This is a genomic window from Anaerosporobacter mobilis DSM 15930 (assembly GCF_900142955.1).
GTDB lineage: Bacteria > Bacillota > Clostridia > Lachnospirales > Lachnospiraceae > Anaerosporobacter > Anaerosporobacter mobilis.
The window spans coordinates 1-57671 of sequence record NZ_FRCP01000011.1; the positions used below are offsets into that span (position 1 = coordinate 1).

A 57671-nucleotide genomic window follows, 5' to 3' on the forward strand; every position below is an offset into this window, starting at 1 on the left:
GAGCTAGGGATTACACGAAGTGTAAGACCGTACTCCGGAGGAGTCATAAGTTAACGAGGGAAATTACGGAGTAATTTCTCGAGTCTAAAAGTTGACAGTATATTTGAGGGAGGTTACATATGGCTGAGCAAATTGGCGATATAGGAATTAAATACTGCCCTAATTGTCGTAATTTAATGGAATATCATGGAGACGGAAGATATGGATGTCTGTTGTGCTGTACACATGTAGTGGTACTTAATAAAGATCCAAATCTATGTTATGAAGTGCCATTTACGAACGAAGAAAAAGAGGCTTATTATCTAGCTAGAATTGAAGGAATTCGAAATCAGGTATTCTTTGAAAAAGAGAGAGAAAGAGAAGTTAAGAAAAAGGAAAAATCAAATCCATCGTTAACTACGAAAACGGATACGAAAACTAATTTTCAAAATATGGAAGATAAGACGGAAGAGTCGTCAAAACATATAAAACAAGAACTTTCTCCAACAAAAAGATGTATTCTTTGTGGAAGAAGCATTTCCTCGGGAACATACTGTAAAGGGTGCACGTTTCTACAGATTAAGAGAATGCAAAGAAAAGACCTAGAGGCTTGTAGAGATAATATAATCACTGAAAATTATGGGAGTATGCGCTATAAGGGTTATCAAGATGAGTAGTATATGCAAAGATTAGTGATTCCAGATTATACCATGATTTACACTAGATACCTGTGATATACTATTATTGTTTGTAAGCGTAATAATAATAGTAATATGGAAGCGAATGGAGAATAATATGAAACAATTAAAAATATATTTTACTTCAGATGTACACGGATACGTATATCCAACAGATTATCTAGATGAAAGTATGAAAAATATCGGACTTTTGAATTGTATAAATCAGTATGAAAAGGATGGAAACACCTTAATAATTGATGGTGGTGATACAATACAAGGCTCCCCTTTTACCAATTACTTAAGCAGTAAGATGTTGGTGAAACATCCGATGGCAGATATTATGAATGCAGCAGGATACGATTATGTTACTTTTGGTAATCACGAATTTAATTATGGTTATGAATATCTAAAATCATATCTGAACCATCTTAATGGTAAATGCCTCTGTACGAATATTAAGGATACAACAGAAGGCATTCATGTCTTACCTTATGACATCAAGGTTATGGAGAACGGACTAACAGTAGGTATAATAGGTTTTACCACGGATTTTATTACACGTTGGGAGCGACCATCTAATATAGAGAATTTTCTGATTGAAGATGTGTATATATCAATTGAGAAAGTCTTTGATACAGTTAAGCAGCAAGTAGATATTGTGATAGGAATCTATCATGGTGGATTTGAATATGACTTAGCTACAAATCAGAAGTTAAGCGATTCAAAGGAGAATATTGCTTATAAGATTTGTAAGGATTTTGATTTTGACATCTTACTAACAGGGCACCAACATATGCCTGTAGAAGGTCAAAGCCTTTATGGGACATATGTCGCACAGACACCTCATAATGGGACAAGGTTTATAGAACTTATGATGGAATACAATGAAGCAACAAGAGAGAAATCATTTGCATCTTCATTAAAAGAAGCAAATTTACCACCAAAGCAAGAAATCTATGATGAGTATCTGCCACTGGAAGAAGATGTGCAAAGATGGCTTGATACACCAGTAGGTCATCTTAGTAAGGCATTAATTCCGGATTCTCATCTTACTATGGCATTGCAAGGCTCGTCTTTAGCAAATTTTATTAATCAAATTCAATTAGAAGCAAGTGGTGCAGATATCGCTTGTACGTCATTTGCAAATGTTATCAAGGGATTTAATGAGAATGTTACAGTAAGAGATATCTTAGCCACCTATCCATATCCGAATACACTGGTAGTATTAAGGGTGACGAAGGGAATCTTAAAGAAAGCGTTAGAGAGATGCGCAAGTTATTTTGATTACAAAGATGGAGATATCACAATAAGTACAAGTTTTCTAAAACCCAAAGTAGAACATTATAATTATGATTATTTCTCAAATCTTGAATATACTTTCGACTTAAAGAAAGATATAGGAAATCGAGTTACAAGTATAAGATATCAAGGAAAAGAGATTACTAACGAAGATACGCTATCACTTGTAATGAATAATTACCGAGCAAGTGGGGCAGGTGGATATGAGTTTTACAGTGAATGCGAGGTTGCTAAGGAGATCTTAACAGAGATGCCTGAAGTAATTATAGATTATTTTAAAAAGCATTCTTATGTCAATGTAGATGAGAATAGATATATACAGGTCATGCATTCATAAAAATGATTGTTACGGTATTGCAACAGATTATTTTCATGCATATCAACCTTTATATAAACGAGGAGAGAAGCAAGTACATTAATACTTGTTTCTCTCCTATTTTATATATTAATACACAACTTTACATGTACCTATAAAGTTGTATAGGGGGGATTAACCACGAGCCAATTTGTTTCTTATCTTTGTTGAAAGTACTTCTACAATAAGAACTAATACAATTAAACCGAATAAAATAGCACCAACTTCACTCCAGTTGAATGCGTTCATAGCAAAGATCAGTGGAGCACCGATACCACCAGCTCCTACTAAACCAAGAGTGGAAGCATCTTTTAAACAAATTTCGAAACGATAGATTGCAGTTGATGCAAAGTTAGTGAATAATTGTGGAATGATGCCGTAACGGATCTTCTGGAAAGTATTACAGCCAGCTGCATCTAATGATTCTAAGATTCGAGTATCCAAATCTTCGATGGATTCAATGAATAATTTACTTACCATACCGATGGAAGTTACAGATAGGGTAAGTACACCAGCGAAGGCACCAGGACCAGTGACACGAATGAACATAAGCCCATATACGAAGGCAGGGAAAGTACGAATCGCAGCAATAATGAAGGAAGTAATCATACTAACCCATTTAGGAACAATATTACTAGAAGCAAGGAATGAAAAAGGGATTGCTAAGATTGTTCCAAACAGAGAACCAAGTAAGGCAATACAAATCGTTTCTAATAATAGAGCAGGAACCCCTTCTGTAAAGTCGAACAACATATCCATATCTGGGTGTAGGATACCAGAGATAACGTTTTTAGCAATGGTTACACCGTTTTCCTTCACACCATTGTACCGGATAGTTTGAAGCGACCAAATAATAATTGCCAAGATAAATGCAACGGTTAGGGCTTTTTTAATCCAAAGATTTGGTTCTTTTTCTAATTGTTTCTTTACTGTATATTCCATCTTACCCTAACCTAACCTTTCTCTTACATATTTACTAACTTGTTCGATGATTACAACTGTGATGAATAGCATTACTAAGACCATACCAACTTGATCATATTGTCTCCAGCCAATCTTTTCGTTTAAGATGACTCCAATTCCACCAGCACCAACATAACCTAGAATTGCTGCATATCTAACGTTTAATTCTAAACTATAGAGGCATATTGCAACATAAGAAGAAGCAATTTGGGGCATAATTGATCCGATAAATGCTTTTAGTCTTGTAGAACCAACAGCTTCCATGGCTTCAAAAGGACCCATATCAACCGTTTCAATCTTCTCATAAAGCATCTTAACAACTAGACCAAATGTAAATATTGTGATAGCAACTGTACCAGCGAATGTCCCAAGACCAAAGAAATACGTTGCTAATAATGCAATGATAAGTGTTGGTAAGGTTCTTGTAATGCTTAAAACAAAACGTACAAGAGCTATAACAACTCTTGACCTAGTTATATTTACTGATGATAAGATTGCGAAAGGTATCGCTAAAAAACTACCGATGATAGACCCTAATATGGACATTTTAATGGTTTCAATCAGTGGTGATACTACTTTAGAAGCATAACCAAAATCGGGTGGAAACATATCCCTTATGATGTCAAAAAAATAGCTTCCACGATCCACTAATGTTTTGAAACTGAATCCCGTTATGTTAATTGAGATATAAACAGCAACTAATAAACCGATAATAATATATGGGGTTACTGGCATTGGTGGTTTTATTTCTTTACCGTCACTAAGAACGATTTTTTCAGGTACGAATATATTTTTAATCGCTCGAAACATACTATTCCCCCATCACTTCATTATCTGCTAATTCGCGTCCATAGATTTCTTTTAAGATTTCATGGTCTACATCTTTAGAAGGACCATCATATACGATTTCACCGGCTCTAATTCCGATCACTCTGTCACAATATTTTAACGCCAAATCTACATGGTGAATGTTTATAAGAACGGAAATGTTCATCTCTTTGTTGATTTTCTTAAAGTCATCCATAACTTGACCAGCAGTAACAGGGTCAAGGGCCGCAACTGGTTCATCGGCTAAGATAATCTCTGGTTTTTGTGCTAATGTTCTTGCTAAAGCAACACGTTGTTGCTGTCCACCAGATAGTTGGTCTGCACGAATATAAGCCTTATCCAAGATTCCTACTTTATCAAGGGCTTCCAGTGCTATGATTTTGTCTGCTTTTGAATATAATCCAATAATAGCTTTCCATAATGGCATGTCAGGTACTCTTGAAGTTAAGACGTTCTTAATAACGGTCGTTCTTGTTACTAAATTAAAGGATTGAAAAACCATACCTATTTTACGTCGGAATCTTCTTAACTCTTTTCCTCTAAGGTTGTTAACTTCTCTATCATGGACAGTCAATTTACCATCTGTAATATCATGCATTCTGTTAATTGTTCTAAGTAATGTAGACTTACCGGCACCAGATAGACCAATAATGGCCACAAATTCACCCTGCTCAATTTCTAATGTAACGTTGTTAAGCGCTTTATATCCATTCGGATAAACTTTGCTTACCTTCTCAAATTTTATCATGCTAACCAACATGCTCCTTTCAAAATCTCGCTATAAAAATGAGTTCATGTTTCCATGAACTCATTTCCTAAGAAACAATTATTGCATAGACTGAATTAATTTTTGCGCTTCTCTTTCAGCATCATAATTCGCATCTTGACCAATTTCATATCCATTATGGCTGTAGATAGCAATAATTTCTTTTCCTTCTTCTGTATTACCAATGTTGATGAATGCTTGTTGGATTGCCGCCTTTAATTCTGCATTCATAACTTTTTCATCTTTGGTAACAGAGATTGTATCATTGAAGATACCATCTGTTACACCAATTACATTTGTTTCGTCCCAGATAGATGCTTTTCTACCAAAGGTAGATTCCCAATCCTTGGCATAATCACGACGAGCATCGGCATAAGTTACCATAACGTCGATTTGTCCACTTGCTAACTGAGAAAGACTTGTTGCATAGTTATCAAGTAATACTTTGTTTGACAAATCGGTAATAGACATTCCAAAGTTCTCTTGTAACCATAAGCTTGGGTAGATGTAACCAGCTGGAGAAGTTGTATTACTTGAAACACCCCAAGTTACGCTTTCGATATCTTCTTTAGTAAGCTTTTCGCCGCTATTGACTTTGTCTGCTAATGCTTGTCCTTTTTCAGATGGCCCAGCGATTATTAAGGAACGGTAGTAAGTTACTTGTTTGTCTGTTCCTTCTGTTGGAGAAGTATTCCAATCTGCTGGATTTTCAGAATCATGATTTAAGCCATCACGAGTTGCTGTTAAAGCAACATCAATACCATCAGAATATAGGACATAAGTACCACCTGGGATAAAACCAACTTGAGCAGTACCAGAAGCTAATGCTTCACCAGCTGCTTCGAAACTTGTACCAACTTCAATTGTTACTTTATCGAATTCGAATCCTTGTTTCGTTAATTCCTCTTTTAATAAATTTGATAATGGTTTTGTAGCTGCTTTGATTTCTGATGGATCTCTTGAAGGAACAAAGTAAACTACTAATTCATCAGTTGGAATACTGTCTGATGAAGTTTTTGAACCACACGCTACAAGTGTAGACATGGCTAACATTAATACTGTGCACAATGCAATTATCTTTTTCATATTGCCTCCTGGTAATAATCGATTAACAAATGGTTTCATTGTTAACTATTTTTTCTTCCTTAGCATTATATCATTCCAAGTTGCAGTTTGTCATTTGAAAAAAACCTAAAAATGCATGTAATTTATGGTAATTTTAATATAGTAAGAAAGTAGTGATTTCTTTAATAATAAAGAAGCAATTTTTTAGTTTTTTACGAATATCTCTTGACAAGTGAAAAACTTGTGATAAAATGGAAAGGAATTAAGTGGAAAGTATAGTTCTGTACTGTAATATTTCACAACTATAATTTTTGATTTACGAAAGGAGACAGTAATTATGTTGAAAGAGAATAAGAAGGTAAACAACAAATAATTGCATACGTGCTCGATACGTAAGTATCGAATCAGAACCTTTTCGTGTAAATGAATGAGATCGTAGGCACAATGGCAGGAAAGCCATGTGTCTTACTATATAATAAAACACGCTTCAAGGCGTGTTTTTTTTGCGCACTTTTTTAGAGGATTGGATATCAAACTAGGTGTATTTATAGTAGATAAGAATCACGCGTATTGAGAAGTCTATGCAATTAAGTCGACGGTGACAACAACAAAGAAAGTATGTGACAAAGGAGGAATTGCAATGACAGAAAAGATGTTGGTTAGTAAGGAATTCGATAGAAAAAAAATCGATAATAAGAAGTTAGAGATAGGAATGTTAACAGGAATGAATTTAAAATTGAAAATCGAGAGGTGCAGAAAGTGAATAATATAATGAATTTTAGATATGGTTTTACACAAGCAGACCAAATGGAAGCAGATAGATATATAAAACAAGAAAGAATACAAGAGAAACTAATTCCGGCTAGAATAACACAAGTGCATCGAGAACGATATCAGATTGCTAGTGAGCACGGTGAAAGTGGGGCAAAGTTAAAAGGTTCCGTATTCTATAATGATGAAGGAGTAGTGACATATCCGGCAGTTGGGGATTTTGTATTAATTCGATATAACCCCCAAGGAGATTCAATAATCTACACCGTATTACCGAGAAAATCATATTTTTCAAGATTAGATCCAGCAACTAGACAGACAGAGCAAATTGTTGCTACCAACTTTGATTATGTATTTATCATGGTATCTCTTAATCATAACTTTAGTACGGGAAGAATTGAGAGATATGTAACTGCTGCATGGCAAAGTGGTGCAACACCAGTTATCGTTCTAACCAAAGCAGACCTTGTTGATGATGCTTGGAAATACATTGGTCAAGCGTGTTTAGTTGCACCCGGTGTAGATGTTGTTGCGATTAGTACACTAAAAGAGGAAGGACTAGAAGATTTGAATCGTTATGTTACCAATGGAAAGACAATTGTATTCCTAGGTTCTTCAGGAATTGGAAAATCGACGTTAGTAAATGCACTAGCAGGTAAAGAAATCATGAATACCAATGGAATACGTGAAGAAGATAGCAAAGGATATCATACGACCACTCATAGACAAATGATAGAATTAGATAATGGTGCATTAATTATAGATACCCCTGGAATGCGTGAGCTTGGGCTGTGGGACGTATCAGAGGGATTGAAGGAATCCTTTGGTGACGTGGAGGAATTAGTGGAGCAATGCAGATTTAATAATTGTACACATGGTAACGAGCCTGGTTGCGCTATTAGAGAGGCAATTGAGAACGGAACATTACCGGATCACAGGTACAAGAGTTATGTAAAACTGCAAAGAGAGTCAAAGATGCGCGAACAAAAAGAGGCATTAAAGCAATCACGACTAGATCGAAGTAGAAGAAAGTAATACTAGTTGTTGATAATGGGAGTCCAAGTTTTAGATATGGCAGTAAATAGATATAATAAAAAGATATAATAAATAGATGAAAACCCTAAACCAAGAGAAACTTGGCTTAGGGTTTTTTATATAGTAAGGTTCACTAACATAGACCTCTTGAGTAAAAAAGCCCGATCATTAGACGTACTTTGAACTAATAAAAGGCTTATTTATAACAAAATAAAAATAATAACAATTATTATTATTAAAAGTATTGCAAAAGTTTATAATAGGTGCTATAATAAAGAAAAGTTAGACACAACTAACCGATAAGTGAATTATATTAAAACTAAAAATAAATAAATTAGAATCGTTAGGAGGATTTAATTATGAGTAAAAATTATCCATTTCAATTAGAAGCATTACCATATGCTTATGACGCGTTAGAACCTTATGTAGATGCACTTACTGTTCAAATCCATCATGATCGACATGTACAGACTTATGTTGACAATCTCAATAAAGCACTAGAGGGAAGTAAAGACCATCAATCTTGGTCCTTAGAAGATCTTCTTGCTAATGTGAACGAGTTACCAGATGCCATTAAGAATGCTGTACGTAACAATGGTGGTGGTGTATATAACCATAATTTATACTTTGCTGGTATGAAGAATGGTGCAGGTGAATTAGCAGGTGAACTTAAAGATGCTATTGTTAAGAAGTTTGGCTCTTTAGATGAATTCAAGGCTGGTTTTAAGGCAGCAGGACTTGGACGTTTTGGTTCCGGCTGGGCTTGGTTAGCAGTAGATGCGAATAAAGAGCTTGTAGTTGTATCTACACCAAATCAAGATACTGTTCTAGCTGATGGTTTCAAACCTGTATTAGCAATGGACGTATGGGAGCATGCCTACTACTTAAAGTATCAAAATAAGAGAGCAGATTATATTGACAATTGGTTCCAAGTTGTTGACTGGAACAAGGCAAATGAGCTTTATAAGAAAGCGATTAGCTAAATATAAACTTTCAACGTATTCTTGACAAATGAAATATAGGATGGTATACTGTGTCAAATTGAAGTGATAAAGTATAGCCAAAGGCAGTGAAGAGAAGGAGTACATCTAATATATATTAACAGAGAGAAGATGGTTGGTGTGAATCTTCATTATATTTAGATCGAAGCAGTCTCAGAGCCATGAACCGAACTGTTAGGTATTCTAACAAAGTAGATTTCATCGGAATTCCACCGTTATAAGGAAAAAGTATAGTTCTAATTCATATTAGAGAAGTACTGGTGAGAGCAGATGTATATCTGAATTTAGGTGGTAACACGGACAAAATGTTCGCCCTAAACCAAGGAAAACTTGGTTTAGGGCGTTTTTTATATAAAAGAACCCCTTTTATATAAAATTCCCATCTAGAAACCCTATATCAAAATTTGAGCAAACAAAGAAAGGAATGGGTAAGTATGAGATCTTTTGAAAAATCAAGTAAGTTAGAGAATGTATGTTATGATATAAGAGGTCCAGTAATGGACGAAGCTAACCGTATGATAGAGGAAGGGGTTGACATTCTAAGATTGAATATTGGTAATCCGGCACCATTTCAATTCGATGCACCTGATGAGATTATTCATGATATGGTATACAATTTACGCAATGCGCAAGGGTATTCTGACTCCAGAGGGATTTTTTCTGCAAGAAAAGCAATTATGCAATATTGTCAGTTAAAAGGGATTCCGAATGTAGGGATTAATGATATATACACTGGTAATGGCGTAAGTGAACTGATTGTTCTGGCTATGCAGGGATTATTAAATGACGGGGATGAGATGTTGGTTCCTATGCCAGATTATCCATTATGGACAGCAGCGGTTAATCTTGCTGGTGGGAAAGCGGTACATTATGTTTGCGATGAACAGTCGGAATGGAACCCAGATATTGAGGATATTAAGAAGAAGATTACTAGTAAAACGAAAGGCATTGTAGTTATTAATCCAAACAACCCTACAGGTGCACTTTATCCGAAAGAAATACTGGAACAAATCGTTCAAGTAGCGAGAGAGCATGGTTTGATTCTGTTTGCTGATGAAATCTATGATCGTTTAGTTATGGATGATCTTGAGCATACAGCACTTGCTTCCTTAGCACCAGATTTATTCACGATATCGTTCAATGGTTTATCAAAATCACATCGTGTTGCAGGCTTTAGAAGTGGCTGGATGTGCTTATGTGGTGATAAATCAAGAGTAAAAGGGTATATTGAAGGAATTAATCTATTAGCCTCTATGCGATTATGTTCCAATGTACCGTCACAGTATATTATTCAGACAGCCTTAGGTGGTTATCAAAGTGCAGATGAATTATTACTTCCAGGTGGAAGGGTGTACGAACAGAGAGAATTTGTATATAATGCATTAAAGGAAATTCCAGGGGTTTCGGTAGTTAAGCCAAAGGCAGCATTCTATATCTTCCCTAAATTAGATAGTAAGAAGTTTAATATAAAGAATGATGAGCAATTTGCCCTAGACTTCTTGCGTGAAAAGAAAGTATTAATTGTGCAGGGGACAGGATTTAACTGGAAAGATCCAGATCATTTTAGAATCGTATATTTACCAAATGTTATTGAATTAAAGAGTGCGACAGATAAATTAGCAGACTTCTTAAGCACATACCGTCAGAAATAATAATAACTACCTTAAGAAAAAGTTAAGATTGTCCTACTTGGAAAAAATGGGATGATATGATAAAATTGGGATGATTTAAACGAGAATGCGTTAATAAAGGTAGAGGTTAATAAGGGAAGGGTTATGAAGTATAGTCAAGAGATGAATGTAACCAATGAGATGAAAGAGAAGCGTATTCTGATTGATAAAATTCGCCGCTTTTGGGAAATACTAAATCAGAAAGAGACGATTTCCTATATTATCGTTGGAACACTTACTACAGGTGTGAATCTTACTGCGTATTACTGGTTATGTAATATCTGTGGAGTTGCTAATCTTATCGCAAATGCGTTTGCGTGGGTAGTGGCTATGTTGTTTGCATATTTTGCAAATGCCAAATATGTATTCAAACCAACAAAAAAAGAGCTGATTGGTGAAATATTACAAATAGGAAGATTTTTTACTGCAAGGTTTATCTCTTTCTTAGTAGAAGAAGCGGCTATGTTTGTATGTGTTGATCTTCTATTCGTAAACAATATGCTGATGAAAGCTATCATGAATGTTGTAGTTGTAATCATTAATTACTTTTTCAGTAAATATGTAGTTTTTAACGAACAACTTACAAAGTAAGTTGTTCGTTATGAGTAAGATGAGAGGATTACGAATATCTACGCCTAATTGAAAAGAGGTATACCATGGAAATAGAGAAGAAATATAGAGTAAAACAGTTACCAGAAAATCTAGATTCGTACGAGAAGAAGATTATCGAGCAAGGCTATCTGTGTACGAATCCTATTGTACGAATTCGTCGTAGTAATGAGGATTATATATTAACATACAAATCAAAATTTGGAATAGAGGATAAACAGAGCCAGAATGCATGTATATCCAATGAAGTAGAAGTACCATTGAATGAATCTGGTTATGAACATCTTAAATCAAAAGTTGATGACCATATGATTGCTAAGACACGTTACATCATTCCACTAACCGATGGATTGAAAGCGGAATTAGATATCTTCAGGGAACAACTGAAAGGCTTGTTTTTTGTAGAAGTTGAATTCCCAAGTGAAGAAGCGGCAAGCGAATTTGTCCCTCCGGAATGGTTTGGAGAAGATGTGAGTAGAGATAAACGTTTTAAGAATAATTATCTTGCAACATTAGATGGATATCAAGAAGAAATGTTTCAATAATAGGAAAGATCCAGGGCGTAAAGTCCTGGGTTTTTTGTATTGCTGATAATTCTTGTTTTTTGTCTTAGAAAAATCATTGGTATCGACTTTCTTTACCAATGAACACGAATGAGATATTTATGTTATAATCGTTCAAAGATTTAAACTAGTGAACAGGAAAAGGAGTATGTATAGTATGGATATCATGAAATTAATGAAAGAAAGACATTCCGTTAGAAGTTATACTGACAAGAGAATTGAAGGAAGTAATCGAAAAGAATTATTAGAATGTATAAGTGAATGCAATCAAGAAAGTGGACTACACATACAGGCATGTTTTGATGAACCCAAAGCATTTGATTCATTAATGGCGCATTACGGGAAATTTGAAAATGTGCGTAACTATATTGCTATAGTTGGTAAGAAATCTAAGAACATAGAAGAAATGTCAGGTTATTATGGTGAAAAGGTCGTTCTTAAAGCACAAGAACTTGGACTTAATACTTGTTGGGTGGCTATGACTTATAGTAAAGGAAAAAGTGAATGTAGAATTGATAAGGGTGAAAAACTATACTTAGTAATCGCCCTAGGTTATGGTAAAACACAGGGAGTTCCTCATAAAACAAAAGAAATTACGCAGTTATGTAAGGTGGAAGGATCTATGCCTGAATGGTTTCAGCGTGGTATGGAAGCAGCATCACTAGCACCAACGGCGATGAACCAACAGAAATTCCTGATATCACTAGAAGATGGCAAAGTGAATGCAAAAGCATTGATGGGCTTTTACTCCAAAATTGATCTAGGAATAGTAAAGTATCATTTTGAATGTGGAGCAGGAAAGGAAAATTTTGAATGGAAATAGTAATACATGCGCTCCAATGTGGTAGCGTGGGAACAGATGAGACGATACCAGATAGAGATATAAATAGGGATAGTAATAGAGATAGAAATTGGTATTAGAATAGTTCGGCATATATAGATGCACAAGGAGTAGAAGTATGGAAAAATGTAAGTGGAGAATGAAAAAGATTGCTGATGAGCTTAAAGAATGTAGAAAACCATTTCTTGCGTTAGGTGATGAAACAAGACAACAGATTATTATTGCTCTGCTTGAGAGCGATTGTAATGGAATTCGTGTAGGTGAGATCACCAAAAAGACCAATCTTTCAAGACCTGCGGTATCACATCACTTGCGTATTCTTAAAGATGCAGGAATGATAAATATGAGAAGAGAAGGCACTAAGAATTATTATTTTGTGGATGCGTCAGAGTCACAATGGAAAAGAATCTTAGACTTAGTAGGCGTTATATATGAGAGTGCCAAAGATTTAACCAAAGAAGATCCGAGAAAAGTAGAGAAGTGGTAAAAAAAGAACAGAAATCGCTTGTAAAAGTAAGCGGTTTCTGTTCTTTATACTGTTTACTTAATAGATTCTAGGGAAGGTAACAATTGCTTTGAATAAGTCACCATCTAATACAATGCTGAAAGTACCACTTTGTAAGCTTGCCAAACTTTGAGCAATGGATAAACCAAGGCCAGTACCTTCTGTATTACGGGAGATATCTCCACGTACGAAACGTTCCATTAACTCATCCGCACTAATGTTTAACCTTGTTGCAGATATATTTTTTACAGATACACTAACTTGTTCTTCATTTGCTTCTAAGTCAATATATACTCTTGTACCTTTCATCGCATATTTGTTAACATTAGAAAAGACATTCTCGAGAATACGGAAGGTACTTCTTCCATCTGCATAGATGTATAGGGGCTCTTCTATATCTGCAAGATCGATTTCTAAATCATTCCCCGCAAGACGATCTTCGAATTCTCCAATTGTTTGTTTGATTAATTCAACTAAATTAAGTTTTTGCATTTGAAGTGTAATGGCACCACTGGATGCTTTTGAAGCTTCTACCAAATCTTCAATTAATGTCTTAAGTCGCTGTGATTTGGAATCTAGGACCTCGATATATTGGAGTGCGGTTTCGTTATCCAGATCTTCTTTCTTTAATAAATCAACATAATTAATTATGGAGGTTAATGGTGTCTTGATATCATGGGATACGTTGGTTATCAATTCCGTTTTGAAACGTTCACTTTTTAATTTCTCATCCACAGCATTGGATAAACCATCGCTAATATTGTTAATATATTTACTCAAAACACGCATACTTGGTGTGACTTCAGTCTCATTTATTTTGTGTGTTAAGTCACCATCACTAATTTTCTTTGTTTCCTTAATGAGATAACTAATAGAAGTTACTGCAAATAGAAGATATCTTCCGAATAGTAAAAAAAGTATGCAAAGAACAATGAACCCGAGGAATGTAAATCCAGGAATTTTGAATAATAAGGCAGTAATTAATGTGAGAACAAAGAAGCTTGCCCATATTGCGGTTGCATGGTAAGTCAATTCTTTGTGTGCAAAGTACTTCTGTGACCAAGTATTTAATCGGTTTCCAATACGAACAACTAACATGTTTGAACTAAGCGTATTACATTTAACTCTTCGAACCAAACTAAAGAAGTTATAGATAAATATTGGATACATAGAGATATAGATGCCAAATAAACGTAAAAAGTATTCATTCTCATTAGAAAATTTAGAATTAATCAGTTGGAATAGACAATTCAGTAACAAGAAGAACGTAACCAATATCATTAGGGCCATTGTTTCTGTATTTAGCTTATCATAAGTGGTTAAACATAAGGACCGTGATTTGCTATTATAGCCAGCAAACTGTACACCTAGAATTAGGAATGCCAAGAATATAATAAAGATGATTGGCAAGTAAAGGATTGCTGTTTTATAGGATTGATGCATGGTTTGAAAACTATTATATGCCGAGGAAAAATCATCACCATTATATGGAAAGTCATTGATTGTAGCAGTGTAGAATACATAATCATCTGTCTTTTCTGTATGAACGGTAGTGTCTGATATAGTATCGTCAGATTCAGCTGTATCACCGGTATCATCTGCTTGTGTAGATGAGGATGAAAGTTGTGTTTTAACATAAGAGGACATCCATTCTAGGGTACGAGAATCCAAGAGGCCCCATTTCGTAACGTTAGTATTGTATATTGTACTATTGGTGTTGAGTACAAGGTAAGCATCACATTTAGATATGTTCTTCATGAAATCGGAGACATTTGCCTCTAATACGGAAGAGTCATCTGTTGCTATTGAAGTATTAGTAGTGTTTGCATTTTTCTCTGTCTGGACCTTATTTTCATTTGATTCGGATGAATCATAGGGGCTTATATACTTATCAGAAACTAAGTTTGGAGAATAGTACTCTGCTCCTGTAGTTAAGTTCTTCACGTAATATATGAAATTACTGTCTTTTACATTAAGAATTTGATTATAGAATTCGAATTTATCTTGGTCACTTACGAGTTCATTCATAAAGAATGTTTCATTAATATGAGACGTCGGGAATTCATCCTCTGATAGAAGAGTAGTCGTGTAACCGTTTTCGCGGTACATGACATAAGCGGCTACTCGTTCATTGTATTTTGCAAATGTTTTCTCAAAATAATAGGTTTCTGTGAACTTCTCATCGTTGCTTCCATAGTAGTCGGGATAATGAAAGATATGATAGATACATAACAAGAGGAGAAATCCGAATACAGCTAACCCAACTTGAACAAACCATTTGACAGTTAGGGAATATTTTATTCTTTTCATGGAAACCTCCGGAAATATAGTACAATAGTCAAATTGTATTTAAGTGACTATGATTAATGTAGTCCTGAGACGTTACAGGTCTTCTACTTTATATCCAATTCCCCAAGCAACTTTCAGATACTTTGGTTCTTTTGGGTTGATTTCAATTTTTTCTCTTATGTGTCTAATATGAACCGCAACGATATTATCGACACCAAAAGAGGGTTCATTCCAAATCTGTTCATAGATTTCAGAGATTGAGAATACTTTACCTTTATTTTTTACTAATAATTTAAGAAGATTGTACTCAATAGGTGTTAATTTAATTAATTCGTTATCAACCCAAACTTCTTTCTTCTCGTCGTCGATAATTAATCCACCAGTTTGATACAGATTCTTGCTTTCAGGAATACTACCGAATTTGGTGTAGCGTCGTAATGCTGATTTTACACGAGCAGTTAATTCAAGAGGATTAAAAGGCTTTGTAATATAGTCATCAGCACCTAAATTAAGGCCAACAATCTTATCCGTATCTTCTGATTTGGCTGAGAGGAAGATAATTGGCATTGAGTTGTCCTCTTCACGTAATGCAATCATGGTATGAATACCATCAAGGATAGGCATCATGATATCCAGTAAGAGTAAGTGTATCTGTTCATTATGAATAATATCAAGTGCCTCTTTCCCATTATAGGCTTTTCGTACTTGATAACTTTCTTGTGTTAGGTATATTGCGATTGCGTCAACAATTGCAGAATCATCATCGCATACTAAAATTGTGTACATAAAAATCCTCCTATTAATTATAGTAGATATATAGTGAGCCCAAAAAGTAGCATTGTCACTTTTTGTAGTGTTAATTTTTCTTTCGTAAAGCACCTTCTTATATATGTTATACCATAAACAAAATATTTTGTAAGCTATTTTTTGTAGACAAGCAGAAAAGAAGTTTATCATGCTATTATTCTGTTTGCTGTTAATACCTGTAATTCATAAGATATGTAACAAACAGCTATTAGAGGATAACCGTTGAAAATACATAGAACATAATGTTGTTAAAGCTAAAGAGATTATAAGAAAATATTATAGTTAAAAAAAGGTAGTTAAAAAAAAGACAAATATAAATATTAAATAATTGATACATATGTAAAAATAATGGCAAAAAAATATAAAAAATAAGTAAAATTGATGAAAATCTGGTTTTTTCTCAAGAAAATAAATCAATATTAAGTATAACCTGTATTGATTTTGATGATAAGTGTGTTATAATATAGACAATACAACATCAAAAGTATTACATAATTTTAAGGAGGATATGCATAATGATGAGATTTACATTACCAAGAGATATGTATTATGGAAAAGGTTCATTGGAGCAACTTAAGAACTTAAAAGGTAAAAAGGCTATTATAGTTCTTGGTGGAGGATCAATGAGACGTTTTGGTTTCGTTGATAAAGTAGAAGCATATTTGAAAGAAGCTGGTATTGAAACACAATTATTTGAAAATGTAGAACCAGATCCTTCCGTTGAAACAGTTATGAAAGGTGCAGCACAGATGAGAGAATTTGAACCAGATTGGATCATCGCTATGGGTGGTGGATCACCAATCGATGCTGCGAAAGCTATGTGGGTATTTTATGAATATCCTGAGACAACCTTTGAAGAAATTATTCAACCTTTCTCATTCCCAGAATTAAGACAAAAAGCAAAATTCTTAGCAATTCCTTCAACATCAGGTACAGCTACAGAAGTAACAGCTTTCTCAGTAATTACAGATTATGCAAAAGGAATCAAATATCCTTTAGCAGACTTTAATATAACACCAGATGTTGCAATTGTTGATCCTGATTTAGCAGAAACAATGCCTCCTAAATTAGTAGCACATACAGGCATGGATGCTTTAACTCATGCAATTGAAGCATATGTATCTACATTAAATTCGCCATTCACAGATCCACTTGCAATCAAAGCAATACAAATGGTAATCGACTATCTTCCTAATTCATTTGGTGGGGATATGGAAGCAAGAGAACAGATGCATTATGCACAATGTCTTGCAGGCCAAGCATTCTCTAATGCATTACTTGGTATTGTTCACTCAATGGCACATAAAACAGGAGCTGCATTCTCAACTGGTCATATTCCACATGGTTGTGCCAATGCAATCTACCTTCCATATGTAATTAAATACAATGCAAAAGAAGCAGAAAACAGATATGCAGATATCGCTAGATCAATCGGAATCGTTGGAACAGATGCTGAATGTGTGAAAGCATTATGTGATAAAATTGATGAATACAATGCTAAATTAAGCATTCCTAAAACATTAAAAGAATTCGGTATTAATGAAGAAGAATTCAAACAAAAAATAGCAGAAATCTCTGTAAATGCTGTCGGTGATGCTTGTACGGGATCAAATCCAAGAACAATTACACCAGCTGAGATGGAACAATTATTTACTTGCATTTACTATGGTACAGAAGTTGATTTCTAAATCATAATAACTAAGGAGTTCTAGATCGCTTGATTTAGAACTCTGTTTTTTATAAATTAAAGAATTAAAGCGAAAAAGTAGTCATAAGTACTGGATTTTTGTTGAGTTATAAATTATAATCATTACTTAGGTAGAGCGATGATATCATCGACCCAACTGAATGGTTACAAATTAAGGAAATTATGTTGCGAAGAATAATGTAACTGCATAGTTCCCATCTAGATTATGAGATGTATGGAGGAAAGATATGTTTACAATACGTAAAAAGGAATTATTAGCGAATAATATCTATCTTATGGATATTGAAGCTCCACGTGTAGCAAAATCATGCCACCCTGGTCAATTCGTAATTGTTAAAATGGATGAAAAAGGAGAACGTATTCCGTTAACAATATGTGATTATGACAGAGAAGCTGGCACAGTAGCAATCGTATTTCAAGCTGTTGGTGAATCTACAAAGAGAATGGCTGATTATGAAGTTGGGGATACATTCAGAGACTTCTCAGGTCCTCTTGGTTGTAAATCAGAATTAATTGATGAAGATCCAGAAGAACTTAAGAAGAAAAGCATCCTGTTTGTAGCAGGTGGTGTTGGTACTGCACCAGTGTATCCACAGGTTAAATGGATGCATGAACAAGGATACAATGTAGATTGTATCATCGGTGCTCGAAACAAAGATTTAATCATTCTTGAAGAGGAAATGAAGAAAGTTGCTAGAAACGTATATGTAGCAACAGATGATGGTTCCTATGGCTTCAAGGGGAATGTTAATGATAAAATTAAAGACTTAGTTAATAATGAAGGCAAACATTATGATCATGTAATTGCTATTGGTCCGATTATCATGATGAAATTTGTATCAATATTAACAAAAGAACTTGGAATCCCTACAACTGTAAGTATGAATCCAATCATGGTAGATGGCACTGGTATGTGTGGCGCTTGTCGTTTAACTGTTGGTGGTGAAGTTAAATTTGCTTGTGTAGATGGCCCTGAATTCGATGGACACCTTGTTGATTTTGATGAGTCAATGAAGAGACAACAGATGTACAAGACACAAGAAGGAAGAGAAATACTGAAAGAAAAAGAAGGAGCTACTCATAAGAATGGTGGTTGTGGATGTGGAGGTAACGACTAATGGATATGTTAACTAGAATCCCAGTTAGAGAACAAGACCCTAAAGTTCGTGCTAAGAATTTTGAAGAAGTATGTCTTGGATATAATCAAGAAGAAGCTCAGATCGAAGCGACTAGATGTTTAAAATGTAAGAACGCAAAATGTATAACAGGATGTCCTGTATCAATTGATATTCCAGGATTTATTAGAGAAGTTGAAGCTGGTAACATTGAAGAAGCTTATCATGTAATTAGCCAATATTCAGCTCTTCCTGCTGTATGTGGTCGTGTTTGTCCACAGGAATCACAATGCGAAGAAAGATGTATTCGTGGTATCAAAGGTGAACCAGTATCAATTGGTAAGTTAGAGCGTTTTGTTGCTGACTGGGCAAGAGAGAATGGAATTCAACCAAAAGCTGCCGAAGTGAAAAACGGTAAGAAAGTTGCTGTAATCGGTTCAGGTCCTGCGGGACTTACATGTGCAGGAGATCTTGCAAAACTCGGTTATGATGTAACAATCTTTGAAGCACTTCATGAAGCAGGTGGTGTATTAACTTATGGTATACCAGAGTTTCGTTTACCAAAAGACACTGTAGTACAATCTGAAATTGAGAATGTAAAAGTTCTAGGTGTTAAAATTGAAACAAATGTTGTTATTGGTAAATCAACAACAGTTGATGAATTATTAGAAGATGAGGGATTTGACGCAGTTTTCATTGGTTCAGGTGCTGGTCTTCCTAAATTCATGGGTATTCCAGGAGAGAATGCAAATGGTGTATTCTCAGCGAACGAATATTTAACTCGTAACAATCTTATGAAGGCATTTGACGTATCATATGATACTCCAATCGTAGCTGGTAAGAAAGTTGCTGTAGTTGGTGGTGGTAATGTAGCTATGGATGCTGCAAGAACTGCATTAAGACTTGGTGCTGAAGTACATATTGTGTACAGAAGAAGTGAGTCTGAACTTCCAGCTAGAGTAGAAGAAGTTCACCATGCAAAAGAAGAAGGAATTATCTTTGATTTACTTACTAATCCAAAAGAAATCTTAGTTGATGAAAAGGGTTGGGTTAAAGGTATGACTTGCGTTAAGATGGATCTTGGTGAACCAGATGCATCTGGTAGAAGAAGACCAGTAGAAGTTCCTGGTTCAGAATTCGAACTTGAACTTGATACCGTTATCATGTCTCTTGGTACTAGTCCAAATCCATTGATTTCTTCAACAACTCATGGATTAGACATTAACAAATACAAATGTATCATAGCAGATGAAGAAAAAGGACAGACTTCAAAAGAAGGCGTTTACGCTGGTGGAGATGCTGTTACTGGTGCTGCAACAGTTATCCTTGCAATGGGAGCTGGTAAAGCTGCTGCAAAGGGAATTGACGAGTATTTAACTAATAAATAATTTATATCATTGATGATACTATATGCACCCCACTAGAAACCTAAATATAAGGTTTCTAGTGGGGTGTTTTTTGCATATCATTCTTCATCTGATAGAAAACTAAAAAAAGTAGACCTAATAAAAAATTACATACCTGTAATCAAACCCTGTAGTTCTTATAATTAATAATAGAACTGGATAAATAGTGAGCTTAGAAGGTAGGAGGCTAGAAGGTATGTTATCATATCAATTTACAGACAATAAGGGAACGTTTCGAGTAATAGATCCAGAGAATACAAGTTATCTCTATTTTCCTATTGCCAACGAAACAGGAATGAAAAGTTCAGTAACACCACTACTGGGTGGAGATTGTAAGATGGATCAGAATAGTTTTGTGTTACAACCTGTTAGTAGTGAGGATTTACATAGCAATAAGGTAAGCAGGAATTTCTGGTGTGATATAGAAGGAAAAGGTATATGGTCAGCAACGGGAATGTCAATGCATCAGTTAAGTAACCAATTAACACAGAAGAAAGAGAAAACATTACTTGATGCAGGTATGTTGTATCATACTATGTATCGAGTTTCAGATGAATATGGGATAGGTTCTAAGATTCTTTCTTTTGTTCCTATTGAAGATAACGTAGAGATTATGAGGGTGGATATACGCAATATTAGCAACGAAAACCTTGAGTTTACAGCTACAGCTGCAATACCTATATATGGTAGATCAGCAGACAACATCAGAGACCATCGCCATGTTACCTCATTACTCCATCGTATCGAGACAAGAGAGTATGGAGTGTACGTTAAACCAACATTTTCATTTGATGAAAGAGGTCATCAGAAGAATGAAATGACCTATTATGTGGCAGGTTGTACAGGAGAAGGTAACAAACCAGAAGGATTTTATCCAGTAGTAGAAGAGTATATCGGTGAAGGTGGGGATTTCCTAAGACCTACAGCGATTTTGAATAAACATCAAGTAGTGAAAAAGGATTGCAGTCTGAGTGGATACGAGGCAATGGGAGCTATTCAATTCGAGAGTATGATATTAAGGCCACAAGAGGAATGCAGCTTCATCGTATTAATTGGTTTAGATAAAGACTCAGACTCAATTCAGGAAGTTATTAAGAGATATGATACAGTAGCTAAAGTAGAAAAAGCATACAATGAGATGCAAAGACATTGGGATAAGAAGAAAAATGTAAGTATTCAAACAGGAGATTCTAAGTTCAATAATTTTATGCAGTGGGTTAGTTTTCAACCGATTCTAAGACGAATCTATGGTTGCTCCTTCCTACCTCATCACGATTATGGGAAAGGGGGAAGAGGTTGGAGAGATTTGTGGCAAGACTGCCTAGCCCTTACTTTAATGGATCCAAGTGGTGTTAGAGAAGCGATATGTAACAATTATGCTGGTGTAAGAATGGATGGAAGCAATGCAACGATCATAGGAGAAAACCCGGGAGAATTCATCGCAGATAGAAACAATATAACAAGAGTGTGGATGGATCATGGGTTCTGGCCACTAGTTACTACGGATTTGTATATTCAACAAACCGGAGATTTATCAATTCTATTAGAGAAGGTAACATATTTTAAGGATAAACAAATCGAGCGTGGAGAAGCTATTGATTCCAATTGGCATAGTTTTGATAGTAAACGCATGATGACGGAAGCTGGAAAGGTCTATGAAGGCAGTGTTCTAGAACATATCTTACTTGAGAATCTAACCGCATTTTACGATGTAGGAGACCATAACCATATGCGGCTTAGAGGAGCAGACTGGAATGATGCATTAGATATGGCTAATGAAAGAGGAGAAAGTGTTGCATTCACTGCAGCCTATGCAGGAAACTTTGACACGTTGACAAGATTGTGTAAGCAGCTAATAGTAACTGGCATTGATGAAGTGGAGATAGCAGAAGAGATACTAATATTGCTTAAGCAAGATGTAGAATTATATGAAAGTGTGACACAGAAGAAGTCTTTGTTAAAAGAGTATTGTGAAGGAAGTAGTAAGAGAATATCAGGTAAGTTAAGAAGAGTCTCCCTTGATGAATTAATGAACAACTTGAAACAAAAAGCAGAATGGATCAAGCAACATATAAGGGATAACGAGTGGATTGAAGAAAATCAAACAGAGACGGTTAACCAAGGTTGGTTTAATGGCTATTATGATAACTCTGGCGAGAAAGTGGAAGGCCTTTTTGAACAAGGAATTCGAATGATGTTAACGAGCCAAGTTTTCGCAATTATGTCGGGTACAGCTACATCAGAACAGGTGAAAATGATGACAACTGCCGCGGATGCATATCTGTACAAGGCTGAGGTTGGCGGATATCGCTTGAATACCGATTTTAAAGAATTAAAACTAAACTTAGGCAGAATGTTTGGGTTTGCATATGGTCATAAAGAGAATGGTGCTGTATTTTCACATATGACAGTGATGTATGCCAATGCCTTATACAAAAGGGGGTTTGTTAAAGAAGGTTATAAAGCAATCGAGACCCTTTATAGACAAGTTTCTAATGCCGAAGTGAGTAAGATATATCCGGGTATACCAGAATATTTTAATGATAAAGGAAGAGGTATGTATCATTATCTAACGGGTGCAGCAAGTTGGCTTATGTTAACAGTAGTTACCCAGATGTTTGGTGTAAGAGGATTAGGTGGAGACTTATTAATAGAACCTAAATTATTGAAAGAGCAGTTTAATCACACAAATACAGCTAGTATATCTACAATATTCGCAGAACATAACTTAGAGGTTATCCTTGTTAATGAAGCAGACAGAGAATATGGAGAATATCAAGTGGCTGAGGTATATGTGAATGATAAGCTAATCGTTGAAAAAGACAAGGTAGTAATTAACAAAGAGTATTGTATGTGTAAGAAAGAGTATATACAAAGCTTGGTTAAGGAGATGAATCAGCAGATAAAGGTGATTCTCCGTTAAAGATTATGGCGGTATTTGAAAAGGAGACAGAATATGTTAGGACACAGTATATTAGATGAAAATAAACGTTATAGAATTGATAACTATGGAAAGAAAACCACATTCGCTAGTTTCCTACCTGGTATTAGTGGTAGGAATGGGATTCCGATTTGGTGTTATTATGTAAATCGTGGCCAAGGTGTAACGAGTTTTGGAGTGGATTGTAAAGACCAAGCTATTATGGAATTCTTCCCTGCACATCAAGCTTATCAGAATGTCAAAACGCAAGGATTTCGTACGTTTATTAAGAAAAATGGTTGTTACTTTGAGCCGTTTAAAGCTGATTACCAAAACACCACTATGGCGATTGGTATGAATGAGTTAGAAGTCAACCATTACGATGAGTCACACCAGATTGAAACAAGTGTGACATATTATACCTTACCAGGTGAAAAAGTTGGTGCCTTAGTTCGTAAAGTGAGCATCAAGAATGTGTCTGATGAGGAATGTATGATTGAAGTATTAGACGGTATGCCTGCTGTAATTCCGTATGGTGTAAATATGGGATCTATGAAAGAGATGGGACAGACAACAAAGGCATGGATGCAAGTCGAAGATGTGGATACAAAGACACCGTACTTTCGAGTTCGAGTTAGTATGGAGGATACTGCTAGTGTGCAAGGTGTTGAAGGTGGAAACTTTGCACATGCGATCAATGATCTAGGTGAAGAACTTGTAACAATTGTTGATCCAGCGGTTGTATTTGATTATGATACAGGCCTTGATGCGGCAGTAGGGCTTCTTAGTGGGTCCATAGATGAACTTACTAAGAAGAAACAAGTAACACAGAATAACTTACCGTGCTGTTTCTTTGCGGAGAAAAGAACGGTAAAGGCTGGGGAAGAGATTTGTTTATATGAACTATTTGGTCAAGTTGAGAATAAAGCAATCCTTAGTACTTGTAAGGAAAAATGGTTCCAACCGCAATTTTATGTTGAAAAGCAATTAGAGGGTAATGCTCTAATTGATGAGATATGTAATTCAATTGAAACAAAGACAGGAAATGAATTGTTTGATGAATACTGTAAACAGACGTATCTTGATAATGTTCTGCGTGGAGGTTATCCAATTGAGTTAGCGAAAAACAAAATATTTTATTTATATTCTAGAAAACACGGAGATATAGAAAGAGATTACAATTATTTTCGTATGTTACCTGAATACTATTCACAAGGAAATGGTAATTTCCGTGATGTGAATCAGAATCGTCGTGAAGATGTACGTTTTCAACCGTATGTGAAGGAAGCGAATATAAGAACTTTCTATAATATGATTCAAATTGACGGTTATAATCCCTTATCGGTAGAAAAGGTTAGCTATACCTTAGAAGGTCAGCAAGTAGAGAAGATAATAAGAATTGTACCAGAAGCAAGTAGGCTTAAACTATTAAAACTTCTAGGAAGCAAGTTTACTCCAGGGCAACTATTTATGACGTTAGAAGATTGCAATTGGAAGGATGAGGTGCAGGAGAAGGAATTTGTTGAGATGGTGCTTCAACAAGCAAATGGAGAGACATCCGGTTCGTTTGGAGAAGGGTATTGGAGTGATCATTGGACGTATAACCTAGATCTTGTGGAGGAATATCTTCATATATATCCAGAGAATGAGAAAGAGCTTTTGTTTGAAGATTCTAGTTATACATATTTTGAAACTAGAGTTACACTCTTACCAAGAAAGAAACGTTATGTAAAGACAGACAATGGAATCAGGCAATATAACTTCCTTGATAAAGCAAGAAAGAAAGACTGTGAGAATGATAAGTTAAGAAGTGCTTACGGGAAAGGCGAAGTTGTAACAGGTAATTTAATGGAGAAGATTTTACTGCTCAGTACCTTAAAATATGCTACACTAGACCCTTATGGAATGGGAATCGAGATGGAAGGTGGAAAACCAGGTTGGTATGATGCGCTTAACGGGTTACCGGGTATATTCGGTTCCTCCATGGCAGAGACCTATGAGCTTGCTAGAATGTTAAAGTTTGCTATCGAGAAACTATCTTCCTATCGTCAATCGGTAATTGTATTCAGTGAATTAGCGGAATTAATGGAAGCGTTAGAGGGGATCACAAATCAGTTGGTTGCGAAGTTCGATGAGAATACGCAGGAAGCTAGCAATCAGCAATTAGATTTTTGGAATGCAAGTAATGACTATAAAGAACTTTATAGAGAAAAGACTGTGTTCGGTGTATCTGGAGAAAAAAGAGCGCTATCCAATGGCTACTTAGTGAATCTTTTAGAAAAGTGGTTATCAGTAGTGGAACGAGGTATTAAAAAGGCTATTGAATATGGTGACGGTTTATGTCCAACCTACTTTAGTTATAAGGTAACAAAATATAGTGAAGAAGCTGATATGGTTATTCCAGAGAAATTTGAAGTTGAAAGAATGCCTTATTTTTTAGAAGGCCCAGTCAGGTATATGAAGATTGTGAATGAAGATGACGAAAAGAAATCTCTATATCGCAAAGTGAAGGAAAGTAATCTGTATGATAGGAAACTATCTATGTATAAGGTAAATACATCCTTACAGGAGGCATCTTATGAGATTGGACGTTGTAAAGCGTTCACACCTGGTTGGTTAGAGAATGAATCTATATGGCTTCACATGGAATACAAGTACCTGTTAGAACTTCTTAAAGCTGGATTATATTCTGAGTTCTTCGAAGATTTCCATAATGCATGTGTACCTTTCCTTGATTATGAGATGTATGGAAGAAGTGTCTTGGAGAACTCATCTTTCTTAGCTAGTAGTGCAAATCCTAACGAAGCAATTCATGGGAAAGGCTTTGTAGCAAGACTAAGTGGTTCAACAGCTGAATTCCTTAACATGTGGCAGATCATGATGTTTGGAGAGACACCATTCATTCTAAGAGATGGAGAACTAATAATGCAGTTATTACCTGTTATTCCAAGTTATCTATTATCAGAAGAATGTAAAGTAGAAGCTATGTTATTTGGTAAAACGAAGGTGTGCTATAACGTCGAGGACAAGATGGATGTAATACCGGGAAGATATAATGTTCAAACAGTGCTTGTTGAGTGGAATGATGGAACAAAAACATCGTTTGAAGAGGGTGTCATAACAGGAGACTCAGCAATTAGAATAAGAAATGGTGAAGCAGTAGAGATTAAGTGCATGATTGGAGGAATAAAGTAGATGAAGATTACATCAATAACAACAAATTATAGTGAAGATAGGTTTTTAGAAACAACCAGCGTGGTACAGGGAATGGAAGTTGGCTGTATGAATGTTGTGAATCTGTATCCAGATGTTATGTATCAAAAAATCCGTGGATTTGGTGGTGCATTCACAGAATCTGCTGGATACACACTTTCAAAACTAAGTAAAGAGAAACAAAAAGAAATCGCAGAAGCGTATTTTGGTGAAAGTGGAATTGGTTATACTATAGGAAGAACTCATATTAACAGTTGCGATTTCTCTCTTGGTAATTATGCTTATGTAGAAGATCCAGAGGATAAAAACTTGGAAACCTTTACGAGAGAAAGAGACCAATTGTATATTGTACCATTCATTCGCTTAGCACAACAAGTTACAACGCAGAAGATTGAATTTCTTGCATCACCATGGAGCCCACCAGCTTTCATGAAGACCAATGGGGAGATGAATCATGGAGGAAAATTAAAAGAAGAGTATAGGAAGTTATGGGCTGAGTATATCTGTCGATATATTAAGGATTGCCTTGAAGATGATATTCCAGTAACGATGATTACGGTACAGAATGAGCCTGAAGCGACACAAGAATGGGACTCTTGTCGCTACAGTGCTGAGGAAGAGATGGAATTTGTACGTGACTACTTAGGTCCTATTATGGAGGAACAAGGTCTTGGTGATGTTAAAATCTATATCTGGGATCATAATAAAGAAGTTATGTATGAACGTGCCCAAGATATCTTGAAGGATGAGAAGGCAGCCCAGTACATTGCTGGAGTTGGATTCCACTGGTACACAGGAGATCATTTTGAAGCAGTTAGTCTTGTGAGAGAGCAATATCCAGATAAGGAGTTACTATTCACAGAAGGTTGTGTGGAATACAGTCGATTCATGGATTCCAATGATGTTTATAAGGCGGAAATGTATGCACACGATATCCTTGGAAACCTTAATGCCGGTATGAATGGATATATAGATTGGAATTTAGTACTAGATGAAAAAGGTGGACCAAACCATGTAAATAACCTTTGTGCTGCACCAATTATGTGCGATTGCAACGAAGGTACTTATGAAAAGAGACTTGCTTATTACTATGTAGGGCATTTTAGTAAGTATATCCGCGGGGGTGCTAGAAGAATTGCAGTGACGAAATATACAGAACAAATTGAAGTGACAGCATTCATGAATCCAGAGGGAGAGAAAGTTGTTGTTCTATTAAACAAGCAGGATAGAGATATACCAGTAGTGTTAAGAGAATATGGAATAGGTACAGAATTGACTGTAAAAGGTCATAGTATTGTTACACTAATAATCGAGGAAAACTAAGTCGATTTAGGTAAAATATTGAATCAACTCGTTCCATACTCTAATTGGGGCGAGTTGAATTAAAACACATGAGAGTAGATAGAGCGGGTAGAAGGTTGAAAGAAAACAAATCGAATGAAAGGGCATGGTTATTAAGATGAAAAGAAAAAGTTTTATCTGTATATGCATAGTTTCAATTTTGCTGATTTTAGGAATTGTCATAGCCTGCTTTACAAGACGTGATATTAACTATGATCCAACGACTACGGTAGTAGTAACCATAGATAAAGAGAAAATCTATCTAGATGAAGTTATGTATCATCTGACATTATCCAAGATGCAAGGACAGCTATATGCATCATTTATGAATGATACGGATTATATGAATCGTGATTATGGAGATGGTAGAACCATAGGAGAAGTTATGAAACAAGAGTCAATGGATAATGCCATTCGTTACGAACTTTTGTACCAACAAGCGATTCAAGAGGGATATGATTTGACAGATGAAGAAATCATTGATAGTAAGAAACGAACAGAGAACATACTTATAACAATTCCAGAAGAAGATAGAAAGAACACTGGACTAACAGAAGATAAATTAGTTCTTATACAAGAGAAGATCGCGTTAGCAACGAGGTATTATCAAACCATGTACAAGGATGTTGATTTAACCGACAAAAACGTATATGAACAATTGAAAGATGGACACCAAATTACGATACAAAAGAAAGTATGGAATTCGGTTAAGTTCTAATTTACCTTCCTAAAAAAATGACACCTAAATAAAAATAGTGTCATTAACTACAAAATCAATACCAGTTATAATTAAGGTATAAAAAGGACGGAGGGATGAACATGGCAGATACAGCTGTGACAACAAAAAAACCGAAGAAAATTAAATATAGGAATAAGTCTAGTTTTTACAAACAATTAGCAAATCAAAAATATCTTCAGGTAATGGCACTTCTAGGAGTTGCTTGGATGTTGATTTTTAACTACATTCCAATGGGAGGTATCGTAATTGCTTTTAAGAAATTTAAAATTACAAGAACAATTGCTGAAGCACCATGGGTTGGATTACAATACTTTAAAGAATTTTTTATGGATGATAATTTCTTAAATATCATGCAGAACACATTAGGAATCAGTTTGTTGAAACTGATTATTGGATTTCCGTTACCAATTATTTTTGCATTGCTGTTAAATGAAATCAGAAATGTAAAATTCAAAAAGATAGCACAAACCATTTCCTATTTACCACACTTCCTTTCTTGGGTTGTACTTGGTGGTATCATGGTAACTTGGCTATCAAAAACAGGTGTTATTAATGATTTTCTAGTAGCTTCACACATAATAAAAGAACCTATCTCATTCCTTGGAGATGCAAAATACTTCTGGGGATTATCCGTAATATCGGATAGTTGGAAGGAACTAGGGTGGTCAGCAATTATCTATCTGGCAGCAATTGCTGGAGTAGATCAACAGATGTATGAGGCAGCAACCGTAGATGGAGCAACAAAACTTCAAAAGATTTTCAAAATTACGTTACCATCTATTACAGGAACAATTGCATTAATGCTTATTTTACAGGTTTCAGGGTTACTAAATTCAAACTTTGACCAAGTATTAATTCTTAAAAACCAGATTAACGTATCAAGAAGTCAGGTTATTGATACTTATGTATATCAAGTAGGTATGACTATGGGTAAATATTCTTATGCAACGGCAGTCGGACTCTTTAAATCGGTAATTGCTTTGCTATTACTTGTCATTGCGAATAAAACAAGTAAAAAATGCTTGGGCAGATCATTATACTAGGAGGGATTCGATGAAGACAAAAAGAAAAATTAAGCGTTCCCGTGGAACCGTAATATTTGATACATTTAATGTAATATTTATGTTGTTAATCTGTTTTGTATGTTTATATCCAATTTGGTATGTAGTTGTGAATTCGCTTAACGATGCAACAGATGCGCTTCAAGGCGGAATCTATTGGTGGCCTAGAAAATTCTCCTTAGCGAATTATAAGAGTGTATTTTCTAATGGAAGTGTTTTGCAAGCTTTTAAAGTGACTATAGGTAAGACGTTAATTGGTACTACGCTTAATGTTTTGTTTACTGCGATGGTTGCTTACCCATTATCAAAAGATAGATTGATTGGTAGAAAGTACTATATGGCAATTGGAACACTTACGATGTTCTTCTCAGGTGGTTTGATACCAACGTTCCTATTGTTTAAACAATTAAACTTATTAAACAATTTCTTGGTTTACATAATACCTGCAGCTTTCAATTTCTTTAACTTATTAATCTTTATTAACTTCTTTAAAGAAATACCTGCAGCCTTAGAGGAGTCAGCCAAGATCGATGGTGCAAATGACTTAACAATTTTCCGTAAAATTATTATTCCATTATCAAAGCCCGTATTTGCTACAATTGCACTATTCGCAGGTGTAGGTCAATGGAACGATTATTTTGGTGGTTTGATGTATATGACCAATCGTACAGACTTAGAACCAATTCAGACATTTTTGTATAGACTAGTTGCACAGGTTCAATCTTCCCAGATGGCGGGAAATATATCGGTACAAGTTCAAACTTCAGATACAACTTCAACATCTATAAAACTAGCCGCAATGGTTATCACTACTTTGCCTATCTGCTGTGTCTATCCATTCTTACAAAAATATTTTGTTAAAGGTATGATGGTAGGAGCAGTTAAGGAATAAATCATAATGTATTAAAGGGAGGAAACGCTATGAAAAAGCAGTTCAAAAAGGGTATTGCATTGTTACTTGCAGCAACGATGATGTTCTCTGTTGTTGGTTGTAGCAGTAAGAAAGAAAAGAACAATAATACAAAAGAAACCCAAAATTCTGTAGAAGATACGGAAGCAACAGATGGAACAGAATCAACTGATGCAACACAATCAGGTGAAGTAACTCCAGGTTGGCAACAGAATGCTGACAAAAAAGTAGATTTTACTTGGTATATTAATTTCTCATGGTTCACCACTCCATGGGGAGAGAATTTAGTATCTAAGAAAATCACAGAAGAAACAGGATGTAATATTGAATTTATCGTACCAGCTGGTAACGAAGCTGAGAAATTAAACTCATTAATCGCATCGGATACATTACCAGATATCTTAACACTTGGTTGGTATGAAGGTCAAGTTAACCAGATGATTGAAGATGGTATGGTATATGCATTAGATGAATTAGCTAACGAATATGATCCATACTGGTTTGAAGTAGCTGATGAAGGTCGTGTTGGCTGGTTTACACAAGAAGATGGACATATCTATGGATATCCAAACTCTTCATTCTCTCCACAAGATTATGAAAAGTATGATAACATCTCTTCGAACCAAACTTTCTTAGTAAAGAAAGATATCTATGAAGCAATTGGAAGCCCTGATATGACTACTCCAGAAGGATTCAAAGCAGCAGTTAAGGCAGCTGCAGAAAAATTCCCAGAAGTTAATGGTCAACCATTAATCCCAATTGGAGCTCATGAGTTCGGTACAACTGGAAATGTTTCATTTGATCAATACTTAAGTAACTTCTTAGCAATTCCATATGAAAAAGACGGACAATACTATGATCGTTATACAGATCCAGAATTGGTTCGTTGGTTAAAAACATTCCGTGAACTTGGTTCAGAAGGATATCTAGCTGATGATATCTTCATCGACAAGAGAGCACAGATGGAAGAAAAGATCGCTCAAGGACGTTATTTCTGTATGTTATATCAAAGAACTGATTTACAAGACCAAGAAAAAATCTTATATGCAAACGATCCAAACAGTGTATATATTGCAGTTGATGGACCTAAGAATTCAAACAATGATGACTATACATTACCAGGTACTGGTATCAATGGTTGGTGTTTAAATATGATTTCTAAGAATTGTAAGAATCCAGATCGTGCAATTCAATTATTCTCATATTTCATGAGTGAACATGGACAACATATGACTTGGTTAGGTGTTGAAGGTGAAACTTGGGATTATGATGCAAACGGTGTTGAGAAGATGCACGATGATGTAAAAGAATTATGTAATACAGATCGTTCTGCTTATGATAAGCAATACGGTGCTGATTCAACTTACTGGATGTTCCAAGATAACGCTATGTCATTAAAATGGGCAGAACCTACTCCAGAACCACTTGGACAAATGGAACGTTGGACATTCCCATATGTTATGACAACTTCTCAATATGATATATCATTACAAGCTGATTCAGAAGAAGCAGATATCAAATCTAAGATTGATAATGAATGGGGTGTTGTATTACCACAATTATTATTAGCAAAATCTGAAGAAGACTTTGATAAGATTTGGAATTCATTCCTCGAAAAGAGAAAAGGCTATGGTCTTGATACAATGATTGAAAAGCAAACAGAATTAATGAATGCTGCAAAAGCAAAATTAGGAGTTAATTAATTGTAAACTCTTTTGATGTATTAGTTATAGAACTTTGAATATACGAATTAAAATGTAATTAACTTAATATCTTAATTTTAGGGCTGTAGCAAATAGTTATGTTTTGTAGCAGCCCTAATTTACACTTATGATTTAGAGTACCAGATTTGGAGGAGTTTATGATGAAACCGAGGATAAGGAATGAAAAGGATAAAAACAACAAAGTTAACCAAAAGCGAAAAGTGAATAAAGAGGTTGGTAATAAATTAAACAGTGTAAGAGTTAAATTGATTACCGCTTTTTTTATACCCGTGCTATGTATTGTTTTACTTGGAATGGTTACTTATCAGAAAGCCTCAAAGGGTTTGATTAATAACTTTGAGTCCTCTAGTCTGAGTACCATTCGAATGATGGCTGATTATTTCCAAGTAGGATTTGATACTGCCATGGCAAAATCAACACAAATTAATACGAATGAAAGTGTAAAAGCCTACTATTCAGGAGAATATAAAGGGAACACAGTTGAAGAATTGAAGGCTTATAAACAAGTACAGAATGCGATAGAGTCCAATACCTTAGGGGATCAGGTAGTGGAGAATATTACTATATTTGGGGAATATGGTTCCAGTGTTTCTGTTAAAGGAACTGCACCACAGTCCTTATATAGTACCTTTAGCGATTCTAAGGAAGGAAAAGAGTTTCTGGAGGCGAAGGAAAAAAGCAGGTGGAGTGGATATCATACATATATGGACCAAGTTATGCAACAAGACGGAGAAAACTATGGTATTGTCTTTAGTAAGTATTTATACAATAAAAACAATAAGAAGATGGGGATAATATCAATAGATATAAAAAAGGAATTTATATACAATGCGTTGCAAAATACAGAGTTTGGTGAGGGGAGCATCGTCGGTTTTATTACCTCCGATGGTAAAGAGATATTGTGTGGCAGTAATGAAGGATTTCAATTGAAGGAGCAATCCTTTTATCAAGAAAATCCGATCCTTTCTTTAGAAAAGGAAAATAGCAATAGTGAATCGCTTGAAACAGTAAGTAATAGAGAAGTAGTACATAAGTATGTGGAATTAAAAGATAAAACTTATCTTTATCAATATATTAATCTACCAGAACAAAAAGCAGCAGTTTATGCTCTTATTCCAAAAGAATTAATTACAAAAGAAGCAGATGAAATGCGATTAATTACGGTTGTTATTGTAATCGTGGCTTCTTTCATTGCAACTATAATTGGAACTATACTAGCTTCTGGTTTTAGTAATTCCATTCGTAAAATGAATACTAGTTTAAAACGGCTAGAAGAAGGGGATCTTACAGCAACGGTATCGCTGAGAAGAAAAGATGAATTTCAATTACTTTCTAAAGGAATTAAAAATATGGCGTTGGGAATGAAAAATCTGATTGTTCAGATGACTGATGTTAGTCAGAATGTCCTTAATAATGCCACTACAGTATCCAGTAATACAGAAGATATGTTGGAGAAATCTCGATATATTGCGAAAAATGTGACAGATATTGAACATGCTATAGCACAACAAGCAGAGGAAGCTATGAACTGTTTCCATCAGATGACAAACCTATCGGAACACATAGAGAGGGTAGCAGATAATGCCTATGGTATAGGTCAGGTAGTTACAGGTACGAAAGGACAAGTAGAGGAAGGCATGGTTATTGTTGATGATTTGTCAAGATGTGCTGATGATACAGCAGTGATAACGAAACAGGTTATAGAAGATATTCAGGTCTTGCATGCAAAAACAACAGCCATTAACGAGATATTGCAAACGATTAATGAGTTATCCGATCTGACGAACTTGCTATCATTAAATGCTTCAATTGAAGCAGCAAGAGCAGGAGAAGCAGGAAAAGGTTTCTCAGTTGTAGCCGATGAGATTCGTAAATTGTCAGCACAGTCGAAAAATGCGGCGACAGAAATCGAAACAATTATTTGTGAAATATCCGATCAAGCGAGAGAAACGGTTGACACAGCAATGCAAGCAGAGAGTATTGTTAATAGACAAGGAGATACCTTGAATCAAACCGTATCTGTGTTCCGGGGAATCGAAAGGTATGTTGAACAACTTACATCAAACCTTGCGGTAATAACGAATGGAATTAATACAATACAAAAAAATAAAGAAGATACACTAATAGCAGTTGAGAGTATATCTGCTACGACGCAACAAACTTCAGCAGCAACCGGTGAACTTAGCAATGCTATGGACAGCCAAATAGTATCAGCTAAAAACTTAAGTCAAATCGCTGTAAGGTTAAGTGATGATGCACATAATCTCGAAAGTACTGTATCTGTTTTTGTTATAAAATGACGAAAATGTATTGGCTGCGTTAATGTAGTATGATAGAATATAACTATTAAAGAACAGGTAGGACGATAACCAACTACTTAGAGGTATCGGTATAAATACAAGATGAAGCAGGAAGAGTGATGGAATATGAGTAGAATTAGACATTGTTGGACGAATAATCTAAAAATAACAGAGAAGATCTCTTTAACTGTCTTTTGTTTTGCATTTATACCTATTCTGCTTCTGTTTCTAGTCATCATTATGAATCTAGATGAAAAAGAAACAAATGATAGAATATATTTGGCGAAATCTTCAGTGAATCAAATCCATGCGAATGTGCAAAAGACAGTAGAGCTTTGCAATGTATCAACACAAGTATTTATAAATAATGGAAACTTAACAAATTATCTAGAACGAGTTCATTCTGGAGAAAAGATTTTGGTTGAAGATATGATTCGTTTTAGTAGAGAAGATATTGTTAGTATGGAGCGGTTGGTTAATAGTAATCCGTATCTATACCAGATTCACGTGTATGTAGATAATGATTCTATGTTAGAGATGATACCTATCATATATCGTAAAAGTAGAATGAAAAATACACAGATGATAGCGGATGAGAACTTACAATATTCTTGGTTATATGATTATACCGATGATTTGTTTCAGTTTTCATCAAATCCAACGGAACATGTTATGTCACTAACAACTAAGATGCCTAGTTATGCCTATGGCAATCTGGGATATGTAGAAGTAGCTGTAAAGATGGAAGATGTATTTACTGGACTCTTTGATAATAATGAGGCAAAATGGACTTGTTTTGTAGATCAGGCAAAAAATCGATATTATGATAAGGCTGAAGATAATAGATGGATTACTATGGTGGAAGATATTATGTCAGTAGCATCAGATACAGACCAAGAGATTAGTAAAAAGGTTAAGCTACAAGGAGAGAATATGCTTATAACTACCAAGAATATCCCGGAACTTGGTGGAAGTTATATTGAGGTAATTTCTTTGGATAAGTTTGGTACTACTTTAGCTAAGATGAGTTGGTTGTATCTATTAATCTTGCTAGGAATTATGGTGTTACTAATTGGTGTTATTCATTTGGTTGTTAAGACTATGGTAAAGCGTTTCTATATGCTGTTTGGGACATTAAAAGAAGTACAGGGAGGAAATCTTAATGTAGAAGTACCTGATTGTGGTACAGATGAATTAGGTGAATTGGCAAACCAGATAGGCATCATGTTAGAGAAGATTCGAGTTCTTATAAAAGACAATTTGGATCGTGAAATCCTTGCTAAGAATTCCGAGATTCGAGCATTACAAAATCAAATCAATGCACATTTTATCTACAATGTACTAGAATCGGTTAAGATGATGGCGGAGATTGAAGAAAAGTATGAAATAGCAGATGCGGTGACCTCCCTAGGAATTATGTTACGTTATAGCATGAAAGGACTTGCAAAGAATGTTTCAGTAAGACAAGAGATTGAATATATTCAAAACTATATTGCATTAATGAATCTAAGGTTTGATTATGAAATCTATCTGTCACTTAATATTCCAGAAGCATTATGGGACCAAGAGATTCCTAAGATGTCATTACAACCAATTGTGGAGAACGCAATCAGTCATGGGATTGAAGATATTGCAGAAGATACGAATATCTACATTAAAGGCATTGTAATGAGACAGGATTTCATCATTGAAATAACAGACCAAGGAAAAGGTATGACAGAAGATGAGGTCAAACGCTTACGAGAAAAGATTGATGAAGATATTGAAGTAAGTGGAGGAACTGGGTCTGGTATTGGATTGAAAAATGTGCAGGATCGTATCCAGATTCACTTTGGAAAAGAATATGGAATTCAGGTTTCTTCTAGGTATGGTTGTTACACGAAGGTTTCTATGAGGTTACCTTTTGATACAAACGTTTAGATGTCAAATATGAGAGGGTAGATTTTATGAACACTTTATTAATTGTTGAAGATGAAAAACTAATAAGACAGGGAATAAAAGCCATGGCATTACGCTCTGGGGTACCGATCTCTATGGTTATGGAGTGTAAGAATGGATTAGAAGCATTGGAAATTGTTCGTAGTCAAGAGATTGACGTGGTAATCACAGACATAAGAATGCCCAAGATGGATGGAATTACGTTAGTAAAAGAGATACAAACATGTTCCCATGTACCATTCGTTGTAGTAGTAAGTGGCTATGATGATTTTTCTTATGCGGTTGAGCTCCTTCGTAATGGCGTGAAAGATTACTTACTAAAACCAATTGAACGAACACAATTAGCAGAGATACTTACCAAGTTAGAAGAGGAGTTGGTAAAGAAGCAGAATAATAAGAATACCATGCTTAACGTTAGCTACCAACAACTAAAGCAACTGATGATCAATGAGGATATGGGGACAAAGGAGTGTGAACTTATATTAGAACAACTATCATCTAGTTTCTTAGATGGTGAATATATTATATATTGTACAAATTACAGTGATGAGTTCCAAGAAACAGACGGAGTAACCTTCTTGCAAGACGTGAATGGGCAAGGTGTATTCATTGTTGATAATTTGCAAAGAGATAAAATATTGAAATCAGAGTTACGAGGATACTATGTGGGCTGTAGTCAAGTACATGTAGGACTTGAACAGATTAAAGAAGCTTATGAAGAAGCTATGACAGCTAGGAGACAAGCGTTCTTATCAGATAGTAATATTGTAACTTTTGATACAAGAGTAAAAGAGGAAGATGTGATATTTTCAGAACAAGAGATAGAGCAAATTGTTCAGATGATAGGTACGGACAAATGTGAGGAAGCTCTAAAGCAACTTGATCATATCTGTTATCAATTTAAGATAAGTAAGGTTTCTGATTCAACTTTAGAAGAAGTATTTTCATCTATCAGGCAAAAGACATATGCAACATATCGGAATGCTCTTAAGGAAATGGCGGAGGAAGAATTAGAGGAAGATTTGCTAACTTACAATAGTTTATCTCAGTATATAGCTCATATTAAGAGTTGGATAAGAGATTTGAATGGTCGATTATTAACGCAATTTGATGATTATCGTAATAAACAAAAAATACAGTCTGCACTAGTATATATAAAAGATAATTATAAAAAAGATTTGAATATGGCAGTGGTATCCAATCATATTTCTATGAATTATTCCTTGTTTTCGTATGTGTTTAAGCAATATACGGGATGTAATTTTGTTAATTATCTAAAGCAGATCCGAGTGGACGAGGCAAAACGATTATTAGCTACTACAGATATGAAGATTGCAGATATCAGCAGAGCGATTGGCTATGATAATGACAAGCATTTTATGAAGATATTCAAAGGACAATGTGGCGTTTCCCCAACAGAGTATCGTAAGAATACATTGCTTGGAAATTAGAAAAAGGAATAAGTACCCGCAGTATAATCATATTGATTATTCAAAAAAACAAGTTTACTTTGCTAAAAGGCCATCATTGGCATACAGCGTAGTAAACTTGTTTTTCTTATTCTTCTTGTATAGTGTACAAGTTATCCAAGGTATAGGTTTGGCATGAGTAACTTAGATGTATAGAATATGATTTCTTATGTATAAGTTGATAATTCTGTATATACTTTTCAATCTTCTTCATCAGTCCAATGGCATCCTCTTCTAAAGTATCTTGGAATAGTAAAAGGAATGTATTTTTTTCTGTGCGTGAGCAAAATAGAGAGTCCGTTTGATTACTTTCAATAGCCCTCGCTAAAATTAAAAGGCAAAGCTCGGCTTCGTTCAAACCAAATTGTGCTTGAATCTGATCCAAACTATTTATATTGAGTGTTATTACTATAAGGGGGTTGTCCGAATCGTTCTTTTTAATAAGCAAAGCATCACAATGCTTCTTAAGACCTTTGGAATTCCAAAAGTGTGTAAGCTCGTCCTTAAGGTAAAGAGTTTCTAGTCGGTTAATTAGTGCTGTTCGTTCGTAATTACTAACAATAGTCTGCAACATGTTATTAATGTTACGTAACCATAACATAAAACTGAAGGTATGTTTGATGTAATTGTTTTTGTAGGAAAGAGCGATATAACCAAAGTTCTTATCTTTAAAATATAAGGGCATATACAAAAAGGCTATAGAACTATTGCCGTATGCAGAAGAAGGTAGGAGTATGTGACTATTAAAACTACACTCGGGAACCCTCTTACCGTTCTTAATACCCATCTTCAATAGTTTTAAGTCATTTGAGTAGGCATTGTCTTCATCCACGTCAGTAATATCTAGAATTGAATCCGATAAAGAATCCCAATCTGAATATAGACATATATAAAAACCTTCCAGATTTTCTATCGTATTAGTGAATCTAGCTAGGACGTCCATCCCTTCGTCTATATCTGTAATGTTTAATAGAGAGGAAGAGAGATTAATATCTGTTATCATCTCTCGTTCACGTCTAGCAATGGTTTCAATAAGGTTTAAGTTATAATGGCTATTACGCTGTGTTGATGGATTAATGCAACCACAGGAAGAAAGAATAACTGGATGGGCTGACATAGTAATAGATTTGTCAGGTTTTTCTCCTGCATATATGCGAATAAGTGTATCCATAGTAAGTTCGCCCAGTTCCCTTACAGGAAACTCCACTGAGGTAATAGGGGGAATGTTATGTCTGGCGGATTCCAGATTATCATATCCAGTAATGGCAATATCATTGGGAATCGTGTACCCTTTATCGGTAAGGATTTTGGAAACCATAAGCGCAATGGAGTCATTATAGCAAACGATTACCTCTGGTGGTCCTTCCGGATTACTTAATAGCTTAGTAACAGCGTCTAAAACAGAATTAATGTTTGGATTGCACCATGCAATTGTATTGTCTGACCACGAAAGCTTATATTCTGACATTGTATCTTGATAGGATTTAATTCTTTGTGATGAGAATAACTCGTCATGCTTGTTTGCTAAGAATGAGATCCTTTGGTATTTGTGTGTTGTGATTAGATGAGAAACCAATTCCTTCATAGGCTGAATGTTATCAATAGATAAGGTATAAAATTCAGAAGGTTCCTGATTTATATTCAAAATTGGACAAGAGCACTTTTCCTTAATAGTTTGAAGAATCTGATTTTTTAAACCTGATTCACGGTATGTACCCGAGGCAAATATTACTCCACGATAAGAGGAAAAATTAGGTATCTTAAGTATACTACTTTCTCCTTGTTCTAGTTCTTCGGTGGTTTCTCCATCATTAGAAGCAAATATGTCTATCTGGTATCCATATTCGGCAGCCCTTGTGATGATGCCAGTACATAGATTTCTTTGATATTCTCCATATATATGAGAGATAAATAAAGCTATTTTTTTATTGTTTTGCATATAAACACTCCCAAATTAATCGTTGTTAATTTTGTGCAATTTACACAATGTATATTATAACATATTTTATGTATATTGCAAAATGAATAATAAAAAAGCTGTAAATATTAAGAAATAATACAAAAATAATAAAATACAATTTTAATTGATAGATTCACCCGACTTGTTACTTTTTGCTATAAAAACTACGTATATAGTAAATATGCACTATTATTGTTGCCACGAATTATTTAATATATAGAAAATAGTGATTTGAAAATTCTGAAAGATAAAATAAGTTGGAATGGACTATAAACTATGATATAATCAATAAGATATCATTATCTAGTAGATTGGTACTGAAGTATTCAGGGGAGGTAATATGTCATGACTATGGAGTTTGGCATACTAGGTAGTGGAAACACTATTTATGAAATTGATACGACATTATGGAATATATTAATTGTAGTATTTGTTGCATTGATACTTGTTATAATAGCACTTATTATTGCTATTAAAAAAGGTAAGAACGCGCAATATCATGCAAGTTTAACCGAAGCTAGACTGAAAGAAAGTTATAGTAAACTTGAGATTGCCTATAAGGAAGTATCCTTAACGCAAAAGGAATTATCGACAAAATATGAAGAGTTAAAGCGGAGTGAAGAAAATAACAGAAAGATTGCATATACGGATTATCTAACAGAGCTTCCGAATAGGACCGCCTTTTCAGAACGACTGGATCATGTTATGAACACGCTCCGAAAAGAAGAAGTTGTGGCGATCATGTATATTGATTTGGACAATTTTAAGAATATTAATGATATTCTTGGACATTCTTATGGAGATGAACTACTAATTGATGTTACGCACCGTTTAAAACAGGCAATTGATGAGAATGATTATCTTGCACGTTTTGGTGGTGATGAATTCATTGTATTGTCACAGAATATTGGAGACATCGGTTTATATGAAGAGAAGATTCGTAAGATACAGAAAGTTTTTTCTTATCCCTTCGTATTGTCATTAAAAGAATTCTTCGTAACAATAAGTATAGGTGTGGCGTACGCGCCTAGAGATGGTAAAACAACACAGAGTTTAATCAAGAATGTAGATTTGGCAATGTATACCGCAAAGGAAAATGGAAAGAATACATATTGTTTCTATAGTGAGAGTATTAACAAACGACTAATGAATAAGATTGAGATGCAATCCGAACTTAGACAAGCAATAGATCATGATGAATTCGAAGTATTCTATCAAGCACAGATTGATCTAGAAACCGATGCAATTGCGGGGTTTGAAGCACTTGTTAGATGGAATCATCCGATAAAAGGGCTTATTGTGCCAGGAGAATTCATTCCGATTGCTGAACAAACTGGTTTAATTGTTCCTATTGGAAAATGGGTGATGCAAGAAGCCTGTAAACAACTAAAACGTTGGGAAAACAAAGGTTTTACCAATATTACAATGTCTGTAAATCTATCTGGGAGACAATTCTTTGATACGGATTTAGTTGCTATGGTAAAGGAAACCATTGATACAACTGGAATTAATCCAACAAATTTAGAGTTAGAGATTACAGAAACAGTAGTATTAGATAATATCGAATATTCCATTGATGTTATCGAACAGATTAAAGCTTTCGGAGTACGTTTTTCTCTTGATGATTTTGGTACGGGATACTCCGCTATGAATTACCTACGTATGTTACCAGTAAGTAATCTAAAGATTGATAAGAGTTTCTTAGATCGTTTGATTGAAAATCAATGTGACCAAAAGATTGTTTCTAGTATCATTAATTTAGCAAAAAATCTAGAGATGGATGTAGTTGCTGAAGGAGTCGAATACGAGGCACAAGCCGACTTCTTACGAAGTGTAGATTGTAAATTGGCACAAGGTTTCTTATATAGTAAACCTTTACCACAAGCGGATGCGAATGAATTACTTGGAAAATATAATAATGAAGTGTAGTTACTATTTATAAAAGAATTACGAATAGTAAAGAATATAAGGAGTAATAAGATGATATCATACTTATTTTGGAGCCTTCAAATCATAAACTATATCACATTTATGATACTAGATGTCTGTGATCGTTATGCAGGAATGAGTTCGAGGATTAAGTATGCAAGTATCATCTTATGTTTTTTATATGTGATACTTGGTAAGAAAAGAGAAAGATCTGTGTATATTGTGGCAGGTCTTTTTTTTACTGTGGTGTCGGATTACTTTTTGTTACTTACGGATTCATTCGCAGCTGGTATGTTAAGCTTTTGTGTTGTACAGACAATTTATAGTATCTATTGTAGCAAGGATAGGAGGCAACTTGTAATCAAAGAAGGAATACAGCTTTGTATTGTTGTTGGTATTCTCTTGGGACTTTTTGTACGTTCGCCCATTGGCCTTGATATTGTGTTAATCTTGTCCATCTATTATTTTATTCATTTGGTAAGTAATGTTTTCTGCTCATGGGTTCGTAGCAAAGAAGGAAAGAAGAGGAAACTCTTTGCAATTGGTATGACATTGTTCTTATTGTGTGATATCCATGTCGCTATCTTCAATGCCGGTGATTATCTAAGTTTTGGTTCCTCAAAGGTATATCAAACTATATATGCAATTGCAACTGTAGCCATGTGGTTCTATTATCTACCATCGCAGGTGTTAATTGCACATGCAGGAAGAAGTGCGTCGAAAGTGATTGCAAAAACTGAAAATAAATGGTAAAATATAACAGAAAATATCATTTTACTATTTAAGGAGGTCATATGCAATATGAAGATTTTTTAGCTCATATGCAAGCGTGCATAGAGCAAATGGTTACATCAAACGATCAAGTTCAATTTCATTCTATTATGAAAAACAATGATGTAGAGCTAAATGGAGTTATCTTTATGAAAGAGGGAGAAAGAGTATCTCCTACTATCTATCTCAACCCTTATTATGAACGGTATCTAAAAGGCGAATCTATTCCAAGATTATGTAAGGAAATTGTGGAGTTACGTGTCATAACAATGAGGGAGAATTCATTAGATGAAGCAACAGAAGATATGAGTTTGGGACGGTGGAAAGACAAAGTGATCTATCGACTGGTAAATCGTAAGAGTAATAAAAGGCGATTAGAAGGGGTACCGTTCATGCAAATTGTTGATTTAGCAATTACCTTTCATTGTTTAGTACGCAATAATGAGGAGGGAATTGGCTCTTTCATTATAACGAGAGAATTAATGGAGGGTTGGAACCTTACAGTAAGAGAGTTATATCAATTAGCAGGTGTGAATACACCGAGGTTGTTCCCGTCAAGCATCAAAACGATGGAAGATGTTTTACAAGATATGTTAGAACCGATGAAAGAAGAAATTGTAGACGAGGATCATGAACAAGAAATCCCATTTCAAGTTGAATCACCACATTCCATGTATATTCTATCTAATTCAAATGGTATTAACGGAGCCAGTGCTTTGTTATATCCGGAAGTAATCGAGAATTTCTCTAATACAATCAAATCCAATGTCTATATACTACCAAGTAGTATTCATGAAGTTATTCTAGTACCTTTTCAAGAAGAAATTGATAAATCCCAATTAATCCAGATGGTAAATGAAGTAAATGAAACACAGGTTGCAAAAGAGGAAGTGTTGTCTTCAAGCGTATACTATTATGATAGATTACGTAAAGAACTTACAGTGTGATCAGGTTGTAATATAATATAGTTGTAAAGCACATTAAAAAGGTACGATGGAAAACCAATCGTACCTTTTTTGGTATCTTAATTATATGCACCTAACAGGATTCGAACCTGCGACCCTAGGCGTCGGAGGCCTATGCTCTATCCAACTGAGCTACAAGTGCAAAGGATTCTCGAAGTAATGAGAATATATATACCTCTGACATTATACTTGATAATAATCAGAATGTAAAGTTGCTAGCTAGAAAAAAACATTACAAAAGCATTAAAATTATTACGTGAATGTTAAGAGAAGCAAGGCGATTGTTAAAAGAATCATAATTATTATGTTGATTTTTATAGACAATTTTGCTAAAATGTTAACTAGAGACTATATACAATAATGTAAATATATAGAAAATGAACAGCTTGATATTTGTTGACTGCACAAAGCAGATAAAGGAGAATTTCGATGAAATTAAAATATAAAAAAATGATATTAATTATATCAATGAGTGCTATGGGAATCGGGATGGTAACATTATCTCTAAGTAAACCAAGAGACAAAAAAGAAGGAAAAGAACCAGCTGTTGCCGCTTTAGCCGATGCTGGTACAGATGAAGAGGATATTGCAGCAGACGAAACTAAAATAGTTGAATTGGTTGGAAAACCAGGTGACGGAGAGTTACGTATGGACGTATATCCTGCTATTAATGAATTAGTTAAAAAGTACATGAGTGCAAAAGTCGCTTGTGATTATGAAACGCTTCGAACATTAGTAAACGATTCTTCTGTAATCGATGAAGATGATTTACGTGCAAAATCAGAATATGTTGAAGATTATAGGAATATTGTTTGTTATACGTTAAACGGGCTAACGGAAGATTCTTTTATCGTATACGTTTATGAAGATTTAAAAATCTTAAATGTGAATACTTTGGCACCAGGTATGACAAGACTATATATTAAACTTGATGAGTCTGGAAATCCATATATCTATCTTGGCGCAATTGATGATGAAACACAGAAATTCATTCAAGAAACTTCAACTCACCAAGCTGTAATTGACATCATTAATACAGTTAACACAAAACTTGACGAGGCTGTTACGAAAGATGAAGACTTAAAGAATTTCGTGGAAGATCGTTCGAATTCATCAGCTACGCAAGATAAGAAAGTTGATGATAGCAAATCAAAGGATTCTGAGTCAACTGATAAAGAATCAACAAAAAAAGAAACTACAAAAAAGGAATCAACAAAGAAAGATTCTGAGAGTAGTGACAAGAAAGATAGCAGTAAAAAAGAAGCATCAGATAATAATTAAGTGGGTACAGGAATGAAGAAAAAACCAATTATAGAGAAAGATATTCAGGAGGGAATCCGCGTCAACAAGTATCTAAGTGATTGTGGAATCTGCTCTAGAAGACAAGCCGATCGTTTGGTAGAGGAAGGTCGTATTAAAGTAAACGGTGAAGTTGCGGTTATGGGTACGAAAGTTTTTGATAACGATGTGGTCAAATACGATAACAAAGTAATCAGTAAAGAAAACGAATTGATTCTTCTTGCAATGAATAAGCCAAGAGGTATAACTTGCACTGCGCAGAAAGAAGATCCAGATAATATCATAGATTTCTTGAATTACCCTAAGAGAGTATATCCGATTGGACGTCTTGATAAAGATTCAGAAGGGCTAATCTTATTAACCAATGACGGAAGTATTGTGAATAAGATATTAAAAGCAAGTACATTTCATGAGAAAGAATATATTGTAACTGTGAATAAACCAATTACACTAAAATTTCTTGAAGGAATGCGAGAAGGAGTGCCAATCTTAGATACAGTAACAAGAAAATGTGAAGTAACACAAGTGAATAAATTTACCTTTAACATTATATTAACACAAGGACTAAACAGGCAGATACGACGTATGTGCGAATACTTCGGTTTTCGTGTCGTTACATTACAAAGAGTTCGGATTATGAATATTAAGCTTGGAAAGTTGAAAGTTGGTACGTGGAGAAAGGTTACAGAACAAGAATTAAAAGACTTATATAAGCTAATATAGAATTGGCCAAGCTGAAAGAGAGATAAACATTTCGCTTGGCTTGTTTTAGGTCGACCTATGTAATAGGAAATTAGGAAAGGCAAGGTAAAACGATGAGTGACAAGTTAAAAGAAATAAAGGAACGAGTTGAGTTACTGAATAAAGCGGGAAAAGCTTATTACCAAGAAGATCGTGAGATAATGTCTAACTTTGAGTATGATAAACTATATGATGAGTTAGTGGAATTAGAGAAAGAGACAGGCATCATATTATCAAACAGTCCAACGCAAAATGTTGGTTATGAAGCCTTAAATGTATTACCAAAAGAACGACATGAATCAGTTATGTTATCATTAGATAAAACGAAAGATGTTGAGGTACTACGTGACTGGATAGGTTCAAAGGAAGGATTACTTTCTTGGAAGCTAGATGGATTAACAATTGTATTGACTTATCAAGAGGGAAAACTAGTGAAAGCAGTTACTCGTGGTAATGGGGAGATTGGTGAAGTTATCACCAATAATGCGAAAGTATTTAAGAATGTCCCATTGGCAATCAATTATAAAGGGACATTGGTACTTCGAGGAGAAGCGGTTATCAAATACTCTGATTTTGAGAAGATGAACGCAGAAATCGAAGATGTAGATGCTAAATATAAAAACCCACGAAATCTATGTAGTGGTAGTGTAAGACAGCTTAATAATAAGATTACTGCTGATAGAAATGTACATTTCTTTGCATTTTCCCTTGTGAACGCTCCAGATGTAGACTTTAATAATTCAAGAGAAGAGCAAATGAAATGGTTAGGGGAACAAGGTTTTGATGTGGTCGAAACAAAGCGAGTATCGGCAGAAACTTTAGCTGATACGGTGAAGTGGTTTGCAAACACAATTGTAACGAATGATTTCCCATCAGACGGACTTGTATTAGTATTAGACGATATTGCATACGGTAAATCCTTAGGAACAACAGCCAAATTTCCTCGTGATTCCATTGCTTTCAAATGGCAAGACGAAGTGAAGGAAACAAAGCTTAAGAGTATCGAATGGAGTGCTTCTCGTACTGGTTTAATTAATCCGGTAGCTATCTTTGAGCCAGTAGAACTAGAAGGAACTACAGTAAGTCGTGCAAGCGTTCATAACGTAAGTATCGTAGAATCCTTGGAACTTGGTATTGATGATACCATTAAGGTATATAAAGCGAATATGATTATTCCACAAATCGCAGAGAATCTAACGAGAAGTGGTAGTATAGTAGTACCAGATGAATGCCCAGTCTGTCATGGTCAGACACAGATAAAGCAAGAAAATGGAGTGAAATCGCTATATTGTATTAATCCCGAATGCTTAGCAAAGAAGATTAAATCCTTTACGCACTTTGTCGGAAGAGATGCGATGAACATTGAAGGATTATCAGAGGCAACAATAGAGAAGTTAATTGCGCAGGGAATGATTAAAGAGTTGGCAGATCTATTCCATGTTGAAAAATACAAAGATGTGATTACAAAGATGGAAGGTTTCGGAGAAAAATCATATTCAAATCTCATTGCATCTATTGATAAAGCTAGACATACTACTTTAGCTAAATTTATCTACAGCTTAGGTATTCCGAATGTGGGATTATCCAACGCAAAGTTAATATGTAAGGCATATAAGAACGATTTAGAAGCAATCCGTAATGCAACAGCAGATAGTCTTCTTGAAATCCAAGGAATCGGTGGTGTTATCGCAGATACTTTCATGGGTTTCTTTAGAAAAGAAGAAAACATAAAGATCGTAGATGATTTGTTGAAGGAAGTTACTTTTGAAGAGGAAGTTGTCAATGAATCCGACTTGATTTTTGAAAATATGAACTTTGTTATTACAGGATCGGTAGAACATTTTGCAAATCGTAATGAAGTGAAAGAGTTGATTGAGTCAAAAGGTGGTAAAGTGACCGGCTCGGTTACTTCTAAGACAAATTACCTTATCAATAATGATAACATGTCAAATTCTTCAAAGAATAAAAAGGCAAAGGAACTGCATGTTCCAATCATTACAGAAGAGGAATTTATGAAGATGGTGGGAATGTAATAATATATTCCATGTGTTGATTTTAGAAGGTAATCGTGTTAAAATTGTGGTTGTGACTGTGTGAAAAATTGATAGTATTTCTCAAATTAAATGCTGTAAACCACAGTTATTAACATGAATCTTTATACCTGCATTTGCAGAAGGAGGGTATATTATGCCTATCAAAGTACAGAAAAATCTACCTGCTAAGATAATCTTAGAGGATGAGAATATATTCATGATGGATGAGAATCGAGCAATAGCTCAAGATATTAGACCTCTTCAAATTGCAATCCTTAATCTTATGCCATTAAAAGAAGATACAGAAGTTCAATTATTAAGAAGTTTATCCAATACACCATTACAGGTTGATGTGACTTTCTTAACTACCAAGACGTATGTAGGTAAGAACACAGCAGCAAGTCATCTAGATAAATTCTATCAAACCTTCGATGATGTGAAAGACCGTCGATTTGATGGATTAATTATCACAGGTGCACCAGTTGAACAGTTAGATTTCGAAGAAGTAATCTATTGGAATGAACTTACAGAAATTATGGAATGGTCTAAGACGAATGTAACCTCTACATTACACATCTGTTGGGGTGCACAAGCAGGCTTATACTATCATTATGGAATTCCAAAATATATATTAAATGAAAAATTATTCGGTGTATTCAAACACAAAGTATGTAACAGAAAAGTACCACTTGTACGTGGATTTGATGATTGTTTCTATGTTCCACACTCAAGATATACTGGCGTGAGCAAAGAACTTATTGAACAAAATGAAAACCTTGAAATCCTTGTAGAATCAGAAGAAGCAGGCGTATTCAGTGTAATATCAAAAGATGGTAAACATATATTCATTACGGGTCACCCAGAATATGATCGTGTTACTCTTGATAGTGAGTACAAGAGGGACATCTTAAAGGGTATCGAGATAGACAAGCCTAAGAACTATTATCCAGACGATGATCCGAATCAACGTCCAACTCTTACTTGGAGAGGGCATTCGAATGCGTTTTATACGAATTGGTTGAATTATTACGTTTATCAGGTGACGCCTTATGAACTTTAGGGAATGGCTTGAAAACCTTAGATTTTAAGCGGTTTGTGACGATTTGGAAGTGATTTTTCTTATCGTATAATATCGTAGGTTTTGGGGTGAAATTGGAGTCAAAAGGAGTCAAAATTGGAGTCAAAAACGGGTGAAAAAGGTGTCAGAGATTTGGGGTGTCACTTGGGTTTAGAATGAGCTAAATGGTGTCGGATTCTTTGGTGCTAATTGAGTTTTGAAGAAGAATTGTAGTCGCGTCTTTTGACTGTAATGTGTAAAAATTAAATGAATTGTAACGATGAAAAATGATTACAGAAGGCAATCTGTGATATAGGAATCGGTACGTGCAATGTAAGTAAAGCAGTGTGTTTTAGAGTTGCCTATGGTAGGGAGCTTTGGCATACTGCTTTTTATTATTCTATTGTCTGTAGATGAAGGGTTGGATTGTGGGAAATGTGAAGATGGAATCAGGGCAACTTTGAATACGCAGGGCAAGCTAAATGCACTGGTAATTGTAATACACAATGAGATAATGGTTGTTATTTTATCCGAAAGTTTGTACTCTACAGAGAAAATAAATTCGCTTCAATTTATTAACAATTACCTCTATGAGCTATCGCGTGTAAATATGGATACTATGATAAATATATTTTGGTGGAAAATCATGGATAAATTTTGTATAATATAGCGTATGAAAAATAAATATAACTTGGGATCAAATTATTAGAAACTGGAATACAATATAGACTATATTGAACGTTTATTTGAAAGGACTCACGATGAATATTATAGAAGTGATTGATAATGCAATTGAGAAGGAACTTGATAAGCAGTTGGAAAAATTTGACTATACTGAACAGACAATAATTGAGTTGGGGGTAGCTATTGAAATAATGTTTGCAGAAAAGAAGTTTATGCTAGGAAATAGTTTTCTCCCTTTGTTAGAAATAATAATCGAAAAATTGATGAGAAAAGAATACAAAAGAGATAAAAGGAATAATGATTTGCTTTTGTATTACAAATTACTGGAAGTTGCTGGCGACTATCATATTTTGCGGGATTATATTTATTATTCGTATGCCAATAAAAGTTCTATTAACTGGAAACAGAATAAGGACAAGATTGAAATAAGAGTACTAGATAAAAGCATATTTCGACAATTGGTTCATAATAATCAAACATTATTCTTAAATTCGTCAAAAATGTCAGAGCATAAAATTCTTTCAATAGATGAAGTATTATTGTGTCTTAAGGATAAAGATGAATTTGATTTTAACAATGATCAAATTATAAAAGTAATTAATTCTATAGAGCAAGAAGCGAAAATAAAAATCAAATCCTTTTTTTCTTATATACCTTCAGATAGCAAAATTAAATTTGATAATTATACATATTGTGAGTTCGTTAGAGTTTACACTGAGTTGTTGGAACTAGCTCTTTATAGACGTTATTTTTCATATGCTAATAACCTACCAAGTGTTATTATATATGATTCTCAGGAATTAAGTGGTGCAATGTCAAATGCTTTAAAAATGGATGAAAAAATAATTTTGTCAATATTAAAGGATATATCATATTCTTCAAGAGGTACTCTAAATTACATCATTCAAGATAAAATATTTATTATGTATTTGACTTGTTTTTCTTTATTTGATGGAATAACCAACATGTTGAAGTATTATGCAGTTAAAAATCCTAAAGGATATTCGTCAAAATTTGCAGACATAATAGGAGAAGCATTAGTTAACGATATTGAGAGTGCATTTTTAAAATATGAAAATTTTAGATGTATAAAGGATAAAAAGTTGAACAAATATAGTCAAAAATTGCCTGATATTGACTTGTTGGCTATATCTTATGAACCTTCACTTGGATTCCACATTTTTGCATGTGAAGTTAAAAATGTTTTATTACCAACATGGGCTAAAGATTATTTAAAATCCTATGGAGAAAAGGGATATATTACAAAAGCATTATATCAAATCGATCAGATTAGCAAATTTTTAAAAACTGAAGAAGGACAAAAAATGCTATACCAAATTGTATTGGAAAAGTTTTCTTACATGGATTTGGAAAAAGTGCTTCCACATGGATTTTGTGTTGTCATAGATTATTTAATTATTACATCTGAAAATATTGGTGTTTTATGCGATGATACTAACAAGAGTATAGTGAGTGTGGCAATGTTAAAAGAAATAATTGATAAAAGTGATGGTGATGTAAATTATATAAAAGCTTGTTTGAATAATTTAAATCTGACTATGGATAAGTGTCTAAATGTCATTAACAATAGAACAGTTTTAAATGAATTGAATATTGAATATGATGCTTGTAGCAGTGATACAATAGTACAATTTGAACAAAATTATTACATAAGCAATGGTACGTATAAAGAATTAGAGGTTTTAGCACTTGAAACGGGATATAGTTTTATAGATGGAGTGAATTGTTTTGAAGATGTAAATTAAAATCTTTGAAATTTTAATTTATGTAACAATTTTATGCACATAAAAATGATACTGGAAATACTAAAAACAATGCTAAGAATGAGAAGAGCATTTGGAACCATTTCATATATAGATCAAAATGATAATATAAAGCCACTGGATATGTCTATAGCAAACAGACTTTAATATGAATAAAATTGCAATTCACAACTTATCAAGAACAGGTAGGAGAAATTATGGAAGCATTAACAGGTAATAAGATCTCTATAGACGAAGCAAGAAGGTTTCTTATCACGTATCAAGGATTAAACCATAACGGTAATAGCCAAGATGAGAATTCGGTCTTGGAGTTTGTCAGAAAAGTCGGATGTATTCAATTTGATCCATTGAATATAGTTGGGAGAAATCCCGATTTAGTATTGCAGTCAAGGATAAAAAATTATAATTCGTCTATTTTAAATGATTTATTGTACGAAAAACGTAGTTTAATTGATGGCTGGGATAAGATGATGGCAATCTATCTTCAAACTGATTGGCCTTATTTTAGTCGTGTAAGAAAAGAAAATGGAAAGGATCTTCAGAAGGTTTTAGCTCATAGAAATGCTAGTCAAGCTCTTGATTATTTAGAACAGGTGAAAAATATAGTTATTGAAAGTGGGCCACTACAATCTAATAAAATAGATATCGGGAGTAATAATCCAGGAAGTTGGGGACACAGAAAGCTATCAAGTGCTGCTTTGGACTATCTATATACAATAGGTGAATTAGGTATCTATAAAAAAATAAATACACAAAAGGTATATGATATAATTGAAAACTTATTACCTTCTAGCATATTGAATCAGGAAGATCCTTTTGAATCAGATGAGAAGTTCTATGAATGGTATGTTAAAAGAAGAATTGGATCTATAGGCATGCTGTGGTCACGGGGTGGCAGTGCTTGGTTAGGTCATTATATATCAGATAGTAAGATTCGTAATAAAGCGATAAAATCTTTAGTGGAGAAAGATGAGATTAAAGAGTTCTATGTAGAAGATATCAAATATCCTTTTTATATTAAAAAAGAAGATTTGAATTTGCTGAATGAAATTACAGATACAGATAAGAAAGAGATGAAATTTATAGCTCCTTTAGATAATTTATTATGGGACAGGGCTATGATTAAGAGTATTTTTGATTTTGATTATAGCTGGGAAGTTTATATACCGGTGAAAAAGAGAAAGTATGGTTATTATGTATTACCAGTTCTATATAATAACAGGTTTGTTGCGAGATTTGAGCCAGAGATGTATCGTGGAGGGAAAGAATTGCATATTAAAGCGTGGTGGTGGGAAGAAGATATTATAGTAACGGAAGAATTAGAGACTGCGTTAAAACAAGCTTTTGAACAATTCTGCAATTATATAGGGGCGGAAAATGTGAATAAAGAAGATTTTGAAAATAAATGTTTGTGCTATAATAAGAAATCGTGATAAAGTAAGGCTCTAAACAAAAATGAATGTGTTGATATCCTGAACATAAAGGATAGACAAGCTGTATCATTTTGTAGCAAACGCGTGAATTTGTTGAAGAAGTATTTCAGCTACTAGGAAAGATAGAGAATATACAGTATAGACTATTTGATTCTATGAATAGAAGAGGAGTTATAGAGTATGGTAATACATTGTTCGAAAGCATTACAGACAACATTAAAATTATATAAGACAGATATGGCAACGCCAGAGCAGTTAGCGAAAGAGGAAGATTCCTTTTACTCTTGGCATGGACATATTGCAAAGGTAGATGGTCGAAATACAATTGTCCTGATGAATGATAAAACGATGTATTGCGTGCTTCTTAGAAACAAACTGCCAAGAAAGAAAGATAAGTTTGCTGAACTTGTTTTGAAGGCAATTCCATACACATTGGAGGTAGGCAATATTAATGGGAATGAGATTGCAGGTTATATGAATAGTGTTGGTAACATTGTTTTCGCTGAGAAAACGGATCGAAAGATTACTGGGAATATCAATCGGATGATTTTAGATATGGGATTTCAGTGGAAATATGATTGGAGAGAAGATGAATCGATTCAGGCCTATAAGGCATATGAGCAAAATCGTGGTCTGAGGAAAATAGGAAAAGATTATGTTACTCCATTTGAAGAAATGTTGAAAGCGTTATGTGGAATAAGCGATCATGCTAAAGAGTGATTATGGCTTCAAGAAAAAAAGTGAAAAGTATTTTGTATGCTGATAATAGAGTTGAATAGAAGCATCGTCATGCGAATGTGGCGGTGCTTTTATTATATGATGGATAGTTAAAGATGCTATGCCAACAGCTATGATAGATAGAGCGAGTACTGATTTTAATTTATCAAAGTGCTAATATTTATAAACATTAGTATTACTATAAATAGTATTTATCTTTCTATATATTAGCAACCTATGTCTCAAGTTAAATAGAAAGCATAATAGGATAGACCGATAGGTATTTAAATGATACAATGGAATTTAAACATTATACAAACAAGTAGGAGGAGAAATTATGGAGAAGCTTAAACTAGCACTAATCGGTTGCGGTTATCTTAATGAGATTGTAGCCAATGCATGGAAAGATGGCTATTTGCCGGAATATGAACTTGTAGCTGTATTGGGGAGAAATTATGACCGCGCGAATGTATTTGCTGACAATTATAGATGTAAAGCCTGTGTTGATATTAATGAACTTATGGGGATGAAACCGGATTTTGTAGCAGAAGCCGCATCCGTAAAGTCAATACAAGATTATAGTGAAACCATACTAAATGGCGGCTCAAATCTGGTAGTACTTTCTATAGGAGCCTTTGCAGATCAAGAATTCTATGAACGAGTTAAAAATACCGCAGCACTTAATAATCACCGTGTATATATAGCCAGTGGTGCAGTCGGTGGTTTTGATATTCTTCGTACTGCAGCACTCATGAGTCCGATAACAGCTTCTATCAGCTCACAGAAAGCACCGGGATCACTGTATTATACGCCGCTTTATAAAGAAGGATTATTGGATATCACGAAACGTGAGCAGGTATTTAGCGGAACAACCAAAGAAGCAATCGCTATCCTTCCGACTCATGTTAATGTAGCCGTTGCAACTGCTCTTGCTAGTGCAGGTCCTGAAAAAACAATTATGAATATTGATGCAGTACCTGGGTTTCAAGGCGATGAATATAAAATAGAAATAGAAGGTGAAGAGGTAAGAACCGAACTTAATATCTATTCACGAACTAGTAAGGTTGCAGCATGGAGTGTTGTATCTGTTCTACAAAATGCGGTAGCACCAATAGTATTTTAGGAGGTAAGGAAACATGTTTAACAAATTAGTTGCAATTGAACCTGTTAGTTTGATTCCATCTGCGGAGCAAAAACTCCATGATTATGCGGAAGAAGTTATCTTGTTTGATGATATTCCAAAGAATAACGAGGAGATAATTCATCGAATTGGTGATGCAGATGCTGTACTTCTTAGCTATACCAGTCGTATCGATAAGGAAGTTCTAGATGCCTGTACGAATATCCGATATATAGGAATGTGTTGCAGCTTATATTCCCCTGAAAGCGCCAATGTTGATATTTGCACCGCGAATGCTAAGGATATCACTGTTTACGGGATTCGAGACTACGGGGATCAGGGTGTTGTTGAATATGTAGTTAGTGAGCTTATTCGATATCTACATGGTTTTGGTAGTAAACAGTGGCAAGAACTTCCCATAGAGATTACAGATTTGAAAATTGGTATCGTTGGTCTTGGTACTTCTGGGAAGATGATTGCTAACGCTCTTCAGACGCTAGGCGGAGATTTGTATTATTATAGTCGTAACCGTAAACCAGAGGAAGAAGCAAAGAATATTAAGTATCTTCCATTGAAAGAGTTATTGAATACCGTTGATGTTGTTTGTACCTGCTTGAACAAAAATGTTATATTATTTCATGAAGAACAATTTGAGTGGCTTGGAAATAACAAAGTTATGTTCAATACCTCAATCGGTCCATCACATGACATTCCTGCTCTTGCGAAATGGTTGGAACATGGGGATAATGAGTTTTTTTGTGATACGGCAGGAGCTCTCGGAGATGATACAGGCAAGTTGCTTTCGAATCCGCATGTAAATTGTATGCAAGTGTCATCTGGACGAACAAAGCAAGCCATAGGCCGTTTGAGTAAAAAGGTATTGGAGAATATTGAGACATTTTTAAAAGACAATTAATATGTTGCTAAGTTTACAGCCCTGTTATTATACAAGGTAAGTTGAAAAATATACAGAAATAGATGCTAAGGGGATCTTATGATGGAAAAAGAAAGATACTTTTGGATTGATATCGATACAAATGGAAACCAGACAGATGATTCCTCCAGTGAGGATTCATCTGAAGAAGAAACAAGCACACAAGGCCTCAAAAGCTGAATATATTCGCTCTTACTTTATCATCTGTCTCTATGATAGCATGCAGAATATTACATCAACATAAGCATAGCTTATGCTGATCATAACAATTATTAGTTTTACTTTTAGTTATGTCAATGTTATAATATTTTTGAATGTAATTTCATGCATGAAATATCAATGCATAAAGGAGAACGTAAGATGGAAAGAATGATTGGAACGATATCTAGAGGTGTTCGTGCCCCTATAATACGTGAAGGAGATGACATCGTAGAGATAGTTGTAAATAGTGTGTTAGATGCAGCAAAAAGTGAGAATTTTGAGCTGAATGACAGAGATGTTGTTGCTGTAACAGAAGCAGTAGTTGCTCGTGCACAAGGTAATTATGCAACAGTGGACCATATCGCTTGTGATGTTAAAGCAAAATTTGGAAATGAAACAGTTGGAGTAATTTTCCCTATTTTAAGTCGTAATCGTTTTGCTATGTGCCTTAAAGGTATTGCAAGAGGAGCGAAAAAGATAGTATTAATGTTAAGTTATCCATCTGATGAAGTTGGAAATCATCTTGTTGATCTTGATTTGCTAGATGAAAAAGGTATCAATCCTTGGGTAGATGTATTATCGGAAGAACAATATCGCGAATTATTCGGTTACCGTAAACATACATTTACTGGTGTTGATTATATTGAATATTATAAAGAGTTAATTCAAAATGAAGATTGTGAAGTAGAAATTATACTTGCTAATGATTGCCGTGCTATTCTACAATACGCAAAAAATGTTTTATGTTGTGATATACATAGCCGTATTCGTACAAAACGCTTATTAAAAGCAGCAGGGGCAGATATTGTTTACAGCCTAGACAATATATTAACATCTTCTGTTGAAGGTGGTGGATACAATGAAAATTATGGATTACTTGGAAGTAATAAAGCAACGGAAGACTCTGTTAAGTTATTCCCACGTAACTGTGATCCAATTGTTGAAGGTATACAGAATAGAATCCTTGAATTAACTGGTAAGCATGTAGAAGCTATGATATATGGAGATGGAGCTTTCAAAGATCCGATAGGAAAGATATGGGAACTTGCAGATCCAGTTGTATCACCTGCATATACAGCAGGGCTAGAAGGTCAGCCAAATGAAATTAAGTTAAAATATTTAGCAGATAATGATTTTGCAGATTTAAAGGGTGAAGAACTAAAAAATGCAATTTCTGATTATATTCGAAATAAGGACAATGATTTAGTAGGACAAATGGTGTCTCAAGGAACAACTCCACGTCGCTTGACAGATTTAATCGGTTCTTTATGTGATTTAACTTCTGGAAGTGGTGACAAAGGTACACCTATTGTACTTGTTCAAGGATATTTTGATAATTATACAAAATAAAATAGTTTAAATAAACTTTCTTCTTCTAAGTTTATTATAGTCGTTAATAGAAGTGCTACGAAAGGCTCTCTGACAAGTGTTGGGTAACGAGGTGCATTGCACCCGTACCAATACTGGATAGAGAGCTTTTTCTATGTTTTGTTCTATAAATACTCTATAGAATAGAAACAGTATCTCTTAGTAAATCAACAGTTTTCATAGTAAGTATTCTGGTTCTTAGCTGGTATCTGGACAAGAAGGAATACAATTCAAGAAGGCGTTTCCCACATGAACCATTATACCCACGTTTTATTAATACAAGATAGCATTTATATGCACCTTCTAGTGACTGGTTGTCAGACTGGCACTTGGAGGTCTTTTTTTTAGAACTTATTTATATGATAAGACGAAGTACTTACACAAGAAGAAGTGAATCGGCTGATGGAACATAAAATTCTTTTAAAAGAAAGAAGCTAAACAATCATAGCCCTTATAAGGCATTCAGTTTCTATCATGGTGAGACGGTAGTGGAGAAGTAGGTTGTAGCCAGATTTCACTTTACGTAATTTTAGTCGTCTATGCTAGGATTAACCAGTCAAAATGGTAAATATTTACTAAATAAATGTTTACAATAAGAAAATAAAGTAATATAATGTAAAAATAACGTAATGATATAAACTGATAAAAAAGGGAGGATAATATTTTATGAAATTAAAGTAAGTTTCGTGAAAATTATGTAATATTATATACTTTTCCATTAATGAAGTTAGTGAAGATTTGATTAAAAAAGGACTTGCAATCTGTGCAAAAACAAAAGCAATTGGTGTGAATAGGGAAATACTAA

Annotated in this window: 43 protein-coding genes, 1 tRNA gene and 1 other annotated feature; of the genes, 36 read left to right on the forward strand and 8 right to left on the reverse strand. The window is 34.6% G+C overall.

The window, feature by feature from the left end:
- Window positions 1-119 precede the first annotated feature (119 nt).
- Entirely contained in the window at window positions 120-656 is a 537-nt protein-coding gene (locus BUB90_RS10785; RefSeq protein ID WP_073287513.1) for a hypothetical protein, read from the forward strand.
- Between the two features lie 118 nt (window positions 657-774).
- Window positions 775-2295 (forward strand): bifunctional metallophosphatase/5'-nucleotidase, encoded by a 1521-nt coding sequence (locus BUB90_RS10790; RefSeq protein ID WP_073287516.1) that lies wholly within the window; start codon window positions 775-777, stop codon window positions 2293-2295.
- Window positions 2296-2448: 153 nt separating this feature from the next.
- Here the strand turns inward: BUB90_RS10790 and phnE (BUB90_RS10795) are convergent, their stop codons facing one another.
- The 4 genes from phnE (BUB90_RS10795) to BUB90_RS10810 all read right to left on the reverse strand — a co-directional run bounded on the left by phnE (BUB90_RS10795) (window position 2449) and on the right by BUB90_RS10810 (window position 5956).
- Window positions 2449-3255, reverse strand: coding sequence for a phosphonate ABC transporter, permease protein PhnE (gene phnE / locus BUB90_RS10795; RefSeq protein ID WP_073287519.1), 807 nt, complete (start codon window positions 3253-3255; stop codon window positions 2449-2451).
- A gap of 6 nt (window positions 3256-3261) precedes the next feature.
- A complete protein-coding gene (gene phnE / locus BUB90_RS10800; protein WP_073287522.1) occupies window positions 3262-4086 on the reverse strand; it encodes a phosphonate ABC transporter, permease protein PhnE in 825 nt (274 codons plus the stop codon).
- Between the two features lies 1 nt (window position 4087).
- Window positions 4088-4852, reverse strand: a complete 765-nt coding sequence (gene phnC / locus BUB90_RS10805; RefSeq protein WP_073287525.1) for a phosphonate ABC transporter ATP-binding protein — start codon at window positions 4850-4852, stop codon at window positions 4088-4090.
- A 78-nt stretch (window positions 4853-4930) separates the two neighbouring features.
- Complete coding sequence (locus BUB90_RS10810; protein ID WP_073287528.1) at window positions 4931-5956, reverse strand: phosphate/phosphite/phosphonate ABC transporter substrate-binding protein; 1026 nt, start codon at window positions 5954-5956, stop codon at window positions 4931-4933.
- Between the two features lie 619 nt (window positions 5957-6575).
- On the opposite strand from BUB90_RS10810, the gene BUB90_RS24100 reads away from it, so the two are divergent.
- From BUB90_RS24100 to BUB90_RS10845, 8 genes are all read left to right on the forward strand, one after another.
- The gene (locus tag BUB90_RS24100; protein ID WP_278277288.1) at window positions 6576-6698 is read left to right on the forward strand and encodes a hypothetical protein; all 123 of its coding nucleotides are present in this window, start codon (window positions 6576-6578) and stop codon (window positions 6696-6698) included.
- The gene (gene rsgA / locus BUB90_RS10815) at window positions 6695-7741 is read left to right on the forward strand and encodes a ribosome small subunit-dependent GTPase A (protein WP_073287532.1); all 1047 of its coding nucleotides are present in this window, start codon (window positions 6695-6697) and stop codon (window positions 7739-7741) included. Before BUB90_RS24100 ends, rsgA begins: the two co-directional genes overlap by 4 nt.
- 359 nt (window positions 7742-8100) lie before the next feature.
- The gene (locus BUB90_RS10820) at window positions 8101-8724 is read left to right on the forward strand and encodes a superoxide dismutase (RefSeq protein WP_073287535.1); all 624 of its coding nucleotides are present in this window, start codon (window positions 8101-8103) and stop codon (window positions 8722-8724) included.
- Window positions 8725-8801: 77 nt separating this feature from the next.
- Window positions 8802-9062: a binding site (T-box leader), on the forward strand.
- 114 nt (window positions 9063-9176) lie between these two features.
- A complete protein-coding gene (locus tag BUB90_RS10825) occupies window positions 9177-10394 on the forward strand; it encodes a pyridoxal phosphate-dependent aminotransferase (protein ID WP_073287538.1) in 1218 nt (405 codons plus the stop codon).
- 123 nt (window positions 10395-10517) lie between these two features.
- Window positions 10518-11003, forward strand: a complete 486-nt coding sequence (locus tag BUB90_RS10830) for a GtrA family protein (protein WP_084139205.1) — start codon at window positions 10518-10520, stop codon at window positions 11001-11003.
- A gap of 65 nt (window positions 11004-11068) precedes the next feature.
- Window positions 11069-11566, forward strand: coding sequence for a CYTH domain-containing protein (locus BUB90_RS10835; protein ID WP_073287542.1), 498 nt, complete (start codon window positions 11069-11071; stop codon window positions 11564-11566).
- A 175-nt stretch (window positions 11567-11741) separates the two neighbouring features.
- Window positions 11742-12407, forward strand: a complete 666-nt coding sequence (locus tag BUB90_RS10840; RefSeq protein WP_073287545.1) for a nitroreductase family protein — start codon at window positions 11742-11744, stop codon at window positions 12405-12407.
- A gap of 136 nt (window positions 12408-12543) precedes the next feature.
- Window positions 12544-12912 (forward strand): ArsR/SmtB family transcription factor, encoded by a 369-nt coding sequence (locus BUB90_RS10845; RefSeq protein ID WP_073287548.1) that lies wholly within the window; start codon window positions 12544-12546, stop codon window positions 12910-12912.
- 57 nt (window positions 12913-12969) lie between these two features.
- On the opposite strand, the gene BUB90_RS10850 is transcribed toward BUB90_RS10845, so the two are convergent.
- Entirely contained in the window at window positions 12970-15240 is a 2271-nt protein-coding gene (locus tag BUB90_RS10850) for a sensor histidine kinase (protein WP_073287550.1), read from the reverse strand.
- Window positions 15241-15312: 72 nt separating this feature from the next.
- Window positions 15313-16005 (reverse strand): response regulator transcription factor, encoded by a 693-nt coding sequence (locus BUB90_RS10855; RefSeq protein ID WP_073287554.1) that lies wholly within the window; start codon window positions 16003-16005, stop codon window positions 15313-15315.
- Window positions 16006-16541: 536 nt separating this feature from the next.
- Between BUB90_RS10855 and BUB90_RS10860 the strand changes: the two genes are divergently transcribed.
- The 13 genes from BUB90_RS10860 to BUB90_RS10920 all read left to right on the forward strand — a co-directional run bounded on the left by BUB90_RS10860 (window position 16542) and on the right by BUB90_RS10920 (window position 37852).
- Complete coding sequence (locus tag BUB90_RS10860; RefSeq protein ID WP_073287557.1) at window positions 16542-17714, forward strand: iron-containing alcohol dehydrogenase; 1173 nt, start codon at window positions 16542-16544, stop codon at window positions 17712-17714.
- Between the two features lie 247 nt (window positions 17715-17961).
- Complete coding sequence (locus tag BUB90_RS10865; protein ID WP_073287560.1) at window positions 17962-18852, forward strand: sulfide/dihydroorotate dehydrogenase-like FAD/NAD-binding protein; 891 nt, start codon at window positions 17962-17964, stop codon at window positions 18850-18852.
- Window positions 18852-20237, forward strand: coding sequence for an NADPH-dependent glutamate synthase (gene gltA, locus BUB90_RS10870; RefSeq protein ID WP_073287563.1), 1386 nt, complete (start codon window positions 18852-18854; stop codon window positions 20235-20237). The genes BUB90_RS10865 and gltA overlap by 1 nt, the downstream gene beginning before the upstream one ends.
- A gap of 214 nt (window positions 20238-20451) precedes the next feature.
- On the forward strand, window positions 20452-23178 hold the full coding sequence (locus BUB90_RS10875; protein WP_073287566.1) for a GH36-type glycosyl hydrolase domain-containing protein: 2727 nt from the start codon (window positions 20452-20454) through the stop codon (window positions 23176-23178).
- 33 nt (window positions 23179-23211) lie between these two features.
- Entirely contained in the window at window positions 23212-26370 is a 3159-nt protein-coding gene (locus BUB90_RS10880; RefSeq protein ID WP_073287569.1) for a hypothetical protein, read from the forward strand.
- Window positions 26371-27711, forward strand: a complete 1341-nt coding sequence (locus BUB90_RS10885) for a glycoside hydrolase family 30 protein (RefSeq protein ID WP_073287574.1) — start codon at window positions 26371-26373, stop codon at window positions 27709-27711.
- A 136-nt stretch (window positions 27712-27847) separates the two neighbouring features.
- Window positions 27848-28447, forward strand: a complete 600-nt coding sequence (locus tag BUB90_RS10890) for a SurA N-terminal domain-containing protein (RefSeq protein ID WP_139241745.1) — start codon at window positions 27848-27850, stop codon at window positions 28445-28447.
- A gap of 101 nt (window positions 28448-28548) precedes the next feature.
- Entirely contained in the window at window positions 28549-29511 is a 963-nt protein-coding gene (locus BUB90_RS10895; RefSeq protein WP_073287590.1) for an ABC transporter permease, read from the forward strand.
- Between the two features lie 10 nt (window positions 29512-29521).
- The gene (locus tag BUB90_RS10900) at window positions 29522-30421 is read left to right on the forward strand and encodes a carbohydrate ABC transporter permease (RefSeq protein WP_073287593.1); all 900 of its coding nucleotides are present in this window, start codon (window positions 29522-29524) and stop codon (window positions 30419-30421) included.
- A 29-nt stretch (window positions 30422-30450) separates the two neighbouring features.
- Complete coding sequence (locus BUB90_RS10905) at window positions 30451-32142, forward strand: type 2 periplasmic-binding domain-containing protein (protein ID WP_073287595.1); 1692 nt, start codon at window positions 30451-30453, stop codon at window positions 32140-32142.
- Window positions 32143-32300: 158 nt separating this feature from the next.
- A complete protein-coding gene (locus BUB90_RS10910) occupies window positions 32301-34463 on the forward strand; it encodes a methyl-accepting chemotaxis protein (RefSeq protein WP_073287596.1) in 2163 nt (720 codons plus the stop codon).
- A 126-nt stretch (window positions 34464-34589) separates the two neighbouring features.
- Entirely contained in the window at window positions 34590-36383 is a 1794-nt protein-coding gene (locus BUB90_RS10915; RefSeq protein WP_073287597.1) for a sensor histidine kinase, read from the forward strand.
- A 26-nt stretch (window positions 36384-36409) separates the two neighbouring features.
- Window positions 36410-37852, forward strand: coding sequence for a response regulator transcription factor (locus tag BUB90_RS10920; RefSeq protein ID WP_073287598.1), 1443 nt, complete (start codon window positions 36410-36412; stop codon window positions 37850-37852).
- A gap of 106 nt (window positions 37853-37958) precedes the next feature.
- Here the strand turns inward: BUB90_RS10920 and BUB90_RS10925 are convergent, their stop codons facing one another.
- On the reverse strand, window positions 37959-39809 hold the full coding sequence (locus BUB90_RS10925) for a substrate-binding domain-containing protein (protein ID WP_073287599.1): 1851 nt from the start codon (window positions 39807-39809) through the stop codon (window positions 37959-37961).
- A 366-nt stretch (window positions 39810-40175) separates the two neighbouring features.
- On the opposite strand from BUB90_RS10925, the gene BUB90_RS10930 reads away from it, so the two are divergent.
- Genes BUB90_RS10930 through BUB90_RS10940 form a run of 3 tightly spaced genes read left to right on the forward strand, consistent with a single transcriptional unit; the run spans window position 40176 to window position 43477 of the window.
- Entirely contained in the window at window positions 40176-41759 is a 1584-nt protein-coding gene (locus BUB90_RS10930) for a putative bifunctional diguanylate cyclase/phosphodiesterase (RefSeq protein ID WP_073287601.1), read from the forward strand.
- A 51-nt stretch (window positions 41760-41810) separates the two neighbouring features.
- Window positions 41811-42512 (forward strand): lysoplasmalogenase family protein, encoded by a 702-nt coding sequence (locus BUB90_RS10935; RefSeq protein ID WP_073287603.1) that lies wholly within the window; start codon window positions 41811-41813, stop codon window positions 42510-42512.
- A 41-nt stretch (window positions 42513-42553) separates the two neighbouring features.
- A complete protein-coding gene (locus tag BUB90_RS10940) occupies window positions 42554-43477 on the forward strand; it encodes a DUF5688 family protein (RefSeq protein WP_073287606.1) in 924 nt (307 codons plus the stop codon).
- A gap of 86 nt (window positions 43478-43563) precedes the next feature.
- On the opposite strand, the gene BUB90_RS10945 is transcribed toward BUB90_RS10940, so the two are convergent.
- Window positions 43564-43637, reverse strand: a tRNA-Arg gene (locus BUB90_RS10945).
- Between the two features lie 287 nt (window positions 43638-43924).
- On the opposite strand from BUB90_RS10945, the gene BUB90_RS10950 reads away from it, so the two are divergent.
- The 10 genes from BUB90_RS10950 (at window position 43925) to BUB90_RS11000 (ending at window position 56848) form a co-directional block, all read left to right on the forward strand.
- Complete coding sequence (locus BUB90_RS10950) at window positions 43925-44776, forward strand: hypothetical protein (RefSeq protein WP_073287608.1); 852 nt, start codon at window positions 43925-43927, stop codon at window positions 44774-44776.
- A 12-nt stretch (window positions 44777-44788) separates the two neighbouring features.
- Window positions 44789-45517 (forward strand): 23S rRNA pseudouridine(2604) synthase RluF, encoded by a 729-nt coding sequence (gene rluF, locus BUB90_RS10955; RefSeq protein ID WP_170865478.1) that lies wholly within the window; start codon window positions 44789-44791, stop codon window positions 45515-45517.
- A 92-nt stretch (window positions 45518-45609) separates the two neighbouring features.
- Window positions 45610-47568, forward strand: a complete 1959-nt coding sequence (gene ligA / locus BUB90_RS10960) for an NAD-dependent DNA ligase LigA (protein ID WP_073287610.1) — start codon at window positions 45610-45612, stop codon at window positions 47566-47568.
- Between the two features lie 154 nt (window positions 47569-47722).
- Window positions 47723-48628, forward strand: coding sequence for a homoserine O-acetyltransferase MetA (gene metA / locus BUB90_RS10965; protein WP_073287612.1), 906 nt, complete (start codon window positions 47723-47725; stop codon window positions 48626-48628).
- Window positions 48629-49386: 758 nt separating this feature from the next.
- Window positions 49387-51075, forward strand: coding sequence for a hypothetical protein (locus BUB90_RS10975; protein ID WP_073287616.1), 1689 nt, complete (start codon window positions 49387-49389; stop codon window positions 51073-51075).
- Between the two features lie 215 nt (window positions 51076-51290).
- Complete coding sequence (locus BUB90_RS10980) at window positions 51291-52526, forward strand: DNA glycosylase AlkZ-like family protein (RefSeq protein WP_073287617.1); 1236 nt, start codon at window positions 51291-51293, stop codon at window positions 52524-52526.
- A gap of 180 nt (window positions 52527-52706) precedes the next feature.
- Window positions 52707-53246 (forward strand): DUF6933 domain-containing protein, encoded by a 540-nt coding sequence (locus BUB90_RS10985; RefSeq protein ID WP_073287619.1) that lies wholly within the window; start codon window positions 52707-52709, stop codon window positions 53244-53246.
- A 334-nt stretch (window positions 53247-53580) separates the two neighbouring features.
- Entirely contained in the window at window positions 53581-54366 is a 786-nt protein-coding gene (locus BUB90_RS10990; RefSeq protein ID WP_073287621.1) for an aspartate dehydrogenase domain-containing protein, read from the forward strand.
- Between the two features lie 13 nt (window positions 54367-54379).
- A complete protein-coding gene (locus BUB90_RS10995; RefSeq protein ID WP_073287623.1) occupies window positions 54380-55279 on the forward strand; it encodes a D-isomer specific 2-hydroxyacid dehydrogenase family protein in 900 nt (299 codons plus the stop codon).
- 378 nt (window positions 55280-55657) lie between these two features.
- Window positions 55658-56848 (forward strand): coenzyme F420-0:L-glutamate ligase, encoded by a 1191-nt coding sequence (locus tag BUB90_RS11000; protein ID WP_073287625.1) that lies wholly within the window; start codon window positions 55658-55660, stop codon window positions 56846-56848.
- Window positions 56849-57671 lie beyond the last annotated feature (823 nt).

Coding starts and splice junctions, on each gene's coding strand:
- BUB90_RS10785 (WP_073287513.1), top strand. CDS start 120: ATGGCTGAGCAAATTGGCGATATAGGAATTAAATACTGCCCTAATTGT.
- BUB90_RS10790 (WP_073287516.1), top strand. CDS start 775: ATGAAACAATTAAAAATATATTTTACTTCAGATGTACACGGATACGTA.
- phnE (WP_073287519.1), bottom strand. CDS start 3,255: ATGGAATATACAGTAAAGAAACAATTAGAAAAAGAACCAAATCTTTGG.
- phnE (WP_073287522.1), bottom strand. CDS start 4,086: ATGTTTCGAGCGATTAAAAATATATTCGTACCTGAAAAAATCGTTCTT.
- phnC (WP_073287525.1), bottom strand. CDS start 4,852: ATGATAAAATTTGAGAAGGTAAGCAAAGTTTATCCGAATGGATATAAA.
- BUB90_RS10810 (WP_073287528.1), bottom strand. CDS start 5,956: ATGAAAAAGATAATTGCATTGTGCACAGTATTAATGTTAGCCATGTCT.
- BUB90_RS24100 (WP_278277288.1), top strand. CDS start 6,576: ATGACAGAAAAGATGTTGGTTAGTAAGGAATTCGATAGAAAAAAAATC.
- BUB90_RS10820 (WP_073287535.1), top strand. CDS start 8,101: ATGAGTAAAAATTATCCATTTCAATTAGAAGCATTACCATATGCTTAT.
- BUB90_RS10825 (WP_073287538.1), top strand. CDS start 9,177: ATGAGATCTTTTGAAAAATCAAGTAAGTTAGAGAATGTATGTTATGAT.
- BUB90_RS10830 (WP_084139205.1), top strand. CDS start 10,518: ATGAAGTATAGTCAAGAGATGAATGTAACCAATGAGATGAAAGAGAAG.
- BUB90_RS10835 (WP_073287542.1), top strand. CDS start 11,069: ATGGAAATAGAGAAGAAATATAGAGTAAAACAGTTACCAGAAAATCTA.
- BUB90_RS10840 (WP_073287545.1), top strand. CDS start 11,742: ATGGATATCATGAAATTAATGAAAGAAAGACATTCCGTTAGAAGTTAT.
- BUB90_RS10845 (WP_073287548.1), top strand. CDS start 12,544: ATGGAAAAATGTAAGTGGAGAATGAAAAAGATTGCTGATGAGCTTAAA.
- BUB90_RS10850 (WP_073287550.1), bottom strand. CDS start 15,240: ATGAAAAGAATAAAATATTCCCTAACTGTCAAATGGTTTGTTCAAGTT.
- BUB90_RS10855 (WP_073287554.1), bottom strand. CDS start 16,005: ATGTACACAATTTTAGTATGCGATGATGATTCTGCAATTGTTGACGCA.
- BUB90_RS10860 (WP_073287557.1), top strand. CDS start 16,542: ATGATGAGATTTACATTACCAAGAGATATGTATTATGGAAAAGGTTCA.
- BUB90_RS10865 (WP_073287560.1), top strand. CDS start 17,962: ATGTTTACAATACGTAAAAAGGAATTATTAGCGAATAATATCTATCTT.
- gltA (WP_073287563.1), top strand. CDS start 18,852: ATGGATATGTTAACTAGAATCCCAGTTAGAGAACAAGACCCTAAAGTT.
- BUB90_RS10875 (WP_073287566.1), top strand. CDS start 20,452: ATGTTATCATATCAATTTACAGACAATAAGGGAACGTTTCGAGTAATA.
- BUB90_RS10880 (WP_073287569.1), top strand. CDS start 23,212: ATGTTAGGACACAGTATATTAGATGAAAATAAACGTTATAGAATTGAT.
- BUB90_RS10885 (WP_073287574.1), top strand. CDS start 26,371: ATGAAGATTACATCAATAACAACAAATTATAGTGAAGATAGGTTTTTA.
- BUB90_RS10890 (WP_139241745.1), top strand. CDS start 27,848: ATGAAAAGAAAAAGTTTTATCTGTATATGCATAGTTTCAATTTTGCTG.
- BUB90_RS10895 (WP_073287590.1), top strand. CDS start 28,549: ATGGCAGATACAGCTGTGACAACAAAAAAACCGAAGAAAATTAAATAT.
- BUB90_RS10900 (WP_073287593.1), top strand. CDS start 29,522: ATGAAGACAAAAAGAAAAATTAAGCGTTCCCGTGGAACCGTAATATTT.
- BUB90_RS10905 (WP_073287595.1), top strand. CDS start 30,451: ATGAAAAAGCAGTTCAAAAAGGGTATTGCATTGTTACTTGCAGCAACG.
- BUB90_RS10910 (WP_073287596.1), top strand. CDS start 32,301: ATGATGAAACCGAGGATAAGGAATGAAAAGGATAAAAACAACAAAGTT.
- BUB90_RS10915 (WP_073287597.1), top strand. CDS start 34,590: ATGAGTAGAATTAGACATTGTTGGACGAATAATCTAAAAATAACAGAG.
- BUB90_RS10920 (WP_073287598.1), top strand. CDS start 36,410: ATGAACACTTTATTAATTGTTGAAGATGAAAAACTAATAAGACAGGGA.
- BUB90_RS10925 (WP_073287599.1), bottom strand. CDS start 39,809: ATGCAAAACAATAAAAAAATAGCTTTATTTATCTCTCATATATATGGA.
- BUB90_RS10930 (WP_073287601.1), top strand. CDS start 40,176: ATGACTATGGAGTTTGGCATACTAGGTAGTGGAAACACTATTTATGAA.
- BUB90_RS10935 (WP_073287603.1), top strand. CDS start 41,811: ATGATATCATACTTATTTTGGAGCCTTCAAATCATAAACTATATCACA.
- BUB90_RS10940 (WP_073287606.1), top strand. CDS start 42,554: ATGCAATATGAAGATTTTTTAGCTCATATGCAAGCGTGCATAGAGCAA.
- BUB90_RS10950 (WP_073287608.1), top strand. CDS start 43,925: ATGAAATTAAAATATAAAAAAATGATATTAATTATATCAATGAGTGCT.
- rluF (WP_170865478.1), top strand. CDS start 44,789: ATGAAGAAAAAACCAATTATAGAGAAAGATATTCAGGAGGGAATCCGC.
- ligA (WP_073287610.1), top strand. CDS start 45,610: ATGAGTGACAAGTTAAAAGAAATAAAGGAACGAGTTGAGTTACTGAAT.
- metA (WP_073287612.1), top strand. CDS start 47,723: ATGCCTATCAAAGTACAGAAAAATCTACCTGCTAAGATAATCTTAGAG.
- BUB90_RS10975 (WP_073287616.1), top strand. CDS start 49,387: ATGAATATTATAGAAGTGATTGATAATGCAATTGAGAAGGAACTTGAT.
- BUB90_RS10980 (WP_073287617.1), top strand. CDS start 51,291: ATGGAAGCATTAACAGGTAATAAGATCTCTATAGACGAAGCAAGAAGG.
- BUB90_RS10985 (WP_073287619.1), top strand. CDS start 52,707: ATGGTAATACATTGTTCGAAAGCATTACAGACAACATTAAAATTATAT.
- BUB90_RS10990 (WP_073287621.1), top strand. CDS start 53,581: ATGGAGAAGCTTAAACTAGCACTAATCGGTTGCGGTTATCTTAATGAG.
- BUB90_RS10995 (WP_073287623.1), top strand. CDS start 54,380: ATGTTTAACAAATTAGTTGCAATTGAACCTGTTAGTTTGATTCCATCT.
- BUB90_RS11000 (WP_073287625.1), top strand. CDS start 55,658: ATGGAAAGAATGATTGGAACGATATCTAGAGGTGTTCGTGCCCCTATA.